We start from the raw sequence: 57,019 nt of genomic DNA on the forward strand, positions 1-57,019 counted from the left end.
GCGTCTACGGCGGCAACGCGCCGAACCCGGCCGCGATGCCGACCCGCCGGCCCTCCCCGTACCCCAAGAGCCCTGAAGATCTTCAAAGCTTTCCAGGGCCGCCACGGGGTACGGGCGCCGTGTCGCCGACCGCGCCGTCCCTGCTTCCCCCGCGCGCGGCGGTAGCACCTCCGCACCCGGCCGCTGCACCTCCGCCCGCCACAGCGGCCCCTGCGCGCGCCACAGCGGCCCCGCCACGCCCGACGACGGCACCTCCGCGTGCGGCGGCCCCGGTTCCCCCGCACACCGTCCCGGTTCCGCCGCGTGCTGCCGCACCTGCCGTGGATGCCGCCACCAGCCTGCTTCCGCCGGTCACCGCGCGGCCGCCCGCCCCGGCACCCGGCGGCCCTGTCGCCGCTCCCGGAGCTCCCGCGGCCCCGGCCTACAGCGGTCCGCTCACGCATCCGGCCGCGGAGGCCACCGCGATGATGGGCATGATAATCAGCCCGGGACCCGGTGGACGGCGGCGGAAGCCGGACCCCGAGGTGGAGGCGGAGGCGGAGAAGCCGAAGATCCCGCGGGGCGCCAAGGTCGTGCAGCTGCGTGCCGAGCGGACCGACAAGGGCTACAAGAGCGTCTACTCCGAGCTGACCCGGCCCACCATCTTCTCGCGGATCATGCTTGGCGTCCGCGGCGCCGGCGAAGTCATGATCACCTTCGGCCTGATCGTGCTTCTCTTCGCGGCCTACGAGGTCTGGGGCGCCAGCGCGGTCGTCGACGCCCACCAGGACGATCTGGACCAGGAGCTCTCCCAGGCCTGGGACAACGCGCCCACGGTCGGCCCGACGCCCACCGTCTCCGCCGAGGCCGCGCCGGCCGGGCCGGTAGGCCGCCTCTACATCCCCCGGCTGGACAAGCGGTGGGTGGTCAACCAGGGCGTCACGCCGGCGGACATCCGCTACGCGCCAGGCCACTACCCGAACAGCGCGATGCCCGGCGAGGTCGGCAACTTCTCGATCGCCGGACACCGCAACGTGGCCACGTTCTGGGCGCTCGACCAGCTGGTCGTGGGCGATCCGATCGTGGTCGAGACCAAGGACACCTGGTACATCTACCAGGTCACCCAGGAGCACGTGGTCCGCCCGACGCAGGTCGAGGTGGTCGCGCCGGTGCCGAACTACCCGGGCGCGACGCCGACCAAGAAGATGCTCACGCTCACCACCTGCCACCCGAAGATGGACAACTACCAGCGGCTGATCATCCACGCGGAGCTGTCCAGCCAGGAGCCGCGGGTGCCCGGCCAGAAGCCCTCGGTGCTGGAGTAGCGCATGTACGCATGGTTGTGGCGAAAACTGCCGTTCGGCACGCCGGGCAAGATCTCCGGGGCGTTGCTGATCAGCGGCGTACTCGTGGCGCTGCTCTGGTTCGTGGTCTTCCCGTGGGCCGAGCCGATCCTGCCCTTCGACGATGTGCAGGTCGGCGACGACTACGGCACGTCGACGCAGAACGACCCGGTCGGCGGGGACGGCACGCCCATCCCCGGCGGGGACGAACACGCCATCCCGTACGACACCGAGACCAACAACCCCGAGCCGACGGCGAGCTGACGATGCGCATTCTCGTGATCGACAATTACGACTCGTTCGTCTTCAACCTGGTGCAGTACCTGGGCCAGCTGGGCGCCGAGTGCGAGGTCCGGCGCAACGACGAGATCACCGTGGACGAGGCCGGCCGGTCCGGTGCCGCCGGGGTGCTGCTCTCCCCCGGCCCGGGGACGCCCGAGCGCGCCGGGATCACGATGGACCTGATCCGGTCGTACGCCGGGGAGATCCCGATCTTCGGTGTCTGCCTCGGCCATCAGGCGATCGGCGCCGCGTTCGGCGCGACAGTCACCCACGCGCCGGAGCTGCTGCACGGCAAGACCTCGCTTGTCACGCACAAGAACGTCGGCGTGCTGGCCGGGCTTCCGGAGCCGTTCACCGCGACCCGCTACCACTCGCTTGCCGTTGTCCCGGAGACGCTGCCGGACGAGATCGAGGCGACCGGCTGGACCGAGTCCGGCGTGGTCATGGCGATGCGACACCGGACGCTGCCGGTCGAGGGCGTGCAGTTCCACCCCGAGTCGGTGCTGACCGAGGGCGGCCACACCATGCTTGCGAACTGGCTGGCGTCCTGCGGCCTCACCTCGGCGCTGGACCGCGCGCCGGAGCTGGCGGCCGAGGCCGAGGTTCGCCGCCGTGGCGCGTTCGTGACCGCCTGACCGGCGATCGTCAGCAAACGGCCGAGGGCCGTGACCTTCAGTGGTCACGGCCCTCGTTCGTCGTCTACGTCAGTCGAGCAACCCGCCGCCGCCGGAGGCGGACGGCGTCGGACTCGGCGTGTTGTTGCCGCCGCCCGGGCCCGGCGTGGTGCCGCCCGGGTTCGGCGTGGTGTTGCCCGGATCCGGCTCCTCGTTCTTCTGCACCGTGATCTGGACGGTGCTGCCCAGCTTGCGGGTCTCGTTCGCGTTCGGGTTCTGGTCGGTGACGACCGGAGCCTGGCCCGCGGGGATGGAATCGCCCGGCACCTCGGTCACCTTGAAGCCGGCCTGCTCGAGCGCCGCCCTCGCCGCGATCGCCGGCTGGCCGACCACACCCGGCACCTTGGCCAGGTTGCCGAGGGAGACCTCGACCTGGATCGGCGTGTTCCGGGCGACGGACTCACCCTGACGCTCGACCTTGACGACCTGGCCCTTCGGGGCCGCGCTGTCCACGTCGGAACGCTCGGGCTTCAGGCCGATCTGCTCGAGGGTCGCCGCGGCGTCCTCGTACTTCGAGCCGGTCACGTTCGGCACGTTCACCTTGTCCGGCTCCTGGCACACGGTCAGCTCGACCTCGGAGCCCTTCGGCGCCTTGGTCTCCGGGCCGGGCTTCTGCGCGATCACCTTGCCGACGTCGCAGCTGTCCGTTTGCGGATCCGCGAACGCCGGGACGAAGCCGTCCGTCTTGAGCTTGTCCTCAGCCGCTTGCTGAGTCATGTTCACGACGTCGCTGACCTGCACGTCCGTGCTCGTGGCCTCTTTGTCGCCGTTCATCGCCATCCAGGCGACCAGGCCGATCACGATGAGCACCGCGATCGCGCTCAGGCCGGCGACGACCCAGGCGGAGGACTCCTTCCGCTGCGGCGGCGGCGGGTAGCCACCGCCCTGCGGGATCGCACGTGTCGCCCCGGTCTGGTGCGAGGCCGGGCCCATGTACTGGGTCTCGTCCTCCCGCAACACCGGAGTGGCCATCACCGGGCGACCGGCGGCGGCGCGCAGCAGGTCCGCGCGCATCTCGCCGGCGCTCTGGTAGCGGTTGGCCGGGTTCTTCGACAACGCCTTAAGCGCGATCGCGTCCAGGTCGGGGCCGGCCTCCGGGTTGAGATCGCTCGGCGTCGGCGGCTCTTCCCGCACATGCTGGTACGCAACACTGACCGGGCTGTCACCGATGAACGGCGGGTGCCCGACGACCAGCTCGAACAGCACACAGCCGGCCGCGTAGACGTCTGACCGGGCGTCGACCGGCTCGCCGCGCGCCTGCTCCGGGGAGAGGTACTGCGCGGTGCCGATGACCGCGCTTGTCTGCGTCATGGTGGAGGCGCCGCTGGCCAGCGCGCGGGCGATGCCGAAGTCCATCACCTTGATCTGGCCGGTCCCGGTCATCATCACGTTTCCGGGCTTGATGTCCCGGTGGATGATGCCGTGCCGGTGACTGAACTCCAGCGCGGCGCAGATGTCGGCCATGATCTCGAAGGCGCGCCGGGGCTGGAAGCGGCCCTCGGCGGTGAGCACCTCCTTGAGCGTCTGGCCGGGAACGAACTCCATGACGATGAAGGGGAGCTTCTCGCCGGTGGGGGCGATCTCCTCGCCCGTGTCGTAGACCGCGACGATCGCGGGGTGGTTCAGAGCGGCGGCGTTCTGCGCCTCCCTGCTGAAACGCATCTGGAACGTGTTGTCACGGGCGAGATCGGTCCGGAGCATCTTGATCGCGACGTCCCGGCTGAGCCGGAGGTCGCGGCCTTGGTGCACCTCGGCCATACCGCCATAGCCGAGCAGCTCGCCGACCTGATACCTGCCACCCAGCAGGCGGGCCTGCGCAGTCATCTCGTCTGTCGTCCTTCGGTCGAGGGGAGCTCGTTCGTCCCCGGCGCCGGCTCGTCGCCGGCATGGTCGCTTAACACATGCGGGACCGGTCGATCATTCTCGATCAACCTGTCCGGGTCAATTCGCTCATCCCGACGGTACGACGTGGCCGGGACAATGTCAGTTCCGGCGTAGCTGACGATGCTCGTCACACCCGGAGGTGTGCCGAGCGACACGTTGTTGCGCCCGGCGAGCCAGGCGATGACGCCCGCGCAGAGCAGGACCAGAAGGCCGAGCACGATCGCCAGCACGATCAGCACCTGCCGGCTGGTCGACCCACCGGCCGGCGGCGGATACATCGGCGCGTAGTGCGGCTGCTGCTGCGGCGCCCCGATCGGGGGCGGGACCGTGGCGGCGCCGCGGATGTGCGGTCCCCCGATCGGGGGCATCGCTCCGCCGGACATCGGCTGCCCGCTGATCGGCGGTTGCATCGTGGGCGGGGGCCCGACCGCGCCCACCGCGGCCGGAGAGGTCGGGGACGCCATGCCGGTCGCCGGTGGCGCGGAGACGCGGCCGGTGATCGGCGGACCGGAACTCGGCCGATTCGCCGGGCGGGGCGTGTTGGCAAGCGAGGACGCGGCCTGGCGCGCCACCACGGCCATCGCGGCGGCGCTCGGGTAACGACCGGCCGGCTGCTTCGACATCGCGCGTTCGACGATCGCCCGGACCTGCGGTGGGATGTCCGAGGGCAGCGGGCGCGGCGCGTCGCGGACGTGCCGCATCGCGATGTCGAGCGGGTTGTCGCCCTCGAACGGGCGGCGGCCGGAAAGGCACTGGTAGGCGACCACGCCGAGCGCGTAGACGTCCGAGGCGGGGGTGGCGACCTCGCCGGAGGCCTGCTCGGGCGAGATGTACGCCGCGGTGCCCAGCACCGAGCCGGCCACCGTCAGCGAGCCCACCATGTCCGACCGGGCGATGCCGAAGTCGGTGAGGACAAGCGTGCCGTTCGGCCGTACCAGCAGGTTGCCGGGCTTGACGTCGCGGTGCACGATGCCCTTCTGGTGGGCCGCGTGAAGCGCGTCAGCGGCCTGGGCGACGAGCGCCATGGTCCGGGCCGGGGTGAGCCGGCCGACCTTGCCGAGCGTGCGGGAGAGCGCGTCGCCCTCCACGTACTCCATGACCAGGAACGCGACCTGGCTGTCGCTGCCGTAGTCGTAGATGTCCACGACACCCGGGTGGTTGACCGTGGCCATGGTGCGCGCCTCACCGCGGAACCGCTCGGCGAAGCCGTGCTCGTCAAGAAGCGCCGGCAGCAGGATCTTGACCGCGACGGTCCGGCCGAGCACCTCGTCGGTGCCCTTCCAGACGTCACCCATGCCGCCGCTGGCGATGCGGTCTTCCAGGCGGTACCGACCGCCGAGCATGGTCCCGGGGGCGATCATTACTTCCCGCCCCGCTCGTCCGTGACGGCCTTGAGGATCTGACCGGAGATGCGGGCGGCCTCGGCGGAGCCGCCGTCACCGGCCGCCTCGAGGAAGACCGCGACCGCGGAGATCGGCTTGCCGTCCTTCATCGCGTAGCCGACGAACCAGCCGTGGTTGTCAGTGATGCCGTTCTGCGAGGTGCCGGTCTTGCCGCCGACCTGGTAGCCGGGTACCTGCGCCGACTTGGAGCGGTTGTTGACGACGCTCTCCATCATCTCGCGCAGGTCGCGGGCGACGTCGCTCGAGACGGAGCGGCGCAGCTCCTCCGGGTTGACCGTGTAGTGCGTGGAGGTGCGGTCCGGGCCGAGCAGCCGCTCCACCAGGTACGGCCGCATCTGGACGCCGTCGTTCGCCACCGCGGCCGCGATCATCGCGCCCTGCAGCGGCGTCATCCGCACGTCCTTCTGCCCGATAGCGGTCTGGGCCATCGCGGCCTTGTCCTCGGTGCCGTCCGCGTTCGCGACGTCGCCGACATGGCTGGCCGCGACCGTGAGTCCGTTGTCGTTCTTCAGATTGCCGCAGGTCAGCGCCTCGTCCTCGAAGCCGAACGCCTGCGCCTTCTTCTTGATCACGTCTCGGCCGAGGTCGACGCCGAGCCGGGAGAAGCTGGTGTTGCAGGAGACGGTGAGCGCGTTGATCAGCGAGATCTGGTCCTCCGGGCAGACGTCCCGGGACGCGTTCGTGATCTCGTGCGTGGTGCCGGGCGCGACGTAGGACGGGCCGGCCTTGAGCATGGTCTTCGGCGTCGAGCCGCTCTCCAGCGCCGCGGCCGAGTCAATGATCTTGAAGACCGAGCCGGGCGGCCAGGTGTCCGCCACCGCGCGGTTCAGCAGCGGCTTCGCCTTGTCGGTGTCCAGAGCGTCGAACGCCGCCCTCGCCTCTTTACTCGTGTGGCTGGCCAGCGGGTTGGGATCGAAGCTCGGCATCGAGACCATCGCCTGGATGCCGCCGGTGTTCGGGTCGATCGCCACCGCGGCGCCCACCTTGACGCCGAGCTTGTTCTCCGCGAGCTGCTTGTACGCCGTCTCCTGAGCCGCCTTCGAGATGGACAACAGCACATTGCCGCCGGCCGCCTCCTCGCCGGTGAACATCGCGCGCACCCGGTCCGTGAAGAGCTCGTCGCTCTGCCCGGACAGGTAGTCGTTCTCGAAGCGCTCGACCGAGCTGGCCGTGTTGTAGACCGGCTTGTAACCGGCCACGTGCGCGTAGACGTCACCGAACGGGTACTCCCGCTGGTAGCGCAGCCGGCCGTCGGTGCCCTTGCTCAGCGCCACCGCCTCCGTGCTGGTGCCGCCGGCCGTGACCTCGATGTTGCCGCGCTGCTTGTCGTACTCGACGTCGCGGAGCCGGTCCGCGTTCCGCTCGTGGGTGCGGTACTCCTCGCCCTTGGCGGCCTGCACCCAGTTGAGGTTCGCGAAGAGCAGGCCGAACAGGACCAGGATGACGACGCTGGCCTTGCGCAGAGGCGCGTTCACGGGCGGATCACCTCCGTCGGGGCACCGTGCAGTTGCTGCGGCGCGGGCTTGGCACCGGGCGCCGTCGCGAGACCGCCACCCGAGGCGAGCGGGCGGCGTGCCGCGTCCGAGATCCGGAGCAGCATCGCGACCAGCATCCAGTTGGCCATCAAGGAGGAGCCTCCGGAGGAGAGGAACGGGGTTGTCTGGCCGGTCAGCGGAATCAAGCCGGTGATGCCACCGATGATGACGAAGACCTGCAAACCCAGGGTGAACGCCAGGCCACCGGCGACCAGCTTGCCGAACGAGTCCCGCACGTCGAGCGCGGCACGCAGACCGCGTTCGACGATGAGCAGGTAGAGCATCAGGAGCGCGATCAGGCCGAAGAGACCCATCTCCTCACCCATGCCGGCGAAGATGAAGTCGTTCTGCACCTCGGGAATGACGCCTGGGCTTCCGCCGCCCGGCCCGGCGCCGAAGAGACCTCCGGTGCCGAACGCGAACAACGCCTGTACCAGTTGATAACCGTCGCCGTCGATGTCGCTGAACGGGTCCAGCCAGACCGTGGCGCGATCGTAGAAGTTCGCGAACGGGCCGCCGACCAGCTCACCCAGGTAGTACGCGAGGAACACGCCACCGAAGAAGAGCAGCAGGCCGATGATCAGCCAGCTGGACCGCTCGGTGGCGACGTAGAGCGTCACCACGAACATGCCGAAGTAGAGAAGCGCGGTACCCAGGTCCTTCACGAAGACCAGGAGCAGCAGCGACATCATCCAGACCCCGAGGACCGGCCCGAGATCGCGGCCGCGCGGGAAGTCGATGCCCAGGAACCGCCTGCTGGCCAGCGACAGCACCTCGCGCTTGCGCACCAGGTAGAACGCGAAGAACACGACAAGCGCCAGCTTCCCGAACTCACCGGGCTGGATGGCGAACGCGCTGCCGAACCGGATCCACAGCTTCGCGCCGTTGACCTCGGAGTACTGCGCGGGCAGCACGGCCGGGATCATGATCAGGATGATCGCGCCCAGGCCGAGCGTGTACGAGTACCGCGACACGTTCCGGTGGTCGCGGATCAGCACCAGCAGCGCCGCGGCCAGGATCACCGAGATCAGCGTCCAGGCCAGCTGCCGCCCGCCGATGCCGGCGAACGCGCCCCGGTCCGCCGCCTCGGCCACACCGTTGACGTCGTCCAGGTCGAGACGCCGCAGGAAGCCGACGCCCATGCCGTTGAGCAGCGCTGCCGCCGGGATGAGAACCGGGTCCGCGAACGGCGCGAGGAACCGCGCCACCACGTGCAACGCCAGGAACACCCCGGCGAGCGCCGCTGTCGGCACCCAGAAGTCCGGGGTGATCGTGTCGAGCATCGTCGCCTCGACTGTCGCCGAGTACGCCAGCACCAGGAGCAGCGCCAGCGCCAGCAGCGCAAGCTCGCTGTTGCGACGCCTGGTGCTGTCGATCTTGAGTCGCGGCATCTCGCCCGTGGCGGCGGGCGTCGGTGCCGGTGCTGCTGGCGCTGTCACAGTTCTTCCCTGCGGTCGGTGGAGCCGGGGCTCAGTCGGCCGGCCGACAGGTCGCCGTATCGGCGACCGGCGGGGCGGGCGTCTCGGCGGCGGGCGTGGTCTCCGGTGCGGTCGGGGTCGATGCACCGGGGGTCGGGCTGCCGGTCACACCGGCGACCGGTGAGATGGAGGCAGTCGGTGTGGCCGACGGGGAGGTGGGCGCCGCGGTGGGCGTCGGTGTCGGTGTCGGCTCGACCGGTGGCACGACCTGGCAGGCCGGCTTCAGGTTCGGGTTGGAGGGGGTGTCCGCGGTCAGCTCGTCGAGCCGGCGCTCCGCGTCCGTACGATCGTTTGCGACGATCCCCTTCTTGACCCGCTCCTGAGCGGTGACCGTCAGATCCTCCAATGAGGCGGCCGCGCTCGTCTCCTTCACGTTGGAGAGCGCGAAGCCGGCTATCTCCCCGGGCACGCCCTGGAAGACCGCGATCTTGCCGTCGTCGGTGGCGCCCACGTAGTACTGCGACTGCGTGTACTGCCAACCGCCCCAGACGCCGCCGCCAAGTACCGCGAGCAGCGCGACGGAGAGCACGGCGGTACGCACCGGGTGCCGGCGCGGTCCCTCCGAGGCCCTGTCCGACTCCGGCTGGGTGTCCGGCTCCGGCTGGGCCGCACGGGGCGGGTTCAGCGCGGAGGCGCGAGCCGCGGGCGTGGACGTGTCGGTCACCGTGCCCAGGCCCCGGTCACCGGCGGCGGCGCCGCCGACCATCGGGGCGAGTTCCACGATGTCGCCGTCCGTGGCGTCCGCGATCACGACAGTGATGTTGTCGGGACCACCGCCGCGGAGCGCGAGCTGCACGAGCCGCTCGACGCACTGTTGCGGGTCGACGTACTCCCGGAGCGTGTCAGCGATCGTGTCCGCACTGACCACGGCGGAGAGGCCGTCCGAGCAGATCAGGTAGCGGTCGCCGGGCAGCACCTGGCGCACGCTGTACTCAGGATCGATGTCCCGGCCGTCAAGCGCGCGGGTGAGCAACGAGCGCTGGGGATGGCTGCCGGCCTCCTCGGGGCTGATCCGCCCCTCGTCGACAAGCATCTGGACGTACGTGTCGTCCTTCGTGATCTGCGAGAACTCACCGTCCCGGAGCAGGTACGCCCGGGAGTCGCCGATGTGCACCATGCCGAACTTGCTGCCCGAGAAGAGAGCGGCGGTGAGCGTGGTGCCCATGCCCTCCATCTGCGGGTTCGCGTCGACGGTGTCGCGAAGTTGCTGATTGGCTGTCTCGACGGCGTTCCGCAGAGCGTCGACCAGGGCGCTGCCGGGCACATCCTCGTCCAGCGGAGCCATCGCACCGATCACGATGTTGCTGGCGACGTCCCCGGCGGCCATGCCGCCCATGCCATCGGCCACGGCAAGAAGCCGCGGCCCGGCATAGACGGAGTCCTGGTTGCCGTCTCGAATCAGACCGCGGTCACTGCGAGCCGCGTAGCGCAGGGTCAGAGTCATGGCCGTAACTCGATAGAAGTGCGCCCGATCTTGATCGGGACGCCAAGGGGGACGGGGGTAGGTCCAGTGACCTTAGCGCGATCTAGGTATGTCCCGTTCGTCGAGCCCATGTCCTCAAGGAACCATTGGCCGTCTCGGGGCATCAGTCGCGCATGCCGGGCGGACGCGTAATCATCCGTGATGACCAACGTGGAGTCCTCGGCACGTCCGATAGTGATCGGCGCCTCACTGAGAGTGATGCGGGTGCCGGCCAACTGACCGGCGGTGACCACCATCTGACGGGCCGAGCGACCACGCTTGACCTTCGCCGCGGGACGCGCCTGGTTGAAGGCAGCGCCCACCCCCCGTGGCGCGGCCACCAGACGGCTGGGCCGCGCGCCGGCGAAGAGATCTCGCCGGATCACGCCGACCACAGTGAACACGAAGATCCACAGAAGGACGATCAGACCTATCCGGGCGACAGTGAGGACAAGCTCTGGCAAGGCGCCTAACCGTCCACGCGGAAGGTCAGCGTCGTCGTGCCGAGCTGAACCATGTCACCGGGATTCAGCGCGACCGCGGAAACCCGCTGCCCGTTGACCATCGTCCCGTTGGTCGATCCCAGATCGGTCAGCACCACTTGGCTGCCGTCGAAGTCGAGGCGCGCGTGCCGCCGGGAGATCCCGACGTCGGGCAGGCGAAGGTTCGCCTGGTCGCCACGGCCGATGACTGTCGAACCGATCTGCAGCGGGTAGGTGCGCCCGTCGCCGGAGACCAGGCGGATGTTGCGCCCACCCGGAGCACCGCCACCGTGCGGAGCACCGCCGTAGCCACCCTGGTCGTAACCGCCCTGGTCGTAGCCACCCTGCTGGCCGTAGCCACCCTGGTCGTAGCCGCCGGCGCCCTGGTCGTAGCCGCCCTGCATCGGGGCGACCTCGCCACCGGTGTAGACCTCGGCCGTGACCCGGAACATGCCGGTGTCCAGGCCGTCGCCGCGCTCGATCTCGACGATGACGTCGCCGTACACGGTCCAGGCCTGCTCACCGATGAACTCGGCCTGGGACTGCGCCAGCTCCTGCGCCAGTGCAGCGGCGTAGGGCGCCAGACGACTGTGGTCGTAGGGCGAGAGGTCGATCACGTAGCGGTTCGGGACCAGAGTGCGCCCGCCGGCCAGGATAGCCTTGTGCGCCTCGGCCTCTCGTTGCATGGCGTTGAGGATCTCCACGGGGTGGACGACCCCCTTGAAGACCTTTGCGAAGGCCCCTTCGACCAGGCCTTCCAATCGCTTCTCGAAGCGTTGCAGCACGCTCACCGGCTCCTCCTCGGGTTCCGAGGACATGATGGTATCCGGCCGCCGCTCACGCAGCTCGCGTGGCAAACGACCGCTGGTTGTCCAGTCTTCATACAGCGACCGTCGTGCACCGTGATACTCTTCCCACGCATCACGGCCGTAAAGCTGCTCGCAGCAGGAAATTCGTGACGCGAGCCTTGGACAGCCTAGTCTGTCCGGGCACCTCCCAAGAACAACGCAGCAGAGTTGTTATCGATGCTGCTAACGATCTTGAGAGACCGGGAACCCCGGAAGCAACGGCCTCGGGTCGATGCCCTAGGGTAGTTCTCAGCCACGGGGATGTGGCGGAATGGCAGACGCGCACGGTTCAGGTCCGTGTGTCCGAAAGGACGTGGGGGTTCAACTCCCCCCATCCCCACGAACAGTTCAGGGCCCTTGTGTCCGCGGAAAGCGCGGACCGGGGGCCCTGCTCGTTATTCCGCTCCGGGGGCCGAGCCCCCGGAAACCCCGCGGTCCGGATTGTTGCGGCGCGTCGTGGTCGGCCATAAAGATTCGCACCGCCACCCCACACCCCCACCCCACTTAGGGCTTTGTGGGTACGGCTGCGCCGGTTAAAGGTGGATTTTTGGGGTTGCGTGTTGGTTTGTGGGTCGTTGAAGCCAGGAAGAAGAAGGCTCGGCGGGTCGCGGACTTTGGGGTGTTCGGTGGGTGTGGCGCTGGTAACCGGGGCCGGAGGGCTCATTGGGTCGGAGGCGGTGCGGCACTTCGCTGAGCTGGGACTCGATGTCGTCGGGGTGGACAACGACATGCGGGCGCAGTTCTTCGGGCGCGAGGCCTCGACCGCATGGAACGTACGGCGGCTGGGGCGTGAGCTCGGGTCTGCCTATCTGCACTTTGACCTGGACATCCGCGATCGGGATGGGCTGGGGGCGGTGTTCAAGAAGTTCGGGTCCGACATTTCCGTTGTGATCCACACCGCAGCGCAGCCGTCGCATGACTGGGCGGTGCGGGATCCGTTGACCGACTTCGACGTCAACGCGGTCGGGACATTGAACGTGCTGCAGAACGTGCGGGATCACTGTGAAGAGGCGCCGTTCATTCACTGCTCGACGAACAAGGTCTACGGGGACGGGCCGAACCGGCTGCCGTTCGTGGAGCTGGGGACGCGGTTCGAGCTGGTCGAGGGCCATCCCTACTGGAGCGGCATCCCTGAGGACATGTCCATAGATCAGGTTCTGCACTCGGTGTTCGGAGCGTCCAAGGTGGCGGCGGACGTGATGGTGCAGGAGTACGGGCGGTACTTCGGGATGCGGACCGCGGTTTTTCGCGGGGGAACTTTGACGGGACCCGCGCATTCCGCCACTGAGCTGCACGGTTATCTGGCTTACTTGATGCGGTGCAACATGGAGCAACGCGTCTACAAGATCTTCGGGTACAAGGGCAAGATGGTTCGTGACTCTATTCACAGTCACGACGTACTGACGGCTTTCGAGGCGTTCTTTCGCGCTCCTCGATGTGCTGCGGTGTACAACCTGGGCGGCGGCCGGCGGTCGAACAGCTCGCATCTGGAGGCGTTCGCGCTGGCCGAGGCGATCACCGGGCTGGAGATGCGGACCGAGTACCTGCCAGATCACCGGGTCGGCGATCACCGCTGGTGGATCGGGTCCAACGCGGCGTTCGAGCGCGACTATCCGGGATGGCGGCAGCGCTACGACGTGCCGATGATCCTGCGGGAAATCTACGAGGCGAACGCGGACAAGTGGATCCCGGGGTTCGTGTCGTGATCACCCAGGGCAAGCGCAACGTGCTCGGCGTGATGGTGGACGCGGTCGACTACGAGTCCGCGATCAACCAGATCATCGGCGCGGCCCGGGACCGCCGGCCGTTCGCGCTGACCGCGCTGGCGGTGCACGGCGTGATGACCGGCGTGCTCGATCCGGCACACAATGCGCGGCTCAACTCGTTCGACCTGGTGACGCCGGACGGCCAGCCGGTGCGCTGGGCGCTGAACCTGCTGCACGCGGCCGGCCTCACCGACCGGGTCTACGGCCCGGAACTGACGCTGCGGGTGCTTGAGCGATGCGCGGCCGAAGGGCTGCCGGTCTACCTCTACGGTTCGACCGAGGACACGCTCGCCCTGCTGGTCCCGGCGCTTCGCAGGCAGTTTCCCGGCATCATGATCGCCGGCGTGGAGTCATCGAAGTTCCGGCCGGTGCACGCGGGTGAGGACGTGGAGATCGCGTCCCGGATCACCGCGTCCGGTGCCCGGCTGGTCCTGGTCGGACTCGGCTGCCCGCGCCAGGAGGTGTTCACCTATGCGATGCGGCCGCTGCTGGACATGCCGCTGCTCGCGGTGGGCGCCGCGTTCGACTACCACGCCGGCCTGCTGAGGAACCCGCCCGCCTGGATGCAGCGCGTCGGCCTGGAGTGGTTCTGGCGGCTCGGCCTGGAACCGCGACGGCTGTGGCGCCGCTACATCGTGCTGAATCCGGCATATCTGGCCCGGCTCGGCGCGCAGAAGGCCCGGCTGTGGGAAGCACAGCCGCCGGAGCCGGCCCACGAGCGCCCGCCGACGTTCTCCATCTAAAGACCTCGGGGCTTTTCTTCAGGCAAGCGCTTTCCTATGCTGTTGCGGCACGCCACGACTCCGATCACCCCGGAAGGTGCCGCAATGAAGATCGACGACGGGCTCGGCCCGGCGGACCTGCTCCCCCGCATCGCGCGGCTGTGGGAGGCCTCCGCCGCGAAGATCGAGTCGATCGAGCAGAGCTGCCCGCCCGGCTCCCCCTCGCCGGTCTTCACGGTCGAGGGCCGCTACACCGCCCGCGGCTGGACCGAGTGGACCCAGGGCTTCCAGTACGGCTCCGCGATCCTGCAGTTCGACGCGACAGGCGACGAGCGCTTCCTGACCATCGGCCGGGACGCCACGGTCGCGGTGATGGCCGGCCACGTCAGCCACATCGGCGTGCACGACCACGGCTTCAACAACGTCAGCACGTACGGCAACCTCCTGCGACTGGCGAACGAGGGCCGGATCGGCGCGGACGACCGGAACTTCTACGAGCTGGCCCTGAAGATCACCGGCGCGGTGCAGGCCGCCCGCTGGCAGACCACGGAGGACGGCACCGGCTACATCTACTCGTTCAACGGCCCGCAGTCGCTGTTCGTCGACACCATCAGGTCCTGCCGCGCCCTGGCCGTGTCGCACCTGCTCGGGCACGCACTGATGGGTGAGCACGACGAGAGGATTTCGCTGCTCGGCCGGATCGTCGAGCACGCGCGCAACACCGCCCGCTTCAACATCTGGTACGGCACCGGCCGGGACCTCTACGACCTGCGCGGCCGCACCGCCCACGAGTCGCTCTTCAACGTGAACGACGGCCACTTCCGGGCGCCGAGCACGCAGCAGGGCTACTCCCCGTTCAGCACCTGGACCCGCGGCCTGGCCTGGGCGATGCTCGGCTACCCGGAGCAGCTCGAGTTCCTGGAGCTGGTGTCCGACGAGGAGCTGGAGCCGCACGGCGGGCGCGACGAGATCACCGCGATGATGCTCGGCGCAGCGACCGCGACCTGCGATTTCTACCTGGAGCACACGCCTGTCGACGGCATCCCGTACTGGGACACCGGCGCACCCGGCCTGGCGCACCTCGGTGACTACCTGGGCCGGCCGGCGGACCCGTACAACGCGCACGAGCCTGTCGACTCCTCGGCCGCCGCGATCGGCGCGCAGGGCCTGCTACGCCTAGGTCGCTACCTGACCGCGAACGGCCGCGAGGACGACGGGCGCCGTTACCTGCAGGCCGGGCTCACGGTGGCGAACTCGCTCTTCGCCGAGCCGTACCTGTCGGCCGACCCCGCGCACCAGGGCCTGATCCTCCACTCGGTCTACCACCGGCCGAACGGCTGGGACCACATCGCGGCCGGCCAGCGCGTACCGAATGGCGAGTCAAGCATGTGGGGCGACTACCACGCCCGTGAACTGGCGCTCTACCTCCAGCGGGTGGCCCGCGACGAGCCGTACTACACGTTCTTCGGCACCGTAGGGGGAAACGCATGACCCGCATCGCGATAGTCACCGGCGGCTCGCGCGGCATCGGCCGCGGTATCGTGCTGTCGCTCGCCCACGCCGGACACGACGTGGTGGTCAACTACGCCGGCAACGTGGACGCCGCGAAGGAGGTCGTCGCGGAGGTCGAGTCGCTGGGCCGCCGCGCGCTCCCGGTGCAGGCGGACGTGTCTGTAGCCGCGGACCGCGCCCGTCTGCTCGACGAGGCCTACGCCGCGTTCGGCCGTCTCGACCTGCTGGTCAGCAACGCCGGCGTGGCGCCGAAGGTCCGCGCCGACATCCTCGAGGCCGATGAGGAGTCGTTCGACCGGCTCATCTCGATCAACCTCAAGGGCCCGTACTTCCTGATCCAGTCCGCCGCCAACCGCATGATCGCGCAGCCCGAGGGCGAGACCCGCCCGAAGATCGTGATCATCTCATCGAACAGCGCCTACACCGCGAGCACGAACCGCGGCGACTACTGCGTCTCCAAGGCCGGCCTCGCAATGACCACGCAGCTCTTCGCGGCCCGGCTGGCCGAGCACGGCATCACCGTCTTCGAGATCCGCCCCGGCATCATCGCCACGGACATGACCGGCGCGGTCACCGCCAAATACGACAACCTGATCTTCAACAAGGGCATCCAGCCGATCCGCCGCTGGGGCCGCCCGGACGACGTCGGCCGCGCGGTCGCCGCCGTCGCCTCCGACCTCTTCCCGCACAGCACCGGCCAGGTCATCGACGTCGACGGCGGCTTCCACATGAAAACCCTCTGAAAGAGCCAGTGCCGGATTTACCCGCTTCCGCGGTGGCCCGGCCCGCATGCTCCCGCGGGCAACCGGTGCCGTGGGTGGTCACGTCCAGATCTCCCGCAACTCCATCCGCTTTCCCGAACCACCACGGCACCGGCTCCGAGCGACGAGCGGAGCACCAGCGGAGCCCGGCGCGAGGTTTGCCCGCGGGAGCGGCTCTGTTGCCCATTCGCATGCGGCGGTCTGGGGCCTCACGATCGAAGGCTGGCATCGAGGCCAGGAGCCTGGCGGACCGTTCCAGCTGGTCGGCGGGATCGCGGCACGCGGGGGCAGCACGGGCATCGTCTAAGCGGTGGCTGGTCTGGGCGGCTGCGGTCTGGGTGGTCGCAAGGGCCAGCACCGGGAGAGAGATGTGGCGCGGAAGGTCGGTTGATCTCGGCCTGGGTGGTCGCAAGGGCCGGCACCGAGAGAACGATGTGGCCGGGAGGGTCGGTTGATCTCGGCCTGGACGGTCGCAAGGACCGGCACCGAGAGAACGATGTGGCCGGGAGGGTCGGTTGATCTCGGCCTGGACGGTCGCAAGGGCGGGCACCGGTGCCGGGGCTTGCGGGAGGGCGGTTGGTCTCGGCCTGGGTGGCCGAAAGGGCTTGCACCGAAGCCGGGAGCTGCCGAAGGATCAGTCGATCTTGGCTCTCGCGTGTCGCCGGGCCGGGGTCACGGCAGCTCGGGCGCTCCGCGCCGAGATGGGTTCGTTATGTGGGATCTCGCGTCCATTTGGCGGGATGCAAGATCCTTGCGGCTCTGGTGGCCCTTATTACGCTCGGATAAGGGCCACCAGAGCCGCAAGGATCTTGACGTGGGCCTTCCTGCGCCTTCGGCGTCGGGATGAACGCACAGGGAGGCACTCAAATAGGGAAATGTCCGGCGCGTAGCGCTCGAGCCGGGGCACTTATCGCGGATCTTCACCTGACGCGGGTCGTGAGCGCGGGCCGTGTCCTGACATATGCGGATCCGGTGTAGCTCCGCGTTCATGCCCGGCCCTGAGACCTGCCGAAGTGCCGCGACAGACCCGCACACCTGCGGAACTCGCGGCCTCGATGCCGGCCCTTGCGCCCACCCACGCCGCAGTTACCTCGGTCCGAAGTCGTCTGGGTCCGCAGTCGTTTGAAGCCGCAGTCGTTTGGGTTCCACAGTCGCCTGCGTCCGCAGTCGTCTGGGTCCGCAGTCGCCTGGGTCCGCAGTCGCCTGAGTCCGCAGTTACCTCGGTCCGCGGTCGCCTCGGTCCGTAGTCTCGAGACGACGGCCGTGCTGCTCTCGACCTCCGCGACCGCAACGACCAGGCGAAGCCACTCACCACGCCCCAGCCCTTGCGATCCTGGATCCCCAGGCGGCCGGACGCGAATGGGCGACACAGTCGGGAGCGTGCGGGCCGTCACCACCGCGGGAGCGGGAAGAGCCGCTTGTGGAGGCTTTTGATCTAGATCTGGCTGGGGAGGCGGAGAGCGGTGGGGATGGCGGCCATGCGGACCAGGACCTGGCGCGAGTCGCGGGCGTTGCCGGCGTCGTCGAGGCGGAGGCCGCGGACGAAGGTCCACAGGCCGTCGGTCATCCGCTGGGTGTGCATCAGATCGTTGACCAGCAGCGTGAGGCCGCCCGCGCCGAATTTGTAGTCACCCTCGGCGAGGACCAGCACGTCGCCGGGGTTCACCGCGGCACCTGGTTCCACATCGACAAGACTGCCCCCGCCGGACCCGAAAATGCAACTCCCAGTTTTGTGGGTTTTGCATTTCGGGGCGGGGTGAAGCGGGGTCCCGGGCACAACGAGGTGTCCGGGACCCCAGCCGGACCTCCCCAGGCCGGTCCTGCTCGTGCGGCAAACCAGGCCGGCACGAAACCTGTCCCGGCAGGGTATGGCGTGGCAACGGCCGCCCGCCAGATACGGATCAGCCGTATTTTTTCGCACTAAAGGCCGTACGGTCCCCTACGGGTATCGGACCCGGGCCCGGCCAGGGCGTTTCCCCGATTCGCCAGGCGTCGATGTGGGTAACGCTGAGCGACATGACCGCAGCCGTGCATCTCGGGGCCATGCTCGCCCTCGCCGCTCTCTGGCTGGCCGCCGGCGTTATCGCCGACGGGCTCCCCGCCGTGTCGTCCGCCCGTCTCCTGCGGCAGCGGTCCGGCGCGGTGCTCGCACTCGCGGCCGGCGGTCTCGCGGTCCTGGTCGCGCTGCTGCTGATTCCGTCGCCGGACTGGGCGCCTGTCGCACCGGGCGCGGTGCACCCGCAACGGCTGGCGTTGCTGCTCCCGCTGCTGCCGGCCGCGCTGGCCGCCGGGTTCGCGCTGCGTCGGGTGGCCCGCGTCTGGACCGGCGCGTCCGCGTTCACCTCCGCGCCGAACGTGCCGCTGCCACCGGCGCTGCGGGCCGGCGGTGCGCATCCGCTGCTGGCGATCCCGCTGCAGGCGACAGGCCTGGCCGCGGCCGCGGGTGGCGTGCTGGCCACCGGGTGGCTGCGGCTGGACGGCTCCGGCGCGATCGGCGTGCTTGTCACAGGCCTGGCGTTGGTGGTGCTCGCACTTGGTGTCCGGCACGCGCTCCGGCACAGCCGTCTCGCGGAGAACGCGGTCACCGTGCGGCGCGCGACCGCCGCCGTCCCCCATTAGGAGGAGGACTCAGCGGCGTTCCATGACTCCCTGGGTGTAGATCAGCTCCAGGATCGCGCGGGTCGCCTCAAACCAGCGGTCAAGCCAGCCCGGCTCCGGCAGCGAACCCTTCGGCGGCAGCTCAAGCAGCAGCCCGCGCAGCAGCGGGTGGTCCGCCAGCGGCCCCGGATCCGTGGTGTCCGGCCATCCGGTGGTCGGATAGATCGGCTCCTCAAGCCCGGCCAGCGCCAGCGAGGGCAGCCGGGGAGAGTGATCCATCGTCGGCTCGTCCAGCCCGCCGCGCGGGCTCAGCTCCACGTCCGGGCCGGGGTCGCCGCCGTGCATCCGGTCGCGCTGCATCGGGCGGTACCCGTTGAGGTGCCCGGTGAACCGGTCCTGCGTCGCCGACCCGTTGCCGAGATTGTCGGGGCCAATGCTCACTGATCTCGCCTGCCTTGCTCGCTTCGACTCGGCCCGGCGCCATACCGGGTTCAAGAGTGCAACGAGGGTGCCCGCGGAACAGCCACGGCAATTGTCTGTTTTGCGGCATCCGGTGGGTCGGACGGCAGCGCTCGGCCCACCGGATGAGCAGCGATCTTGCCTTACCTAGAGGTCGGTCAGAGGGGTGAACTCGCCGTTTCTGGTACGGGTGAGGAAGGCGGACCAGCCACCCGGCGCGAGGAGCAGCGCCGGCCCGTCCGGGTCCTTGGAGTCGCGAATCGCGATCGCCGGCGTGACGAAAGCGATCTCCACACAGTTGTCACAGTTGGGGCCGCTACGTGTGCTCTTACGCCACGTCGCGTTCCTCAGGTCAACTTCTGTCTCCACTCCCACAATGGCTCCTTCGCCAGGTCCGCTAACAGGGCGACGGACTCCTCCGGGCGGAGGGCCGCAGCGCGGATGTGATCGAAGATGAAGACGTACTTCCGCAATTCGTCGGCCTTCTCCAGGAACAACCCGCCGGTCGCGTTCTCCGCGTACACAACATCCGTGTCGGTGGGCTCGGGGAAGTCGAGAATCGTGAAGGTTCCGTCCATGCCGGCATGCGCGCCCGCCGAGAACGGCAGGACCTGCAGCGTCACGTTCGGCAGATCGGCGCGGTCGACCAGGTGTTGGATCTGGGCTCGCATGACCGCATCGCCGCCGACCGGTCGGCCTACTACCGCCTCATCGAGCACCATCCACAGGTCGATCGGGTCGTCCTGCATCAGCAACGACTGACGCTCGATTCGGACACGGACTCTTCTCTCCACCTCATCGGCGGAGATGTCCGGCCGGGCGGACCGAATCATCGCCCGTGCGTACTCCTCCGTCTGGAGGAGACCGGGCACGACCTGCTGCTCGTAGGCCCGCACCGAGTTCGCCTCGGCCTCCAGACCGACGTATGCGCCGGTCAGGACCGTGCTGTACGGGTGCCACCAGCCCTTCTGGCGCGCCTCGCGGGAAATCTGGACCAGTTCGCTGGACTCGTCGCCATCAATGCCGTAGATATCCAGCATTGCCCGAACATCTCGTGGCGTCGCACTGGTGTGCCCGGTCTCGATTCGTGAGACCTTTGACGTGGAACAGTGCAGGCGCTCGGCCACCGTCTCGATGGTCACACCGGCTTCTTCACGGTGTTTGCGCAGCTCGGCGCCGAGACGGCGGCGCCGGACCGTGGGGCTTCGGCGCTGGGTCACCGCTACCTCCGGCTTTGTGGTGGACCGGCCGGAACAACCCGACCAGAAAGATCACTCGAACCAGCCTGGGCGCCCGTTATCCGGCACCACATTCAGTCTGACGGGTACGTCCGCCACGCATCAACCTGACCCGTTCGCAGCACGTGAGGGGCAACGTGCAACTTGCATTGACTAGGCTCGTGATGCAATCTGTGTGTATGGCATGGGTCACTCAACGTTCCCAGCTGGTCCGTTCAAGTAGGACGAAGTCCGACATGACGGACGGGCAGGCGGACCTCATACGCCGTGCCGCGGAGCACCGGTCTTCCCTCACGCCGGTTCGATAACAATTCGCAGCCAGCGAAAACAGGTGATCAGAAACGTCATTCGTGGACGCTTCGCGCGTGCCACGGAAGAAGACCCGATGCAGCGAAAACCGCGTATCAAGGAGTCGATGTGTTGCCCCGCTCCGGCGATATCCTCAGCGTGACCCGTTCAGCGAGCGTGCAGTTCGCCGAGCCGCTCTACTTCCGGGTGATCCGGGTCCATGACTGGCCGACCTACGACGGCTGGGTCTGGCTCGACGGATACGAGCTCAACGCGGGCGGCGACGCCGTGGAGCGCCGCTCGATCTTCGTGCAGGTGGACGGCCTGCGTCAGATCAACTCCTCGCCCGAGGCGAGGGTCGGCGCACCGCGACGACCGGGTCTTGTCACCTCGGCCGTCGCGGTACGCAGTCGCTGACCCAGGTCAGCCGTTCGGGTTCGCCGTGGTGGGCGAGCCGGTCGGTGTGGCCGGCGCCGTGGTCCGCGGCGCGCGGGCCACGGTGACCGTGATCTTCGTGCCCTTCGGGACGACCAGACCACCCGGCGGATCCGTGTCGATCACGGTGTCCGGGTCGAAGTCGTCAGTGGTCTGGTAGACGAGCGCGTACGGCAGGTCGAGCGCGGCCAGCGCCTGCTGCGCCTCCGGCAGCGTGTAACCGGTCATCCGGGGCACCTCCACCTCGGCGGCCTTGGTCGGGCTCGCGGCGGTGGTCGGCGGCTTGCTCGGCGCCTTGCTTGTCGGCTCCTCGGACGGCGCCGCACTGGTCTTCTCCGCGGTCGGCACCCCGGCCGTCGCGGTCGGGGTCGGCTCGGGGTCGCCACCGCCGGCCTGGGTGGCCGCGTAGATGCCACCGCCCAGCGCCAGGATCACGACCAGCGCGATCACGCCCCACATGATGGGCAGCCACCACTTTCGGGTGGGCTCGTCCGGTGCGCCCCAGCCGGGATCGTCACGCGAGAACGCATCGCGCTGCCCACCGAACTGGCTCGCCGGCTCCGCGGGGCGCACTGACGCGCGCGCGGACCACGGGTCGGGGCCGCCGCCAGGACCGCCCGGAGGACCACCGGGACCGCCCGGGCCGCCGGGTCCACCCTGGACCGGGTCCATCCGCCGGGTCTGGTCCATGCCGGGGCCTGGGGCTCCGGGAACCGGACGGTACGGCGCGGTCTGATCATTGCCGGGACCACCGGGAACGGGACGGTACGGCCGCGTCTGGTCGTTGCCCGGGCCACCGCTCACCGGCCGGTAGGGCGCGGTCTGGTCACCACCGCGCGGGCCCTGACCACCAGGTCCACCTGGTCCACCCTGGCCACCAGGTCCGCGTGGACCGCCGGGTCCACCCTGGCCACGTGGGCCGCCGGGGCCGCCCATCGGGTTCTGCTGCAGCCGGGTCTCTTCGTTCGCCGCCCACGGGTCGACCGGCGGGCGCTGCGGGGGCTGTTCTTCTCCTCCCCAGTAGCGCGCGTCGTCGCCACCCCATTGCCGCGTCTCGTCGGACGGGTTCCGGTCTTCACCGGGACGCCTGCCGTCAGCCATCGCTGTCCTCTCCCCGACAGTCGCCAGTCCTTTTGGCGGTCCGTCTTAACCTATCGGCCGGTTCAGTTCGGTGTGGTAACGACCCGCTCCCAGTTCGTCGCCTCGCGCCCGGTGGCCCCGGACCGTTACTCTCCCGGACATGGCCGTACGAGGCTGGGGTGGATCGATCGCGTCGGCAGCCGGCGTGGCCGCAGGCACCGGCGCAGCACAGTTAGGGCTCGGATACGGGCTCGGCATCATCGCATGGGTGCCGTCTCCGGACGGGACCGCGGAGCCGACCTGGGTGGCGAGCCTCACATGGGCGACCTGGATCGCCGCGACGTCCGTGATCGCCGGCGCCGTCTACGCGGACCGGCGCAGCGGGCCGAGCGCGCTGGCCGCCGATCCCACCGCGCGCAAGATAAGCGGAACGCTTGAGTTGGTGCTCTGGCGGATGGCGCTGTGCCTGGCCGCAGCGCTCGGTGCGGCGCTTACGGTCGCGCTTGTCGCCGTGCCCGCGCGCGAGGCCGCGCAGGACTACACGTTCGCGCCGGAAACGATCGCGGCCGGCTACACGGTGATCGGCATTCTGGTCGGGCTGGCCGTGTCGTTCGCCGCGGTCTCGTCCGCCGCGATCGCCGCCAACGTGGTGACCACCACGGCCTGGCTCTGGCTGCTTGCGGTCGTCGCGGTGGTGGACGGCGCGGTCGCCGGCCGTGGTTTCGTGGGCGCGCAGCTCGGCGTCTGGCGGATCACCGGTGACGGTGACGGGTACTGGATCCGCAGCCTCTACTGGCCGGGCGCCGCCATCTCACTCTCCGCCGCGCTTGTCGCGGGCCTGATCTCCGCCTGGTGGGGCGGGCGCCGCACCGATTCGAAGGTCGGCGTGTCGGTCTCCGGCGCGGTCGGCCCAATCTTGGTCGCCGCCGCCTACTTCCTGGCCGCGCCACGCCCGGTCGGCATCGAGTCCTGGCAGGTCTCGGCCTACCTGGTCGCGCCGTACGCAGTGATCGCCGGCCTGCTCGGCTCCGTAATCATCGCCGCCGCCACCCCCCGCCCCTCCTACGAGCGCGCCCTGCTCCCCGCCCACCTAAACGACGACCCACCCTCCACCCCCCGCGCAGCTCTCACCGCAGCCCCCGAACTAACCCCCGCTCGCCCCGCCCCAGCCCCACGTCAGCCCTCACCCCCACGTCCGGCCCCGCCCGCAGCTGAGCCAACCAACGCTCCCGAGCAGTCCGGCCCTCCCAAACTGCGCCTCAAGCCCAAAGCCGACCGCCCCCAACTCCCTTCCTTCGACGAGCCCGATCCCGCGCCCGCCCCAGAGCCGGAGCCCTCGTCAAAGCCTCCACGCAAACGCCCCACCGACGAGACCCCCACCCCCGACCAGCCCAAACCCACAGGTCGAGCACGAGCGTCGGTAAAGCCCAAGCCCCCTCCCCCCAAGGACTGACCACGCTTTTAGTCTGCAGTTTCTCCGGACCGTCGCGGATCGGTACCGCCCACGTGAGGCGCGGACGACCGAGGAACGTCGGTGTCAGTCAGACACGCTCTTCGTCTGCCTGACACCGCCGTCCGCAGGCCGTGGCGCCGAGCCCGGAGGAGCGAAGCGACGACCATTCAGCACGGCCAAAGATGCACGGGCTCGTTTGTGCGCTGGAGTTCGGCGTAGGCCAGGACCATCTCGTGGAGTGCCTGCTCGCGGGTTTTGCCGCGGCGTTCCGCGTCGGCTACCCGGGTGGTCTGCCATGCCGCGCCGGTCTGGCCGGTCCGGCAGCGGCCTTCGATGATGCCGAGCAGCCGGTCGCGCTGTTCGGGGTCGACGCCGAAGCGGTCCAGCCCGTCGTAGGCCATCGGCAGCAGCGTGCTCATGACCAGTTCGTTCGCGGGTACGTCGCCCATCCGTGGCCAGTTGATGTGTGCGTCGAGCCCGTGCCGGGCGGCCCGGTGGAAGTTCTCTTCGGCTGCGCTGAACGTGAGCTGGGACCAGACCGGGCGGTCCGCTTCGGCCAGTTCGCGGGCCAGCCCGAAGTAGAACGCGGCGTTCGCGAGGATGTCGACCACTGTGGGGCCGGCCGGGAGCACTCTGTTCTCCACCCGCAGGTGTGGGCGGCCGTTCATCACGTCGTAGACGGGCCGGTTCCACCTGTAGACGGTGCCGTTGTGGAGTCGCAGCTCACCGAGGTGCGGTACGCCGCCGTCGTGCAGGACCTGGACCGGGTCCTCCTCGTCGAGGATGGGCAGCAGCGGCGGGAAGTACCGCACGTTCTCCTCGAACAGGTCGAAGATCGAGGTGATCCAGCGCTCGCCGAACCACACCCGCGGGCGTACCCCCTGGGCTCTGAGTTCGTCCGGGCGGGTGTCGGTGGACTGCTCGAAGAGCGCTATCCGGGTCTCCGCCCACAGTCGCCTGCCGAACAGGAAGGGCGAGTTCGCACCGACCGCGACCTGGGCGGCGGCAACCGCCTGGGCAGCGTTCCAGTACGCGGCGAAGTTGTCCGGTGCGACCTGCAGGTGGAACTGGACGCTGGTGCAGGCGCCCTCGGCCGCGATCGAGTCGACGTAGGACAGCACCCGTTCCTCGCCGCGGATGTCGAGGTCGAGCGACTCGCCGCGGGCGGTCATGATCTGCTCGTTGAGCAGGTGGTACCGGTGGTTGGCGGAGAGGTTCTCGACGACCGTGTGCTGTTCGGTGAGGGTGGGCAGCACGCCGACCATCATGATCCGGGAGTCCGACTTGCCGGCCCGGTCCTCCGCGCGGTCCAGGCTTGTGCGGAGCGCGTGTTCGTAGTCGGCGAATCCGGCGCCGGAGATGAGTCGCGGCGATGCGTTCAACTCGAGGTTGAAGCGGGCCAGCTCCGGCTGGAACAGTGGATCATCCATGGTGGCCAGCACTTCCGCGTTGCACATCGCGGGCTCGGCCTCGGCGTCGATCAGGTTGAGTTCGATCTCCAACCCGGTGGTCGGGCGTTCCGCGTCGAACGCGAAGTCGTCAAGCATCAGGGCGAAGACGTCGAGGCAGCGGCGCACCTTGCGGCGGTACCGGACCCTGTCTTCCCTGGTGAAGGCGGCTGAGGTGACGTCCTTGCCCATCTGTCCTCCCGGCGCACGGCAGTGACGGATCTATGTGGAGGAGCCACGGCGCTCAGCCAGAGAAAATCAATAACGCCCCGTAACCACGCAGGGACGGTCCGTCCACCATGCCACAAACAGCCGCATAACCTCTAGTGCCGAATTGATCACTTCCCGCACTGGTGGGAATCCCGGACATGACAAAACCCCGGCCGTACGGGCGGCCGGGGTTCTGCGGTCAGGTCGATACGAAGACTCAGGCGCGGCGGATGGCCTCGGCCTCGATCTCGATCGTGACGCGCTTGCTGACCATGAAGCCACCGGTCTCCAGCGCCACGTTCCACAGGATGCCGAAGTCCTCGCGGTCGATCTCGGTCTTCGCGGAGAAGCCGAAGATGTCCTGACCGTACGGGCTGCGGTTGACACCCTCGAACTCGACGTCGAGGACGACCTGGCGGGTGACGTCCTTGATGGTCAGGTCGCCGTGCAGCTTGAACTCGTTGCCGCTGATCTCGGCCAGGCCGGTGCTGCGGAAGGTGAGCTGCGGGTACTTCTCCGTCTCCAGGAAGTCGCCGCTGCGCAGGTGGGCGTCGCGGTCCGGCGCGTTCGTGTCGATGCTGGCGGCGTCGATGTCGGCGGAGACGCTCGACTCCAGCGGGTCCTCCGCGATGGTGATCGAGCCGGTGACGGTCTTGAACTGACCGCGAACCTTGCTCACCACGAGGTGCTTGGCCACAAAGCCGACCCGGGCGTGGTTCGGGTCGATGTCGTACACACCGGCGGCCGGGATGCTCACACCGTTGTAGTCACGAACGTTCAGGTCGGTCATCGCGCTGTCTCCCAGGAACAAGATCTCGATCAGGATGTCTGACATGACAACTATATGCGCTGCAACCTTCCGCGTGTCAAGTATTGCTAAAGTTGACAGGTGACAACGAACCTGTTCGACGACCCGCGCATCACCGCGATCGGCTTGTTCTCCGAGGCGTACTCGGGTCTGACCAACCGGTTCGCGGGACAGTTCGAGGAGCACGGCCTCTCCACCGTCGAGCACGAGGTGCTCATGCGCCTGGCCCGCTCGCCCGGCCACCAACTGCGGATGACCGACCTCGCCGCCCAGACGTCGCTCTCCACAAGCGGCGTCACCCGGGTGGTGGACCGGATGGAGCGCACCGGCCTGCTCTGCCGCAGCGCCTGCCCCACGGACCGCCGCAGCTCGTTCGCGGTGATCACCGAGGCCGGCCTGGAGCGACTGAACGAGGCGCTCCCCGGCCACCTCGCGTTGATCGAGGAGTTCATCACCGGCCTGCTCTCTCCCGAACAGCTGGACGGGCTGCTCGGCGCACTCCGTGTGATCCGCGACGCCGCCAATCCTGGGGCGACCGTGGGCACGACGGACACTTCTAAATCCGGAGAGTAGTCGTCGACCTCGCATCCCGGTCGGTAACCGGCAGAACAACCGGCAGAAGCGCCGGGCAGGACCGACATATCCGCCTTAACGGACATAGGGCTTCTAAAAATCAGTTAGATTTCCCGCGCACGGGGACACACCGGGGGGTGTTGATACGCACGGAGGTCGGGGGGCCTCTGCGAGGTTTCCGTCGCGTCGCGCGCATGCGGGGATGCGCGCCACACCGGCGCCGATCGCTCACAAGCGGTCGGCGCCGGTTCTATTCAACGCCGGCGCCGGCCCGCTCCCGCTCGGCCGGGAGCAGCGTGATGCCGCCCAGTTTGCACACCTCGGCCAGCCTGGTCAGCACGGGTGCCCGCTGCATCGCGTCCTCCGTACTCGCTGCCACGCCGACCAGCGCCTCCGCCACGTCGCGCAGGTCGTGACCGCCCGCGTGCGAGTCCGCCGCCTCGGAGAACCACTCCGCGGCCAGCTCCCGTTCACCGCGCCCGAGCGCCAGGTACGCCTCGATCATCGCGATCTGACCGCCGATCACCGCCGGCCGGCGCTCGTCCGGGTCGTCCGGCACGCTCAGCGGCCCGCGCAGGTCGGCAAGCACTCCGGCGGCCGTCTCCGTGTCGCCGTCCTGTGCGGCCGCGATTCCGATGGTGCCGAGCACGCGCCGCCGATGACCGGGATCGCCCAGCCGCTCCAGCACCTCCACCGCGCGGCGGCCGAGGGACTGCGCCTCGGCGTACCGGCCGTCGAGCCGGCTGACCTCGGCCAGGTTGGCCATCGCGAGCGCGCGCAGCCGGTCGTCGCCCTGCTGCGCGGAGAGCCGGTCCACCTTGGCCAGCCGGCGCCGGGCCGCGCGTAGATCACCGACCCGGATCTCGTGCCAGGTCAGGTTGTTCTGCGCGACAGTCATGTCCCGGGCGCGGCCCAGCCGGGTGGCGAGCGTGAGCGCGACCTCGCCGTGCCGGCGCGCCTCGTCGAACCCGCCGTTGGTCATCCAGAGCGCGCAGAGCAGGTTGCGGGCCGCCAACTCGCCGGCCGCGTCCGCCAGGCGCTGGAACTCGGTAAGCGCGCCGGTCACGGCCGGCACCTCCTCCGCGCCCGCACCGTGCTCAAGCGCCAGCCGGCCCAGCCCGATCTGCGCCCACGCCCGGGTCCGCGGGTCCGCGTCCTGGGTGCGCGGGTCGGCGAGCAGGCGGCGCAGCCAGTGCCGGCCGACCACGTCCCGGCCGCGGAAGCGCCACCAGCGGGGCAGCGCGGCGGCCAGGCGCAACGCGGTGTGCGGGTCGTCGTTCGCCGCGTGGGACAGCGCCGCCCACAGGTCGCCGGCCACCTCGTCCAGCCGGTTCACGCCGCCGGTCAGATCGTGCCCGGCCAGCTGCGGCGCGGTGCGCTCGGCCAGCCGGGCGAAGACGGCCGCGTGCCGGGTACGGATCGCGGCCGCCTCACCGTGCACGACCGCCCGCTCCTCCGCGAGGTCCCGGACCACGTCGACCAGGCGGAACCGGAACGGCCCGGCGCCGCGCACGCCGAGCAGGCCCAGTTCAAGCAGCCGGTCCAGCAGCGGCAGCGGATCCGCCGGTCCGGAGTCGTCCTCGGACAGGATCGCGGCGGCAAGGCGCACGGACCAGCGGTTACGGAATGCGGCGAGGCGGCGCAGACCGGCCCGCTCGTCCTGCTCAAGTAACCGGTAACTCGCGGCGGCCGCGTCACGAAGCGTCACGTCGACGGCGGCCCGGCGGCCGGAGAGGTCAAGCACGCGGTCGCCGTACCGCTGCAGGATCTCGTCGATGTCGAGCAGCCGGCCACGCGCGGCGGCCAGCTCAAGCGCCAGCGGCAGACCGCCGAGCCTCCGGAGCAGCGCGCCGAGCGCCGCGGCCTCCGTGTCGGTGACCGGATCGCGGCGCACCTGGCGGAGCCGGGCCAGGAAGAGCGCGGCGGCGGGGTAGGCCGCGATGTCGGACAGCCGGGCGGGCGTGTCCGCGGGCGGCGCCTCCAGCGGTGCCACCGGCCAGACGTGCTCGCCGGGAAGTCCGATCGGATGACGGCCGGTGGCCAGGACGCGCAGGTCCGGCGCGGAGTCGCACAGCCAGCTCAGCGCCTCCGCGACCGCGTCCGGCGCCCGCTCGACGCCGTCGACCATCACGAACACCCGCTCGCCGCGCAGCCGGGCGCGCAGGTCGGCGGCGCGGGCGACGCCCAGCACGGCGGCGATGTGCGCGAGGACGTCGCTGCTGCTGGACAGCTCGGTGACCACGATGCCGGCGGTGCCGCCCGGATGGTCCGCGGCGACGCGCTCCGCGACCGCGAGGCCGAGGCTGGTCTTGCCGACGCCGGCCAGGCCGACAAGCGTCACCACACCGGGCGGCCCGGACGTCGCGAGCAGCTCTGCGACGTCGATGACCTCGGTGTCCCGGCCGATCAGGTCGTGCGCGGGCGGTAGCCCGTTGCGTGGCGGCGGCCGCTCCGGTGCGGGTGCGGCGGACTGGCCGCGGGCGGACGCGAGGAAGTCGGCCCGGTCCTGGCCGGACAGGGACAGCGCGGTGGCGAGCAGCTCGACAGTGGTGCGCTGCGGCCGGGACGCACGGCCGCGCTCCAGGTCACGGACCGTGCGCACGCCGACGCCCGCTGCCGTAGCGAGGTCGGCCTGGGTCAGGCCCGCGGCGGCACGGCGTGCGCGGAGCAGCCCGGCGAAGCCGGTACTGCCCTGCTCAGAGCCATGATCCACGGTCATGGCGGAAGGGTACGGGCGCGTATCACAGTCGGGAAGACGATCGTCGCGGGACCGACCCGCACACCGCCGATAACCGACAGTCAGATGCCAAGGTCCCGAGCGATGATCATCCGCTGGATCTCGGACGTACCCTCGCCGATCTCCAGGATTTTGGCATCGCGCCAGAACCGGGCCACCGGAGTCTCGTTCATGAAGCCGTATCCACCGTGGATCTGGGTGGCCTGCCGCGCGTTCTCCACCGCGCACTCGCTGGCGTGCAGCTTCGCGATCGCTGCGGCGCGCTTGAAGTCCGCGCCGGACAGCAGCTTGGCGGCCGCGTCGTAGTAGGCGAGGCGGGAGGTGTGCGCGCGTACCTCCATGTCGGAGATCTTGAACTGGATCGCCTGGAAGTCGCCGATCGCGTGGCCGAACGCGTGGCGCTGCCGGGCGTACGCGATCGACTCGTCCACGCAGCCCTGGGCCAGACCGGTGGCGAGCGCCGCGATCGCGATCCGCCCCTCGTCGAGGATGCGCAGGAACTGGGCGAAGCCGCGGCCGCGCGGGCCGAGCAGGTTCGCCGCGGGGACGCGCACGTCGTCGAAGGCCAGCTCATGCGTGTCCGACGCACACCAGCCGACCTTGGAGTAACCGGGCAGCACCGTGAAGCCGGGTGTTCCGCTCGGCACGATGATCGAGGAGATCTCCTTGGAGCCGTCCGGGTTCGTGCCGGTCACCGCCGTGACCGTGACAAGCGAGGTGATGTCCGTTCCGGAGTTGGTGATGAAGCACTTCGTGCCGTTGATCACCCACTCGTCGCCGTCCAGGACCGCGCGGGTGGTGGTGCCGCCCGCGTCCGACCCGGCGCCTGGCTCGGTCAGCCCGAACGCGGCCAGCGACTCGCCGCTGACCAGGTCCGGCAGCCAGCGCGACTTCTGCTCCTCGGTGCCGAAGCGGTAGATCGGCATGGCGCCGAGCGAGATCGCGGCCTCAAGCGTGATGGCCACGCTCGAGTCGACGCGGGCCAGCTCCTCAAGCGTCAGGCAGAGCGCCAGGTAGTCGCCGCCCATGCCGCCCGCCTCCTCCGGGAACGGCAGGCCGAACAGGCCCATCGCACCCATCCGGCGGACGATGTCGTACGGGAACGCGTGCTTCTCGTAGAACTCGCCGATCACCGGTGCGACCACCTCGCGTGCGAACTCCCGCACACTTGACCGCAGCGCTTCGTGTTCCTCGGTGAGCATGGCCATCCCCTCAGACTGGTGTCACGCCGTGCCGGCGACGGGAGAACGAGCGGTCCTTGCCCTCGGCGGCCCGATAGCGCGCGATCAGCTCCGCGCGCAGCTCGCCCGGCGGCACGATGGTGTCCACCACCAACTCACCGGCGAGGCGGGCGATGTCGATGTCGCGCTCGTACTCGGCGCGGCGGGCGGCGACGAACGCGTCCCGCTCGGCCTCGTCCTCGATCGCGGCGATCTTGTTGGCGTAGACCGCGTTCACGGCGGCCTCCGCGCCCATCACCGCGATCTTGGCGGTGGGCAGCGCGATCGTGGCGTCCGGGTCGAAGCCCGGGCCGGCCATCGCGTAGAGGCCGGCTCCGTACGCCTTGCGGACCACCACGCAGATCTTCGGCACCGTGGCCTCGGAGACCGCGCTGATCATCTTGGCGCCGTGCCGGATGATGCCCTGCTTCTCCACTGCGGTGCCGACCATGAAGCCCGGCACGTCAGCGAGGAAGAGCAGCGGCACGTTGAACGCGTCGCAGAGCTGGACGAAGCGGGCCGCCTTGTCCGCCGAGTCCACGAAGAGCACGCCGCCCTTGAACATCGAGTTGTTGCCGAGCACGCCGACGGTACGGCCGTCCAGCCGCCCGAACCCGATGGTCAGCTCGCGCGCCCAGAGCGCCTGGATCTCCAGGAACGAGTCGCGGTCGAGCAGTCCCTTCACGAACCGCCGCATGTCGAACGCCTGCCGCTCGCTGGCCGGGATCAGCCCGCCGAGGTCGATGGCGGGCGCGTCCGCGGCCTCACGCACAGGCGGCACGGACGTCCAGTTGTCCGGGAGGTATGACAGGTAGCGGCGGACCACGTCCAGCGCCTCAGCCTCGGACTTGCACAGGAAGTGACCGACGCCCGACTCCGCACAGTGGACGCGCGCGCCGCCCATCTCCTCAAGCGTGGTCTGCTCGCCGGTGACCATCCGGACCATCCGGTCCGAGCCGAGGTACATGCTGGCGTTGCCCTCGACCATGGCCACCACGTCACAGAACGCGGGGATGTAGGCGCCGCCGGCCGCGGACGGGCCGAACAGCGCGCAGACCTGCGGAATCGCGCCGGATGCTCGGACCTGAGTGTGGAAGATCTTCCCGGCGCCGCGCCGGCCGGGGAACAGGTCGACCTGGTCGGTGATCCGGGCGCCGGCGGAGTCGACCAGGTAGATCATCGGCTGGCCGCGGTCGTACGCGCGCTCGATGATCCTGATGATCTTCTCGACCGTGCGGGCGCCCCAGGAACCGGCCTTGACCGTGGAGTCGTTCGCCATCAGGCAGACCGGGCGACCGGCGACGGTGGCGGTCCCGGTGACCACGCCGTCCGCCGGCAGGCCCTCGGCCAGCGCATTCGCATACCGCCCGTCCTCGATGAACGAGCCCTCGTCGACCAGGTACGCCACCCGTTCGCGGGCGAAGAGCTTGCCCTTCGAGGCGTTCGCGGCGTGGTACTTCTCGGCGCCGCCCGCCTCGACGCGCTTGCGCATTTCCGCCAGTTCGGCCTCGTCGAGCGCCACCGGACCTCCCCATCGCTGCTTAACGATCGTTAGGGTATCGCGACGGGAACTGCGGCGCCACCGAATGCACGGAAACGAAAGGAGCCCTCGCGCCGTGCGCGAGGGCTCCCGTCAGTGCTACAGCGTTGTTCAGCCCAGCAGGCTGGACAGGTTGAGGCTGCTCAGCAGGTCGCCGGTCGGCAGACCGCTGGCGTTCGAGCCACCGGACTTGCCGCCGAGGACCGGAAGGGCCAGCGACTCGCGCGAGGAGTGACGACCCGCGTCGGCGCCGTCGCCGTACGCGTCCGGGCTCACGCCGTCGTAGTCGCCGGACGGGTCGCCGGAGTTGTCGTCGACCGGCTCCTCGTCCACCGGCTCCTCGTCGGCGGGCGACTCGTCGGTCGGCTCCTCGTCCACCGGCGACTCGTCGGTCGGCTCCTCGTCGTCCGGGTAGTGCGAGTCCGGGCTGTCCGGGGAGACACCGGTGTCGTCGCCCTGGGTGCCGTTGGAGCACTGCGCAGCGGCCTCGCCGTCGCCAAGCACGCCCGCGGCAACGCCGCAGATGTTGATCGGCACGTCGACCGGGACCGCAACCTGGAGGTTGTTCAGGATGCCGTCGGTGTCGCCACCGCCGACGCCCTGGGTGATCCCGTGCTCGCCCCAGCCGCCGCCGGACGCGTTGTCGCAGTCCGCAGCCGCCTCGCTGTCGCCGAGGAGGCCGACAGCGACGCCGCACAGGTTGATCGGCACGTTGACCGGAACCGCGACCTGCGCGTTGTTCAGGACGCCGTCTGTGTCGCCACCGCCGACGCCCTGGGTGATCGCGGTGCCCTCGCCGGCGCCGTGGCCCTTGGCCCAGCCGCCGTTGCTCAGCTTCGCGGCCGACTTGGCGTCACCGATCGCGATGCCACCGGCGTTGACCGGGACGTGGATCGGCGCGAAGACCTGGAGGTTGTTGCCGATGCCGTCGACGTCGGCGCTGCCCCAGTTCTTGCTGTGGGCGTTGCCGTGCTCGGTGACCTGGGCCGACTCGGTGGCGTGGCCACCGTTCTTGCCCACGCCCTCGGCGGACGCGTCACCCAGGATGCCCGCGGCAACCCCGATGACGTTGACCGGAACGGCGATCGGCACGGCGGCCTGCAGGTTGTTGCCGATGCCGTCGACGTCGCCGGAGCCGCCACCCTGGGTGATCGAATGCTCCGGAAGGTCGTTCGAGCACTCGGACGCGGCGTAGCCGTCGCCAAGCACGCCGGCCGCGATGCTGCACAGGTTGACCGGGATGTCGATCGGCGCCGCGATCTGCGCGTTGTTGAGGATGCCGTCGGTGTCCCCGTCGTTCGAGGACGCCTGCTGGATGTCGGCCGCCTGTGCGGCGGTCGGCGCGAGCAGCAGTGCGCCCGCGGTCAGCACACCGACGCTCAGAGTCTTGCGAACCCAAGTCTTCATGGGAAAGCAATAACCTTTCGAAATGAGATCAAAGGGAATGTCTCTTACGGAATTTCACTATTAGGTTGTGGTGCCGAATCCGAATCCGGCCGGGCGTGTGAACGCCTTACCGATTCCCGTTTCCCTGACTCCGCCGGTGGACGTACGCCCTGGTGGACAACGGTGGGGAGAGCCGCGCGGCAATGCACCGGCGGAACCATCACTGGTCTGGTCAGGTGAAACGATCGAGGCCTCGGCGGCGGATGCCGGGCGCGCGGCCCGCTCCGGTTCCGGGCCGAGCCGATATACCGGTCACAGCCGCCGACACCGGCGCCCGGGTGAGCGTGGTAATCGCGGCGGCAACACCCGGGCGGGCGGCGGTGTCCATGGAGCCGGTCGATCCGCCGGTGAGGCGGGGCGCGGCGGCCGACTCCCATTCACAGATGCGTGCGGGCGCCGGACGATCGGTCTCCACCGGCTGGTGCGCCGGCATCGCCGTGTCGTTCCGGACCGTGACGCCGGTGCCGTGGAGGTGGTCCAGTGGCAGCGCGGCGTCTACCGCAAGCGTCAGAAGCTCACCGGCCGGCGAGGGTGCGCTCTCCTCGGTCACCTCGGTGCCGAGGCCGTTGACGAGAGAGAGCACGGACCCGCCGAGGGGCGACGCGGCCGACGCGGGCAGTGCCGCGCATGGTGCGCGCCCAGCCCGTTGTCCCGCCATCGATTCGCCCCTCGTCCGTTCGGCACGTCATTCGGCGGGCGTCTCATCCCTCACAAATTGGACGAAACGCTCTCACCGAATTAGGTAACGAAGCGGATAAGAGCGGGATACGCGACGAATCGGATTTACTGCGCAACAGTGCGATAGCGCGGACCGGCCCGCAGCACGCCCGACGGCAGTTCCCGGCCGGTGATCTCCTCGGCCAGCGCGGCCGCAAGCAGAAGTCTCTCCAGGTCGATGCCGGTGTCCAGGCCCATGTCGTGAAGCATGTGGACCACCTCCTCGGTGGCCACGTTTCCGGAGGCGCCGGGGGCGTACGGACAGCCGCCAAGCCCGCCCACGCTCGCGTCGAACTCCCGCACGCCCAGGTCAAGCGCGGTCAGGATGTTCGCCAGGCCGGTCCCGCGGGTGTTGTGGAAGTGAAGCAGCACCGGCGCGTCGCCGCGGACCGTGTCGACCGCGGCCAGCAGCTCCCGGACCCGGCGCGGCGTACCCATCCCGGTGGTGTCGCCGAACGCGATCCGGTCCGCGCCGTCGCCGAGCACCCGCTCCACGATGCCTGCCACCCGGGCCGGGGCGATGTCACCCTCGTACGGGCAGCCGAAGCTGGTCGCCACGATCACCTCGACCGTACCGCCGGCCGCGTGCACGGCCGCGATCAGGCCGGTGACGTCCGCGAGCGAGTCCTCAGTGGACCGGTTGAGGTTGCGCCGGTTGTGCGTGTCGCTCGCCGAGACCACCACCTCGATCTCGGTGAACCCGGCGGCCAGCGCGCGGTCCGCACCGCGCAGGTTCGGCACCAGCGCGGAGTAGCGGACGCCCTCGGCCCGGCGGGCCCGCCGCCACACCTCATCAGCGTCCGCCATCTGCGGGATGGCCTTGGGGTGCACGAAGGACACCGCCTCGATCCGGCGCACGCCGGTGCCGGAGAGCGCGTCAAGCAGCTGGACCTTCGCCTCGGTCGGCACCGGGTCCTCGTTCTGCAGGCCGTCGCGGGGGCCGACCTCACGGATGGAGATCATCGGATCCCCCGCATCCGGCCCACGATCCCGGTGTCGTAGTCGCCGGAGCGGAACTCGTCGTTCTCAAGCAGCTCGGCGAAGAACGGCAGGTTCGACTTGGGGCCGGTGATCAGGAACGCGGCGACCGCGTCCCGCGCGCGGGCAAGCGCCTGCTCCCGGTCCTCGCCGTAGACGATCAGCTTGGCCATCAGCGAGTCGTAGAAGCGCGGGACCGTGGTGCCCTCGGCGTAGCCGGAGTCGACCCGGACGCCCGCACCGGACGGCTCCTGCCACGCCGTGACCGGGCCAGGTCCGGGCAGGAAGCGTTTCGGGTCCTCCGCGTTGACGCGCAGCTCGATCGCGTGACCGCGTGGGTGCAGCGCCGAGAACGCCGGTGGCAGGCCGGAGGCGACCCGGAGCTGCTCCTCGACCAGGTCCACGCCCCAGACCAGCTCCGTGATCGGGTGCTCGACCTGGAGCCGCGTGTTCATCTCCAGGAAGAAGAAGTCGCCGGTGGCCGGGTCGAGCAGGCACTCCACGGTGCCGGCGTTGCGATAGCCGACCGCCTCGCCGGCCCGGACCGCGGCGGCCAGCAGCCGAGCGCGCAGCTCCGGGCCCACGGCCGGGGACGGCGCCTCCTCCGCGATCTTCTGGTTGCGGCGCTGCACGGAGCACTCGCGCTCGCCAAGCGCGACCACCCGGCCGTCGGCCAGGCCGAGGATCTGCACCTCGACGTGGCGTACCCGCGGGAAGTAGCGCTCCAGCAGCACCGCACCGTCGCCGAACATGCGGTCCGCGAACGCGCGTACCTTGTCGAACTCCGCGCGCAGCGCCGAGGCGTCCGCCGCGACCGCCATGCCCATGCCGCCACCGCCCGCGGCCGCCTTCACCATCACCGGGTAGCCCACCACCTCGGCCGCTGCCAGCGCGGACTCGATGTCGGCGACCGGCTCGCGGGTGCCGGGCGCGACCGGCACGCCGGCGGCCTCCATCAGATTGCGCGCCTGGATCTTGTCGCCCATCGCGGTGATCGCGTCGGCGCCGGGACCGACCCAGATCAAACCCTGAGCCGCGACGGTACGGGCGAAGTCCGCGTTCTCCGAGAGGAAGCCGTAGCCCGGGTGCACCGCCTGCGCGCCTGTCGACTTCGCCGCGGCCAGGATCGCCTCGGCGTTGCGGTAGCTGAGTGCCGGATCGGCCGGCCCGACGCAGACCGCCTCGTCCGCCTCGCGCGCGAACGGCAGGTCCGCGTCGACATCCGAGTGGACCGCGATGGTGCGGACCCCCAGACGGCGGGCGGTGCGGATGATCCGCCGGGCGATCTCACCCCGGTTCGCGACAAGCAACGACTCGATCATGCGGAGCGCCCTCCTGGAGATCTACTTGGCGTGCAGCAGCGCGGCGAGCGTGGCGGCGCGCAGCAGCACGGCCCGGCGTTCGCGCTCCACCTCCCCGCCGAGGAACGGCGTGGAGTTCATCAGGCCGAACGCGGCGTGCGCCATCACCCGGGCCTCTCCGGCGCTCAGCTGAGGGCGCAGCACGGACAGCACCTGCACCCACTCTTCGACGTAGAGGCGCTGCAGGCGGCGGATCTGCCTGCGCGGCTCCTCCGGCAGGCGGTCCAGCTCGTGCAGGTGCAGCGCGATCACGGCCGGGTTGGCAAGCGCGAACTCGACGTGGAAGTCGATCAGGGACTCGAGTGCGACACGGGGCTCGTGGCCGTGCTCGGAGACGCGGTCACGACCACCTGCCAGCAGGCTCTCGCTCACCGGTATCAGCGCCGCGACAAGCATCGCCTCCTTGCCGGCGAAGTGGTGGTAGAGCGCGGGGCCGGTGACCCCGGCGGCCGAGCCGATATCGTCCATCGAGACGCCGTGGTAGCCGCGTGAGGCGAAGAGCCGGACGGCGATGCCGAGGATCTCGTCCTTGCGCGAACGCCGCTTGCCCTGGGTAGCAGCGCCCTGTCCCGGGACGCTCGGGGTCTGCTGATCCACCGTCACCCGACCACCCTATCCCGATGTCAAGCAGAAACTGAACGATCACTTAGGCGAGAGAGATCACCCGCGACCCACCACCGGCGGGAGGCGAGCGCGGCCAGACCCGCGCCGGTCGCGTTCACAAGCACGTCGTCGATCGAGGCGACCCTGCCCAGGTCCAGCGCGTACTGCAGAATCTCCACCGTCGCGGAGCAGACCGCGCCGAGCAGCAGCACACGGCCGGCGCTGCGCAGCGCGGGCCAGCGGATCGGGGCGAGCGCACCCAACCCGGCAAAGACCAGAAGATTGCCGCCCACCTGGTACGCCAGGAAGCCGAGACCCTCCGCGGCCTGATTCGGCAGGTCCGTGAACGGGATGAGGAACACCTGGCCGGGCGCGTCCCGCGGGGTAAGGATCATCCACACCCAGGGCACGGTGGTGATCAGGATGCCGATCTCGGCCGCGCTGTTCCGCCAGGCGGTAGTCCGGGGCACGCCGTGTCGCATGCGGAGCGCCGCGAGCCCGGTGGCGACAATCGCCGCCACCGGGATCAACGCGAACGCGACGAGGACGACGCCGCCCCACTCGCGCCAGACGCTCAACGAGGATCCGGGCCCTTCACGATCGGCACGCGGACCAGGTTGCCCCACTCCGTCCAGGAACCGTCGTAGTTGCGCACGGTGGAGAAGCCGAGCAGGTGGCGCAGCACGAACCAGGTGTGGCTGGACCGCTCGCCGATCCTGCAGTAGGCGATCACGTCGTCGGAGTCGCTCAGACCCAGCTCGTCGCGGTAGATCGCGCTCAGCTCCGCGGCCGACTTGAACGACCCGTCGTCCCGGGCCGCCTGCTTCCACGGCTTGTTCACCGCGCCCGGCACGTGCCCGCCGCGCAGCGCGCCCTCCTGCGGATAGGCCGGCATGTGCGTCAGCTCGCCGGTGTACTCCTGCGGGGAGCGCACGTCGACCATCGGCAGGCCGGCGACCGAATGCGCCTCGACCTGCTCGCGGAACGCGCGGATCGGCGCGTCGTCGCGGACCGGGACCGGATAGTCGGCGCGGGGGCGCTCGGCGCGGTCGCGGGTGAGCTCACGGCCCTCCGCCGCCCACTTCTGCCGGCCGCCGTCCAGCAGGCGCACGTCGGCGTGACCGAAGAGCGTGAAGACCCACAGCGCGTACGCCGCCCACCAGTTGAAGTTGTCGCCGTAGAACACGATCGTGTCGCCGCGCCCGATGCCCTTCGCCGCACACAGCTCCGCGAACGCCTCCGCGGACAGGTAGTCCCTGGTCACCTCGTCGTTCAGCTCGGTGTGCCAGTCGACCTTCACCGCGCCGGGGATGTGCCCGGTGTCGTAGAGCAACACGTCCTCGTCGGACTCGACCACGACCAGACCGGGGTCGTTGAGGTGCTCGGCCAGCCAGTCCGTGGTCACCAGGCGCTCGGGGTGGGCATATTCCCGCAGGTACTGCGCGGGATCAGTGGGTGCGGGCATGCACCTAAATTACGCGTCCTCCCGGATGATCGGCGCCAGGGACGGGCGTTTGGCGGAGATCAGATCGCCCGAGGAACGGCCGGTCAGCCGCCGGCGGACCCACGGCGCCAGGTAGCGGCCGGCCCAGCGCAGGTCCGCGCTGCGGGCGAGCAGCCACGGCGCCGGCGCCGGGTGCGGCGGCACAAGCATCCAGTCCTCGTCCGCTGCAACGCCGAGCGCATGCAGCACGTGGGCGGCGGTCCGGCGGTGGCCGACGTCGGACAGGTGCAGCCGGTCGATGCTCCAGAGCAGCGGGTTGCGGAACTCGTCGTCCTGGTAGAGATCGATCAGGTACGCGCCGGTCTGCTCCGCGGTCTCGCCGACCCGCTCGTTCATGTAGGCGACCCGCGGCCCGACCAGGCGCTGACCGGGCAGCCGCAGCGTCACATCGGCGAAACGGAAGACGATCGCGTCCGCGCCGGTCGCCCGGATCCGGGTGATCGAGTCGTGGAAGCTGTCACAGACCGCGACCGGCTCGCACTTCGGGCGCAGGATGTCGTTGCCGCCTGCCGCGAAGCTGACCAGGTCCGGCCGCATCGCGAGCGCGACCGGCAGCTGATCGCTCGTGACCGACGGCAGCAGCCGGCCACGGATCGCCAGGTTCGCGTAGCGGAAGTCCGGTCCCGCCTCGGCCGCGAGCCGGGTGGCGACCAGATCCGCCCAGCCACGGAACGTGCCGTCCGGATAGGGGTCGTCCATCCCCTCGGAGAAGCTGTCCCCGACCGCCACGAAATTGTGCCAGCGCATACCCGTACCCCCGAAGGTAGTTGCATCTGCCAGGTATTTTGCCGTGCTCGGTTACCGCTTGGTAGCCCTGCCCCGGAGTGAGCTTCAAGACAACCCAGGCCAGCCGCCGGTACGTACCGGCGGCTGATTTGTGTGTTGTTGTGTTCGGGCCGCTCAGGGCAGGACGAGGCGCAACAACGTCGCCTCCCGCACCTCAACCGGCTCCTCGGCCTGGCTGACCACCCGGCCGTCCGGCGCGATGATCAGCAGACTCGATCGAGCCTCGTCGCCCACTCGGGCCACCAGGTTTCCGTCCGCCAGGAAGAAGAGCTGGCGGACCGCCCGGCCGCCGGTATCCAGCGGCAGGGTCATTCCGGAGCTCACCTCGATCACGAGATCGGCGGCGAGGGTGCGGGGCGGCGAGACCACCCGCGCCTGCTCGTTGTCGATCAGACGAGCGGTGATCCGGCGACCGTCCGCCGAGATGCTGACGATCTCGAAGTCGGTCTCGTTGCCGCTCGGATCGGGGATGACCCGCGTCTCGCCGGTGCGCAGGTTGCGGACCACCTGGTCGAACCGGCCGACCTGCGGCATGTCCGTGAATGCCGCCCAATCGCCGTTGATCCGGACGTCACAGCCCCACTGCTCGTCCGGCACGGCGGTGAAGGATCCTTCGTCGATCGAGAACCAGCCGATGCGCTGCGTTTCCCTGGTCCACATCCGCCCGAACAACCTGGTCGAGTCGGACGACCACTCCGGCTCCAGGCAGGAGCCGTCCACCGAGGCGTCGGCGTCCTCGCGGGGGAGGACGAACATGTCGTCGTCACCGACCCGGGCCAGGTGGATCCCGGACTGGGTGGTCCAGGACAGGCGGGTTCCGTCAGGTGAGACGGTGAGGCTCTCCTGCACCTCGTCGCCGCTGTACCGGCCGATCCCGTTGGTGCGCACGTCGTGGAAACGCACGGCGTCGTCGGTCCACACCGTGATGCTGCCCTGCCCGTCGAGTCCGTCGAGGCCATCGACGTACACCGCCGATCTGGTTCCGGGGGGCAGCGCTCCCGTGGACGGCGAGGGCGTAGTGGCGATGTCCGGAAGCGCGCGGTCGTCGTGGCCCAGCGCGAATCCGGCGGAGGTGACCGCGACGACCGCGACGGTGGCGGCCGCGACAAGCGCGAGCCGGGTCCGGGCGATCCGGTGTGAGGTGCGCACCGCACGGTCGTGCAGGTCGACCGGCTGGGCCGCCCCGGCCAGGTCGTGCAGGCCTGCGCGAAGACTGTCCAGGTTCATGCCGGGCTCCCCTCGTGGAGATCGGTCAGCGTGCGGAGCTTGGCCAGCGCCTTCGAGGTCTGGCTCTTCACGGTGCCGACAGTGACGCCGAGCAGGTGCGCGGTCTCGGCCTCGGTGTGATCCTCGAAGAACCGCAGCACGATCACCGCGCGCTGCCTGGGCGGCAGGGTGAGCAATGCGGCGCGCAAGGTCATCCGCAGTGCGGAGTCGTCATGGTGTGGACGCTCCGGCAGGTCGCCGGGCAGCACCTCGGCCACCCGGCGGCGCCGCCACCAGGAGACCTGCAGGTGATACATGATCTTCCGGGTGTACGCCTCGGCGTTGCCGACCTGGTCGAGTCGCCGCCAGGCGCGGTGCGTACGGGCCAGCGCGGACTGCACGAGATCCTCGGCCAGGTGCTGATCGCCGGTGAGCAGGTACGCCGCGCGCAGCAGGGCAGGTGTGCGGCTCCGGACGAACTCGTTGAAGCCGTGCGACGGCGGTTCGGCCACCGGCGTCCTCCTGACGGCAACTGAGGGGGTCATGCCTCCCGAGACGCTGGTTTTCCCCGCGATGGTTGCCCGGTATATCGGTCGCGGGCGCCACCGGGGTGAGCCGTACCCTTTCCGCATGCTGCTTCGCATGTCGACCCTGTTCCTGCGCACGCTCCGCGAGGACCCCGCCGAGGCCGAGGTTCCGAGCCACAAGCTGCTGGTACGCGCCGGCTACGTCCGCCGTGCCGCGCCGGGTGGCTACACCTGGCTGCCGCTGGGCAAGCTGGTGCTCGACCGGGTCGCCGCGATCGTGCACGAGGAGATGCGGGCGATCGGCGGGCAGGAGGTGCACTTCCCGGCGATGCTGCCGCGGGAGGCGTACGAGAAGAGCGGGCGCTGGACCGCGTACGGCGACGACATCTTCCGGCTCAAGGACCGGCGTGGCGCGGAGTACCTGCTGGCACCGACGCACGAGGAGATGTTCACGCTCCTGGTGCAGGACCTGTTCAGCTCGTACCGCGACTTCCCGGTGATCCTCTACCAGATCCAGACGAAGTTCCGGGACGAGGCGCGGCCGCGGGCGGGGCTGCTGCGCGGGCGCGAGTTCCTGATGAAGGACGCGTACTCGTTCGACATCTCGGACGCCGGCCTGGAGGAGTCGTACGCGAAGCACCGCGTGGCGTACCAGCGGATCTTCGAACGGCTCGGTCTCGACTTCACGATCGTCTCGGCGCAGTCCGGCGCGATGGGCGGCTCCGGGTCCGAGGAGTTCCTGGCCGCGGCCGAGGTCGGCGAGGACACGTTCGTCGGCTGCACCGCCTGCACCTACGCGGCGAACACCGAGGCGGTGACCACGCCGGCCGCGGAGCCCGTCTCGGTGGCGCACCCGGCCGCCGAGGCACACGACACCCCGGAGACGCCGACCATCCAGTCGCTCGTGGACCTCGCCAACGCGCGCGGGCTTGCCGGCCGTACGGACTGGACCGCGGCGGACACCCTGAAGAACGTGGTCGTGCAGCTGAACGCGCCGGGCGCTACTGAGCCGGAGCTACTTGTCATCGGCGTACCCGGCGACCGCGACGTGGACCTGAAGCGCGTCGAGGCCCAGGTGCACCCGGCCGCGGTCGCCATGTTCGACGACTTCGCCGCCCGGCCCGACCTGGTGCGCGGCTACATCGGCCCGCAGGTGCTGGCCAAGCTCGGCATCCGCTTCCTGGTCGACCCGCGCGTCGCGCCCGGCAGCGCCTGGCTGACCGGAGCGAACGAGCCCGGCCGGCACGCGACGAACGTGGTCTCCGGCCGCGACTTCACGCCGGACGGCACGATCGAGGCGGTCGAGGTCCGCGCCGGCGACCCCTGCCCGAACTGCGCGGACGGCACGCTGGCGATCCGGCGCGGCATCGAGATCGGGCACATCTTCCAGCTCGGCCGCCGGTTCACGGACGTGTTCGGCCTGGACGCGCTCGGCCAGGACGGCAAGCCGGCCCGGATCACCATGGGGTCGTACGGCGTGGGTGTCTCCCGCGCGGTCGCGGCCATCGCCGAGCAGCACTGCGACGAGCGCGGGCTGGTCTGGCCGGCGTCCGTGGCGCCGTTCGACGTGCAGGTGATCCCGGCGGGCAAGGGTGAGCAGCCGGCGATCGCGGAGGCGCTTGCGGAGTCGCTCGTCGCGGCCGGACTGCGGGTGCTGCTCGACGACCGGCCGGCGAAGGTGTCCACGGGCGTCAAGTTCGCGGACGCGGAGCTGATCGGGGCGCCGCACGCGGTGGTCGTCGGGCGCCGCGCGACGGAAGGCGTGGTGGAGCTGCGGGTGCGCGCATCGGACGAGCGTGCCGAGCTGACGATCGCCGACGTGGTCGCGCGCCTGACCGGTCACTGAGACCGTTCCCGCACTGCCGGTCCGGGCGGCCACCGGACGATTGGTTTTTCGTGACCACCCGCGAAGTGGGAAAATCTGCTCGGTCCTCGTTGAATTTGATCTTCGCTGGCCGGTGGCGCGGGCCCGCCGCCCACCTCCTAGTAGCGTGGTGATCGTGACCGACATGCCGCCGAAGCTGGCCGAGATCGTGGAAGAGCTGGCCTCCGCGCCGCGGGACGTGGTGCTGGAGATGCTGCTGGAGTTCTCCGATGCGGTGGCGCCGCTGCCGCCGGAGTTGGCGGGCGGCAGTCACGAGGGCATGGAGCAGGTGCCGGAGTGCCAGACCGCGTTCTTCCTGCGCGCGGAGGTGGGGCCGGACCGCGTGGTGACCACCCACTTCGACGCGCCGCAGGAGGCGCCGACCACGCGCGCGTTCGCCGGCATCCTGGCGGAGGGACTGGCCGGCGCGACAGTGGACGAGGTGCTTGCCGTGCCGGACGACCTGTATGTGCGGATGGGGCTGGCCGCGGTGATCAGCCCGCTGCGGGTGCGCGGCGGCAACGCGATTCTCGCCCGGCTGAAGCGGCAGGTTCGCGAGCGTTTGTAATGTTTCCCGTGAAACAGTATCGACGAACGTGATGAGGCGGGCTCGCGTGCGGGCCCGCCTCATCCGCGTTATTGCAGCTCGCGAGCCAGACCCTCGACGACTTCGGCGTTCGGCAGCTCGGCGGCGAGCGCGCCTGGCAGCTGGATCTTGCCGTGCCGGACCCCGGAGCCGATCACCACGGACGGCTGGGCGAGCACGCGCGGGTCGACAAGGATCGGCCAGTCCGCGGGGAGGCCGATCGGCGTGATGCCGCCGTATTCCATGCCGGTCAGCGCGACGGCCTCGTCCATCGGCGCGAAGCTGAGCTTCCGCACGTTGAGGTGCTTGCGCACCACGCCGTTCACGTCCGCCCGCGTGGTGGCCAGCAGCAGGCAGGCCGCGTAGCGCACGACGCCGTCGCGCTTGCCGGAGACGATCACGCAGTTCGCGGACTCGTCGAGACGCACGCCGTATTCCTCGCAGAACGCGGCCGTGTCCGCAAGGCTCGCGTCGATCGCGGCGACTTCCACGCCCGGGTGTTGAAAGAGTGCGAGCGCGGCGGCGACCGGCGGGGCCAGCAGGTCCGGCCGGTCGAGCGCCGGCTCGGTCTTCAGATTTCCCATCACCCGGCCATCGTGTCAGACCACCTCGGTACGCAGCTCGTGCGCGCCGTCCGGCCTGGTCCCCTCGTAGTAGATGCGGCGGCGGCCGTCGGCGAGATCCACGACGCTCAGGTAGCGGAGCCCGTGCGGCGCGTGCGGCGACTCGACCGGGTCCCCCTCGTCCGCGGCGAGCCGGGCGAACGTGCCGCGTGCGATGCCGGTCCGCTCCTCCCAGTTCTCCTCCGCAGTGGCCCGCCCGTCGTAGGCGACGGTCAGCTCGTCACCGTCCGGGAGGACCGCGGCCACCCGCACGCCGCGGGCGTCCCACTCGCCGGGCCTGCCCGCAAGCGCGGTGCCCTGCCAGGTCCAGGCGATGCCGTCCGGGCTTGTCGCGTACCAGGTGGACATGCGGTCGGCGTGCTCGTCGGTTTCCAGGGGGTGGCAGGAGGCCCAGAGGTGCCAGCCGCCGTCGTGGAAGAGGACGACCGGATCCTTGACCGCGATCGTGTCGTCGCCGGGGAGGACGGTGATCGCCTTCGCCACGGCGAGCTCCTCCGGCGAGTCAGCCTCGACCAGGTCGACGCGCCAGTGCTTGGTGCCGGGCGTGGCTACGCTGACGTAGACGCGCCAGCGCCCGTCCGGCGTGCGGACCAGGGCCGGGCGCTCAAGCGACTCACCGCCGAAGTCGTCCTTGTGCAGCTCGGCGACGGGGGTGAAGCTGACGCCGTCGGTGGAGCGGGCGATCACGTTGACGAAGCCGCGCCCTTCGCCGATCGGGCGCCGGAGCCGGTAGGCGAGGTAGATCGTGTCTCCATCGCGGACCGCGCTCGGGGCCCCGGCCCAGGCCCCGGTCCGCCCGTCCGGTGGGGCGATCACGGTCGTGCCCTCGTCCCACCGTGGCGTCGGGAACGTCATCGTCGACGTCGTCACACTGCCTCCTTATACGAAAATTTCGGTATTTAGTTATACGGGTCGGGCCGACGTGGTGGTCACGCGCGTCCAGTCGTCGTAAGGCGTTCCGGTCACCTGCTCCAGCAGGCGGATCTCGTCGACGAACGCGGGCAGCACCTCCGCCCGTTGCTCCGGGGTCGGCCGGGGCCGCTTGCCACGCTCCCGGTGCAGGGCCGTCAGCAGCGGACCGCGGGCCGCCTTCCGCAGCCAGACAGGATAGCGATGCCCGACCTGGGCGCCGGAGCGGAGAAGATAGCGGAGGATGCTGTTGAGCTGTGTGTCCGCCACGGAGAAGTTGACGTTCGCCTGGGGGACGACATCGATGACGCCGGTCTCCACACCCAGAAACCCACAGACGCGATCGAGGGTGTACGCCGGGGTCTCCCGCAGATCGCGGTAGCGCAGGATCAGGACCTGATCGCGGTCGAACAGCTCGAACAGGTGCTGGACCTGACTCCCGTACTGCCCGAGGCCGGCGTAATGCCAGAAGGCCGCCCACCCCGCGGCGATGCGCTCCGGTTCGCGGCGCATGGCGGTGATGAAGTCCGCCTCGGGCTCCAACCCGGCCGTCCAGAGGTGCTGCCAGTTCGAATGGGCCCGGTCGACGGGGTCCCGCAGCATGAGGATGAGCTTCACGTCCGGGATCAGCTTCTTGATGCGGCGTTGAGCTTCGAAGTCATGGAGGTAAAAGGGCGTCGCTTCACCCCTCAACGCCCCCGGCGCCGCGTTCGCGAAGAGGGCCTCGTACTGCTCACGCTCCCAGATGTGCTCTTGATACGTCTGGATGTCCCCCGGCCCGCCATGGGTGGGAGGCGGACCGTCGGTAAGAAAGAACTTGGGCTCTTTGACTGCCGACAGGTGCAGAGCGGGATGGCGAACGAGGGCGGCATGCAGAGCGGTGGTGCCGGCCTTGGGCACGCCGGCGATCAGAAAGTCGGGCAGGGCCATGGTGCTCCCTCCAACCGGGGCTAATTCGACATATCCGATCGTGTAGATGGGATATTCGCCCTAGGCTACCTGGTCGCAAAGGTTTCCGCTGCTCCCGACTGGGGCGTGGGGCTTGCGCCGACATCAACGCGTCAGAACATGAACCGCACAATCCGGCTGAACCGCGCGAAGGCCACCACCAGTTTCAGAAGCCGGCACACGCAGCGGGTGGTAACGAACGGCGAGCACCAACATGGTCAGCCCATGCTTGGCCGAGCGCAGCAAAGGCTCGTCGCCAAGCGCAGCAAAGGTTCATCGCCGAGCGCAGCGACGGCCCCACCGCAAACCGGCACCAACAGTTTCACGCGCCCACCGGAACGCGGGGCGTCCGGGGGCTCGGCCCCCGGAGAGGAATGACCAACCGCCCACGGTCCGCGCTTTCCGCGGACATAGTTCGCCCAGCGGTTGGTGGAGCCCAGGAGAATCGAACTCCTAACCCCCGCCTTGCAAAGGCGGTGCTCTGCCAATTGAGCTAGGGCCCCGAGGGAAGTGCGGTGGTTAGCGAAGGTCGGGAGCGGTGGTGGCCTCGTGCCAGAGGGCGCGTTCGTCGCTCGACTGCTTGATCTTGCGGGCGACGAGGACGGCGGCTCCGACGACACCTGCGACGATCAGGAGCTTCTTAAACATTGGGGTTGTCCCCTCACTGTTTGAGTGCCGGCCGACCCGGGATGTCGTGCTCCGGGAGAATCGGAAGTGGGGCTAGCTGGAATCGAACCAGCGACCTCAGAGTTATCAGCTCTGCGCTCTAACCGACTGAGCTATAGCCCCGTGCGACCGGGAAAGATTACCGCACCGGGCTCGGACGACCCAAATCGGGGGTCCGCGGTGGGTGGGCGGTCAGGAGAAGTATTGCGCGGGCGCCGTGGGCGTTGCCACGCAATTTCTCCTGACCGCCGTACCGGAATGGATCAGTCTCGTTCGGCGAGCGTCAGCTCGACGCCGCCGACCAGGTCGGCGCAGACGTTGTAGATGAAGGCGCCGAGGGTGGCCAGCGCGGTGAAGAGCACCACGTTGACCAGGCCGATCAGGGCCGAGGTGCCGATCACGCCCTTAGCGGTGATCTTGAAGCCGCCGCCGGCGTCGCCACCGGAGGCGGAGACGAGTTCCTTGAGGCTCTCGTTGACGCTCTGGAAGACGCCCATCGCGTCGAGCGCCAGGTAGAGCACCGAGGTGGCGACGATCACCACGATGAAGAGCACGAGCGACACCGCGAACGAGAACTTCATCACGGACCAGGGGTCGATCCGCTTGACGTTCAGCCTGGCCCGGCGCGGGCCGCGCGCGGCGGCCGAGCCGACCGCGTTGCGTGCTGCCCGGATCGTGTCGGTGACGCGGGCCGCGCCGACGCCCCGCACGGCGCCGGTAAGTCGGCCACTCAGGCCGCCGGTGTTGCTGTCGCGCGCTGCTGCCGCGGCCGCGGCTGCGCCGACACCTGCCGGAATCCGTTCGGTCCGCTCGCCGGGCGGGCTGGACGGACTACCGGCCGCCTTGGCCGGCGGCGTGGTCTTGCCGGGTGCGGTAGCCGCGCCCTTGCTACCGGACACGGTCGCCGCGCCGGCCTTGGACGCGGGCGCGCTGACGCTCGCCGAGGCCGGCTTGCCCGCGGGCACGATCACCGGCTTGACGGCGTCCTTCTCGGCTCCCGTGGACGGGGTGGCCGGCTTCGCCGCCCCTGCCGACGCATCGTCCGGCGGTGGCTTCATCCCCGGGGCGCGTGTGAACTTCGGGGACGGTGCGTCGGTGGAGGATCCGACCATCGCCCGGCCCACCACCGCACGGCCCTTCGCCTTGGCGTCGCCGTCGGCGGAGTCCTTGCCGGCCGGAGTCGCCGAGCTCCCCGCTCCCGACGTCGCCTGTGTCTCCGTCATTCATCAGTCCTGTTCGTCAGGCTCGTCGGCATTGCGAGCAATCGCCACGATGGTCACGCCTTCTGGGAGATCCATGAGCTTGACCCCCATTGTGTTCCGGTCCCGCGTACGACGTACAGGCTTCACCGGAGTCCGGATCACGCCACCGTTGCTCGTGATCGCGAACAGTTCATCGTCCGGGTTGATGACAACAGCGCCGACCAGACCACCCCGCCGCTCGGTGATCTTGGCGGTCAGCACGCCCTTGCCCCCACGTCCTTGCACCGGATATTCCTCGATGGGAGTCCGCTTCGCGTACCCACCGTTGGTAGCCACCAAAACGTCCATGTCTTCCTGGACGACCTCCATCGCGAGCAGCTCGTCTTCCTCGCTGAAGCGCATGCCGATGACACCGGAGGTCGCACGTCCCATCGGGCGCAGCGTATCGTCTGTCGCCTCGAAGCGGATCGCCTGAGCCTTCTTCGAGACAAGGAGAAGATGGTCACCCGGCCCGGCCAGGGCGGCTCCGACCAATTCGTCGTCCTCGCGCAGGTTGATCGCGATGATCCCGCCGCTGCGGTTCGAGTCGAACTCCTCAAGCCTGGTCTTCTTGACCAGGCCGGCCCGGGTGGCGAGCACCAGGTACGGCGCGATGTCGTACCCGGGGATCACGATCACCTGGGCGATGTGCTCTTCCGGCTGGAACGCCAGCAGGTTGGCCACATGCTGGCCACGTGCGGTCCGGCTGGCTTCCGGCAGCTCGTACGCCTTCGCCCGGTAGACCCGGCCCTTGTTCGTGAAGAAGAGCATCCACGAGTGGGTGGACGTCACGAAGAAGTGCGAGACGATGTCGTCCTGCCGAAGTGTGGCACCACTCACACCCTTGCCGCCGCGCTTCTGAGAGCGGTAGAGATCGACCTTGGTGCGCTTCGCGTACCCGGTGCGTGTGATCGTCACCACCACGTCCTCGCGGGCGATGAGGTCCTCCATCGAGACCTCGCCGTCGAACGGGATGATCTGGGTGCGACGCTCGTCGCCCCACTTCGTGACGGTCTCACGCAGCTCGTCGGAGATGATCTGCCGCTGCCGCTCCGGCTTGGCAAGGATGTCCTTGAGGTCCGCGATCTCGATCTCGATCTTGGCGAGCTCGTCGATGATCTTCTGACGCTCCAGCGCGGCGAGGCGCCGCAGCTGCATGTCGAGGATCGCGTTCGCCTGGATCTCGTCCACGTCGAGCAGCTGGATGAGGCCCTGGCGGGAGTCGTCGACGGTCGGCGAGCGCCGGATGAGCGCGATCACCTCGTCGAGCATGTCCAGCGCCTTCACCAGACCGCGCAGGATGTGCGCGCGCTCCTCGGCCTTGCGCAGGCGGTAGGCGGTCCGCCGGCGGATGACCTCCATCTGGTGGTCGACGTAGAAGCGGATGAACTGCGCGAGGTTGAGCGTGCGGGGGACGCCGTCGACAAGCGCCAGCATGTTCGCGCCGAACGTCTCCTGCAGCTGGGTGTGCTTGTAGAGGTTGTTCAGCACGACCTTCGCGATGGCGTCGCGCTTGAGCACGATCACCAGGCGCATGCCGGTACGGCCGGAGGACTCGTCCCGGATGTCCGCGATCCCGGCGAGCTTGCCCTCCTTGATCAGGTCGGCCATCCGCTCGGCCAGGTTGTCCGGGTTGACCTGGTACGGCAGCTCGGTGACGACGAGCGAGGTGCGGCCCTTCGCGTCCTCCTCGACCTCGACGACCGCGCGCATGCGGATCGAGCCACGGCCGGTCCGGTACGCGTCCTGGATCGCCTGGGTGCCGACGATCATGCCGTTGGTCGGGAAGTCAGGGCCCTTGACGATGCCGAGCAGCGCTTCGAGCGTCTCGGCCTCGTCGACGTCCGGGTTCTCCAGGCACCACTGCACCGCGGCCGCGATCTCGCGCAGGTTGTGCGGCGGGATCTTGGTGGCCATGCCGACCGCGATGCCCTCGGAGCCGTTGACGAGCAGGTTGGGGATGCGCGACGGCAGGATCGTGGGCTCCTTGGCCCGGCCGTCGTAGTTGTCCTGCATGTCGACGGTGTCTTCGTCGATGTCCCGCAGCATCTCCATGGCCAGCGGGTCGAGCTTGCACTCGGTGTACCGCATGGCGGCCGCGGGGTCGTTGCCCGGCGAGCCGAAGTTGCCGTTGCCGTCGACGAGCGGGTACCGCAGCGACCAGTTCTGCGCCATGCGGACGAGCGCGTCGTAGATCGACGAGTCGCCGTGCGGGTGGAACTGACCCATCACGTCACCGACGACGCGGGAGCACTTCACGTAGCCACGGTCCGGGCGGTAACCCGAGTCGTACATGGCGAAGAGGATCTTGCGGTGCACGGGCTTGAGACCGTCGCGCACATCCGGGAGGGCACGGCCGACGATGACGCTCATCGCGTAATCGAGGTACGACCGCTGCATCTCTACTTCGAGGCCGACCGGCTCGATCCGGCCGCCGGCGGCGAGCGCGGCTGCCGTCGCGGCATCGGCTGCGGGATCAGTCACGGCCGGGGCCGCTGGCTCCTCCGGCTGTTCGCTGCCCGTGGACTCGGGGGTATCCGTCACAGTTAACCCTAACTACGATCAAAAGCGGCATTTCCCTGTGGATAACCGCTGTGGAAAGCGTGGAAGCTGTGGATAACTACGTGGTTGCGGGCGGTCGCTGACCGCCCGCGGGCCACCTAGATGTCCAGGAAACGCACGTCCTTGGCGTTGTTCTGGATGAACGAGCGGCGTGCTTCCACGTCCTCCCCCATCAAGACGCTGAAAAGGTTGTCCGCGGTTGCGGCATCGTCGAGGCTGACCTGGCGCAGCGTGCGGGTCGCGGGGTTCATCGTGGTCTCCCACAGCTCGGGGTAGTTCATCTCGCCGAGACCCTTGAACCGCTGGATGTCGTCAGGCTTCGCGTTCGCCTTCTTCTCCTGGCGGAGCGCGATCAGGCCGTCCCGCTCGCGGTCGGAGTACGCGTACTGCGCGTCGTCGCCCTTGCGGTTCCACTTGATCTTGTAAAGCGGCGGCGCGGCCAGGTAGACGTGGCCAAGCTCGACGAGCGGCCGCATGAAGCGGAACAGCAGCGTCAGCAGCAGCGTCTGGATGTGCTGGCCGTCGACGTCCGCGTCGGCCATCAGCACGACCTTGTGGTACCGCAGCTTCTCGATGTCGAAGTCGTCGTGGATGCCGGTGCCAAGCGCCGTGATCAGTGCCTGGACCTCGTTGTTCTTGAGCACGCGGTCGATGCGCGCCTTCTCCACGTTCAGAATCTTGCCGCGGATCGGGAGGATCGCCTGCACGCGCGGGTCCCGGCCCTGCTTGGCGGAGCCGCCGGCCGAGTCGCCCTCGACGATGAACACCTCGGACTCGCGCGGGTCCGTCGACTGGCAGTCGGCCAGCTTGCCCGGCATCGAGCCGGACTCCAGCAGCGACTTGCGGCGGGCCAGCTTGCGCGCCTGGGCGGCGGCGATGCGGGCGCGGGCGGCCTGCGACGCCTTGGTGATGATCATGCGGGCCTCGGCCGGGTTCCGGTCCAGCCAGTCGACCAGCCACTCGTTGCAGACCTTCTGCACGAAGCCCTTGGCCTCGGTGTTGCCCAGCTTGGTCTTGGTCTGACCCTCGAACTGCGGGTTGGCCAGCTTGACCGAGATGATCGCGGCCAGGCCCTCGCGGATGTCCTCGCCGGAGAGCTTCTCGTCGCCCTTGAGGATCTTCTTCTCGGAGCCGTACTTGTTGATCAGCGTGGTCAGCGCGGAGCGGAAGCCCTCCTCGTGGGTGCCGCCCTCGTGCGTGTTGATCGTGTTGGCGAACGTGTAGACCGACTCGCCGTACGACTCGTTCCACTGCATGGCGATCTCGACCGCGATGCCGTCACCCTCGGCCTCGAACTGGATCACCGACTTGTGGATCGGCGTCTTGGTCGCGTTCAGGTGGCGGACGAAGTCGGCGATGCCCTCCTTGTAGCAGAAGGTCACCTCGCGCTTCTTGCCCTCGTCGTCCGACTGCCGCTCGTCCAGGATGTGGATGGTCAGGCCCTTGTTGAGGAAGGCCATCTCCTGCAGTCGGCGGTAGATCGTCTGGAAGTCGAACTCGACGATCTCGAAGATCGTCGGGTCCGGCCAGAACGAGACGGTGGTGCCCCGGCTCTCGGTGTCGCCGAGGTTCTCGATCGGGACCGGCTTGGCGTTGTTGAAGCCCTGACGCCACGCCGTGCCGGCCTTGTGGATCTCCACGACGACCTTGGTGGAGAGCGCGTTGACCACTGCCGCGCCGACGCCGTGCAGACCGCCGGAGACCGCGTACGCCTTGCCGTCGAACTTTCCGCCGGCGTGCAGGACCGTGTAGGCGACCTCGACACCCGGCTTCTTGAGCTTCGGGTGGAGGTCGACGGGGATGCCGCGGCCGTTGTCCGAGACGCGCACGCCACCGTCGTTCAGCAGGGTCACGTCGATCGTGTCGCAGTAACCGGCCAGCGCCTCGTCCACCGCGTTGTCGACGATCTCCCACACCAGGTGGTGCAGGCCGCGCTCGCCCGTGGAACCGATGTACATGCCGGGCCGCTTGCGTACCGCCTCGAGGCCCTCGAGCACGGTAAGTGAATCGGAGTTGTACTCCTGCTTTTCTTCCGCTGCCACCCTTGGCCACTTTCTCGCCTCGTCGCGCTCCCGGAAGGGGGCGGACGCTGCGGGTTCGGCGGGCAGACAGCGACTCAGACACGGCCGGGGCCGCGCCGGTCACCGCAGGCAGCCCGCGGATCGCGATCGGCGGGACGCTGCGGCGGAGCCCGTTACGGAGTGTGTCTCCGCGACAGACTTGCCCACGACGTCCCGATCGCTTCCAATCCTACTGTGCGCGAACGACATTCTTCGGGTACGGCATCCCGTTCCGGGTACCTGAGACCCCCGTAGCCGCGAGAACCGGCCGATCTCGAATCCCCCCACGGGCCCCGGGCGCGCAAGGGTGGCCAGCTCACTGGCGCATAACGTGACGAAAGCCCCGGCAAGCGCGAAAATGCGTGTCGGACCGTCACGCTGGGATAGCAGAAATGAGTGACGAAGCACGCATCCGCGCCGCGCGTGTGCCGGGGTCGCGTCCGGTCGCCCGGTGTCGTAACCTGCCCCGGCCCGGGGCACTCGGCTCACCAGTCGAGGGATGCGGTCGTCGGCAGGAGGAAAGGTGACCCTCGATGGGGCTTGACAACGTCGCCGTGCAGTGGCCGAGAACAGGCCGGTTCTACGACCCCGTGGCGCCCGCCGCGTTCGTGGATTTCGCCGCGCTGGCCGACGCGCCGGACGTCGCCTCACCCACGGCCGCGCTGGCCGGGCACATCGCCGAGACCGGCACCGTGCGCGCCACCGCGTACACCGAACTCGTCGACCTGCTCCTCGGGCTGAACGGTGTGCTTTACGCCACAGAGGCGGCGAACGAGGACGAGGACCCGGTGATCGACCCGGACGGCTGCGCCTGGATCGCCGGCGGCCTGGAGAAGTTCGTGCTCGGCCACGAGCGGCTGGGCGACCTGGTCACGTTCGACACGGTCGGCGAGGTGCTGCGGACCGCGGTCGCGGAGAGCCGGCTCGCCGAGCAGCAACTGCGCTGGCTCGGCAGCCGGATGGACTCACTGCGCGACGAGTCCGGCGGCGCACCCCAGTGGGCGTTCCCACTCTCCGAACTGGCCGTGCTGTCCCGCTTCTACCGCAGGTGCGCCGACCGCGCGTTCGCCGTCTACGCGGACTACTGAAGATCAAGATCTTGCGGGGGTACGGAGTGAGCGCCCCTCACCCGTAGGTGTCCCGGGGGCCCCTGCCGCGTACCCGGCGGGGGCCCTTGCTCCAGCTGGGCGCGGCCGGGCCGTGGATGTGCAGCTTCTTCACCACACCGTGGCCGATCTCGCCGGCGATCCGCTTGATCAGGCCGGCCGCGAGCAACCGCAGCTGCGTCGCCCACGCGGTCGATTCCGCCTCCACTGTCAGCTCGCCGTTCTCCAGCTTCACCGGGCGGCTGTGTGCGGCCACGTCCGCGCCGACGATCTTCTCCCAGCCGCCGAAGATCGAGGCCTCCGCCGTGGGCCGCTGCCAGCCGCGGTTCTGCACCAGCCGGTTCAGCATCGCGCCGAGCAGCTGCGGGTCGCGCGGGTCCGGGCCGGGGCCGGAGTAGCCGCGCAGCCGCCGCCCGGTCTCGCCGCCGGTCCGCTCCGGTGCCCTGCGCTGGGTACGGGCGTAGTCGCGGCGGGCCTTGGCGGCGTCCAGGACAGCGCGGGCGAGTTCCGGGCCCTGCAACCCTTCCGGTGGTTCGTGGGGGCTTCGTGGCTCTTGTGGGTCCCGTGGCTCTTGCGGGCCCCGTCGTTCCTGCGGTCGCTGTCGTTCCTGTGGGCTCTGACGTTCCTGTGGGCTCTGACGTTCCTGGAAGCGCTGTGGCTCCTGTGGGCTCTGTCGTTCCTGCGAGCGCTGTGGCTCCCGTGGGCTCTGCGGCTCTGGACGGCTCTGCGGTTCTGGGCGGCGCTGCGGTTCTGGGCGGCGCTGCGGTTCTGGGCGGCGCTGCGGTTCTGGGCGGCGCTGCGGTTCTGGGCGGCTCTGTGGCGGGCGTTCAGTCGACACGGTGCGCTTCCCCCTCGGAGACCGCGAAACGGGCGCCACGAAGCGCCTCCGGGACGTCCTCGGCGACCGCACAGGTGACCAGCAGCTGGGTCGCGCCCGCCACCAGGTCGGCGAGGCGGGTGCGGCGGCCCGAGTCCAGCTCGGCGAACACGTCGTCAAGCACCAGCACCGGCTCGATGCCGTCGTCCCGCAGCAGATCGTAGGCGGCCAGCCGCAGGGCGAGCGCGAACGACCAGGACTCGCCGTGGCTCGCGTACCCCTTGGCGGGCAGGTCGCCGAGCGTCAGCAGCACGTCGTCGCGGTGCGGGCCGACAAGCGTGGTGCCGCGGTCGACCTCGGCCGGGCGGGCGTCGACGAGCAGGCCGGCCAGCAGCTCCTCCAGACCGGCACGATCCGGCACCGGGCTCGGCGGGTCGGCCAGCCGCTCGGTGCCACGACCTGAAGAACCGATCTTGTACGAGATGGCGGCCGCGCCCTTCCCGGCCGCGACCGCGTCGTAGGCCTTGGCGATGTGCGGGCCGAGCGCGGCGCACAGCTCCAGCCGACCGGCCAGCAGCTCCGCGCCGTACCGGATCAGCTGCGCGTTCCACACCTCGAGCGTGGCCAGGTCGGAGCCGTCCCGCTCGCCGCCGGCCCACTTCCGCCGCTGGTAGGAGGTGCGCAGCAGGGCGTTGCGCTGCTTGACCACCCGCTCGTAGTCGGCGCGGACGCCCGCGTACCGCGGCTGGCGGGCAACGAGCAGGTCGTCCAGGTAATCACGGCGCTCACCGGGGTCGCCGCGGATCAGCTCCAGGTCCTCCGGCGCGAACAGCACCAGACGCAATGCGCCGAGCACGTCCCGGGAGCGGCGGACCGGTGAGCGGCCCAGGCGGGCGCGGTTGGCACGGCCGGGGACGATCTCCAGCTCGACGAGGAGCTCACGGCCGTCGTGCACGATCGCGCAGCGAATCACCGCGGTGGTGGCGCCGAAGCGGACCAGCGGGGCGTCGGCCGCGACCCGGTGACTGCCGAGCGTCGCGACGTACCCCAAGGCCTCGATCAGGTTTGTCTTGCCGACGCCGTTCGGCCCGACCAGGACGGTGCCACCGGGCTCGAGGTCGATGCCGACGCGCTCGTACGAGCGGAAGTCGACGAGTTCGAGCCGGCGGACGAACATCCAGGGGGTCCTTTGCTGATGCGACGGGGGTGTGCCGCTCGATTGTCGCGCACACCCCCGTCAGAAGCCTGACCCCTACCGCTTGACGGCGTGACCACCGAACTGGTTGCGCAGGGCGGCGACGGCCTTGATGGCCGGCGAATCGTCCTGGCGGGAGGTGAAGCGGGCGAAGAGCGACGCGGCGATCACGTTCATCGGGACGCCGAGGCGGATGGCCTCCTCGACGGTCCAGCGGCCCTCGCCGGTGTCCTCCGCGTAGCCCTTGATGCCGGCCAGCTCCGGGTCCTCGTCGAGCGCGCGGTCCAGCAGGTCGAGCAGCCAGGACTTGACCACCGAGCCCTCACGCCAGCTCTTGAAGACCTCGGGCACGTTGTGCACCAGCTCGGACGCCTTGAGCAGCTCGTAACCCTCGGCATACGCGTGCATCAGGCCGTACTCGATGCCGTTGTGCACCATCTTCGAGTAGTGACCGGCGCCGACCGGGCCGGCGTGCGCGAAGCCGAACTCGCCGGCCGGCTTGAGCGCGTCGAAGATCGGCATGCAGTGGTCGACGTTCTTCTTCTCGCCGCCGACCATCAGCGCGTAGCCGTTGGTGATGCCCCAGACGCCGCCGGACACGCCGACGTCCATGTAGCCGATGCCGAGCGCGCCGAGCTTCTCCGCACGCGGGCCGTCGTCGCTGAACTTGGAGTTTCCGCCGTCGATGACGATGTCACCGGCGGAGAGCAGGCCGCTCAGCTGATCGATGATGTCCTCGGTGACGCCGGACGGCACCATCACCCAGACCACTCGCGGCGCTGCGAGCTTCTCGACCAGTTCCGGCAGGCTCGCCGCGTCGGTGATCTCGGGCCTCGGGTCGTAGCCGACCACCTCGTGGCCGGCAGCGCGAATCCGCTCGCGCATGTTGCCGCCCATGCGGCCTAAGCCAATCAGGCCCAGTTGCATTTCGTCCCCCTTGAAGGATGTGAGCTCCGCTTTGTCAGCGGGTTACCCGGATCGGCATGATCAGGTAGCGGTACCCGGTAATGATCTCGCCGTCTTCGTTCGCGGGGGACAACACAGCCGGTTTGAACGCGTCGACGAACGACAGCACGGCCGTGGGTGCACCGAGCCC

52 protein-coding genes and 3 tRNA genes (1 of these 55 only partly in view) are annotated in these 57,019 nt (G+C 69.6%); 15 read left to right on the forward strand and 40 right to left on the reverse strand.

Annotated features, from left to right (window positions below):
• The first annotated feature begins 320 nt into the window (after nt 1–320).
• The 3 genes from ACIA8K_RS14900 to ACIA8K_RS14910 are packed head-to-tail and all read left to right on the forward strand — an operon-like array spanning nt 321 to nt 2,239.
• On the forward strand, nt 321–1,304 hold the full coding sequence (locus ACIA8K_RS14900) for a class E sortase (protein WP_396058904.1): 984 nt from the start codon (nt 321–323) through the stop codon (nt 1,302–1,304).
• 3 nt (nt 1,305–1,307) lie between these two features.
• Nucleotides 1,308–1,586: a hypothetical protein gene (locus ACIA8K_RS14905; RefSeq protein WP_396058906.1), complete on the forward strand. Its 279-nt coding sequence runs from the start codon at nt 1,308–1,310 to the stop codon at nt 1,584–1,586.
• A 2-nt stretch (nt 1,587–1,588) separates the two neighbouring features.
• Nucleotides 1,589–2,239 (forward strand): aminodeoxychorismate/anthranilate synthase component II, encoded by a 651-nt coding sequence (locus ACIA8K_RS14910; protein WP_396058908.1) that lies wholly within the window; start codon nt 1,589–1,591, stop codon nt 2,237–2,239.
• Between the two features lie 69 nt (nt 2,240–2,308).
• On the opposite strand, the gene pknB is transcribed toward ACIA8K_RS14910, so the two are convergent.
• The 7 genes from pknB to ACIA8K_RS14945 form a co-directional block, all read right to left on the reverse strand.
• Nucleotides 2,309–4,102, reverse strand: a complete 1,794-nt coding sequence (gene pknB, locus ACIA8K_RS14915; RefSeq protein ID WP_396058910.1) for a Stk1 family PASTA domain-containing Ser/Thr kinase — start codon at nt 4,100–4,102, stop codon at nt 2,309–2,311.
• On the reverse strand, nt 4,099–5,523 hold the full coding sequence (locus ACIA8K_RS14920) for a protein kinase (protein WP_396058912.1): 1,425 nt from the start codon (nt 5,521–5,523) through the stop codon (nt 4,099–4,101). Before ACIA8K_RS14920 ends, pknB begins: the two co-directional genes overlap by 4 nt.
• Nucleotides 5,523–7,040: a peptidoglycan D,D-transpeptidase FtsI family protein gene (locus ACIA8K_RS14925; protein WP_396058914.1), complete on the reverse strand. Its 1,518-nt coding sequence runs from the start codon at nt 7,038–7,040 to the stop codon at nt 5,523–5,525. Before ACIA8K_RS14925 ends, ACIA8K_RS14920 begins: the two co-directional genes overlap by 1 nt.
• The gene (locus ACIA8K_RS14930; protein ID WP_396059244.1) at nt 7,037–8,491 is read right to left on the reverse strand and encodes an FtsW/RodA/SpoVE family cell cycle protein; all 1,455 of its coding nucleotides are present in this window, start codon (nt 8,489–8,491) and stop codon (nt 7,037–7,039) included. The genes ACIA8K_RS14925 and ACIA8K_RS14930 overlap by 4 nt, the downstream gene beginning before the upstream one ends.
• Before the next feature lie 79 nt (nt 8,492–8,570).
• The gene (locus ACIA8K_RS14935) at nt 8,571–10,022 is read right to left on the reverse strand and encodes a PP2C family protein-serine/threonine phosphatase (protein ID WP_396058916.1); all 1,452 of its coding nucleotides are present in this window, start codon (nt 10,020–10,022) and stop codon (nt 8,571–8,573) included.
• A complete protein-coding gene (locus ACIA8K_RS14940; protein ID WP_396058918.1) occupies nt 10,019–10,504 on the reverse strand; it encodes an FHA domain-containing protein in 486 nt (161 codons plus the stop codon). Before ACIA8K_RS14940 ends, ACIA8K_RS14935 begins: the two co-directional genes overlap by 4 nt.
• 5 nt (nt 10,505–10,509) lie before the next feature.
• Entirely contained in the window at nt 10,510–11,340 is an 831-nt protein-coding gene (locus ACIA8K_RS14945) for an FhaA domain-containing protein (RefSeq protein ID WP_396059246.1), read from the reverse strand.
• A 287-nt stretch (nt 11,341–11,627) separates the two neighbouring features.
• On the opposite strand from ACIA8K_RS14945, the gene ACIA8K_RS14950 reads away from it, so the two are divergent.
• From ACIA8K_RS14950 to ACIA8K_RS14970, 5 genes are all read left to right on the forward strand, one after another.
• Nucleotides 11,628–11,710, forward strand: a tRNA-Leu gene (locus ACIA8K_RS14950).
• Nucleotides 11,711–11,996: 286 nt separating this feature from the next.
• Nucleotides 11,997–13,076 carry an NAD-dependent epimerase/dehydratase family protein gene (locus ACIA8K_RS14955; RefSeq protein ID WP_396058920.1) on the forward strand — a complete coding sequence of 360 codons (1,080 nt, stop codon included), beginning with the start codon at nt 11,997–11,999 and terminating at the stop codon, nt 13,074–13,076.
• 32 nt (nt 13,077–13,108) lie between these two features.
• Entirely contained in the window at nt 13,109–13,879 is a 771-nt protein-coding gene (locus ACIA8K_RS14960) for a WecB/TagA/CpsF family glycosyltransferase (RefSeq protein WP_396059248.1), read from the forward strand.
• Nucleotides 13,880–13,963: 84 nt separating this feature from the next.
• Nucleotides 13,964–15,349, forward strand: a complete 1,386-nt coding sequence (locus ACIA8K_RS14965; RefSeq protein WP_396058922.1) for a hypothetical protein — start codon at nt 13,964–13,966, stop codon at nt 15,347–15,349.
• On the forward strand, nt 15,346–16,113 hold the full coding sequence (locus tag ACIA8K_RS14970; protein WP_396058924.1) for a 3-ketoacyl-ACP reductase: 768 nt from the start codon (nt 15,346–15,348) through the stop codon (nt 16,111–16,113). Before ACIA8K_RS14965 ends, ACIA8K_RS14970 begins: the two co-directional genes overlap by 4 nt.
• 1,453 nt (nt 16,114–17,566) lie before the next feature.
• Here the strand turns inward: ACIA8K_RS14970 and ACIA8K_RS14975 are convergent.
• Entirely contained in the window at nt 17,567–17,797 is a 231-nt protein-coding gene (locus ACIA8K_RS14975) for a hypothetical protein (protein WP_396058926.1), read from the reverse strand.
• Between the two features lie 350 nt (nt 17,798–18,147).
• On the opposite strand from ACIA8K_RS14975, the gene ACIA8K_RS14980 reads away from it, so the two are divergent.
• The gene (locus tag ACIA8K_RS14980; protein ID WP_396058928.1) at nt 18,148–18,750 is read left to right on the forward strand and encodes a hypothetical protein; all 603 of its coding nucleotides are present in this window, start codon (nt 18,148–18,150) and stop codon (nt 18,748–18,750) included.
• Nucleotides 18,751–18,759: 9 nt separating this feature from the next.
• On the opposite strand, the gene ACIA8K_RS14985 is transcribed toward ACIA8K_RS14980, so the two are convergent.
• The 3 genes from ACIA8K_RS14985 to ACIA8K_RS14995 all read right to left on the reverse strand — a co-directional run bounded on the left by ACIA8K_RS14985 (nt 18,760) and on the right by ACIA8K_RS14995 (nt 20,408).
• On the reverse strand, nt 18,760–19,170 hold the full coding sequence (locus ACIA8K_RS14985) for a hypothetical protein (protein WP_396058930.1): 411 nt from the start codon (nt 19,168–19,170) through the stop codon (nt 18,760–18,762).
• Nucleotides 19,171–19,335: 165 nt separating this feature from the next.
• Complete coding sequence (locus ACIA8K_RS14990) at nt 19,336–19,566, reverse strand: DUF397 domain-containing protein (protein WP_396059250.1); 231 nt, start codon at nt 19,564–19,566, stop codon at nt 19,336–19,338.
• On the reverse strand, nt 19,536–20,408 hold the full coding sequence (locus ACIA8K_RS14995) for a helix-turn-helix domain-containing protein (protein ID WP_396058932.1): 873 nt from the start codon (nt 20,406–20,408) through the stop codon (nt 19,536–19,538). Before ACIA8K_RS14995 ends, ACIA8K_RS14990 begins: the two co-directional genes overlap by 31 nt.
• A gap of 435 nt (nt 20,409–20,843) precedes the next feature.
• Between ACIA8K_RS14995 and ACIA8K_RS15000 the strand changes: the two genes are divergently transcribed.
• Complete coding sequence (locus tag ACIA8K_RS15000; protein WP_396058934.1) at nt 20,844–21,131, forward strand: hypothetical protein; 288 nt, start codon at nt 20,844–20,846, stop codon at nt 21,129–21,131.
• 6 nt (nt 21,132–21,137) lie between these two features.
• Here ACIA8K_RS15000 and ACIA8K_RS15005 read toward each other — a convergent pair whose 3' ends face one another.
• Nucleotides 21,138–22,250 carry a PASTA domain-containing protein gene (locus ACIA8K_RS15005; protein ID WP_396058936.1) on the reverse strand — a complete coding sequence of 371 codons (1,113 nt, stop codon included), beginning with the start codon at nt 22,248–22,250 and terminating at the stop codon, nt 21,138–21,140.
• 139 nt (nt 22,251–22,389) lie between these two features.
• Here ACIA8K_RS15005 and ACIA8K_RS15010 point away from each other — a divergent pair, with 139 nt between their 5' ends.
• Nucleotides 22,390–23,682 carry a hypothetical protein gene (locus ACIA8K_RS15010; protein WP_396058938.1) on the forward strand — a complete coding sequence of 431 codons (1,293 nt, stop codon included), beginning with the start codon at nt 22,390–22,392 and terminating at the stop codon, nt 23,680–23,682.
• Between the two features lie 167 nt (nt 23,683–23,849).
• Here ACIA8K_RS15010 and ACIA8K_RS15015 read toward each other — a convergent pair whose 3' ends face one another.
• Together ACIA8K_RS15015 and ACIA8K_RS15020 are read right to left on the reverse strand one after the other, a co-directional pair.
• Nucleotides 23,850–25,322, reverse strand: coding sequence for a glutamate--cysteine ligase (locus ACIA8K_RS15015; RefSeq protein ID WP_396058940.1), 1,473 nt, complete (start codon nt 25,320–25,322; stop codon nt 23,850–23,852).
• Between the two features lie 235 nt (nt 25,323–25,557).
• Complete coding sequence (locus ACIA8K_RS15020; RefSeq protein ID WP_396059252.1) at nt 25,558–26,130, reverse strand: YceI family protein; 573 nt, start codon at nt 26,128–26,130, stop codon at nt 25,558–25,560.
• Nucleotides 26,131–26,229: 99 nt separating this feature from the next.
• Between ACIA8K_RS15020 and ACIA8K_RS15025 the strand changes: the two genes are divergently transcribed.
• Nucleotides 26,230–26,721 carry a MarR family winged helix-turn-helix transcriptional regulator gene (locus tag ACIA8K_RS15025; protein WP_396058942.1) on the forward strand — a complete coding sequence of 164 codons (492 nt, stop codon included), beginning with the start codon at nt 26,230–26,232 and terminating at the stop codon, nt 26,719–26,721.
• 250 nt (nt 26,722–26,971) lie between these two features.
• Here ACIA8K_RS15025 and ACIA8K_RS15030 read toward each other — a convergent pair whose 3' ends face one another.
• From ACIA8K_RS15030 to ACIA8K_RS15090, 13 genes are all read right to left on the reverse strand, one after another.
• A complete protein-coding gene (locus tag ACIA8K_RS15030) occupies nt 26,972–29,440 on the reverse strand; it encodes an ATP-binding protein (RefSeq protein ID WP_396058944.1) in 2,469 nt (822 codons plus the stop codon).
• Nucleotides 29,441–29,520: 80 nt separating this feature from the next.
• The gene (locus ACIA8K_RS15035; RefSeq protein ID WP_396058946.1) at nt 29,521–30,666 is read right to left on the reverse strand and encodes an acyl-CoA dehydrogenase family protein; all 1,146 of its coding nucleotides are present in this window, start codon (nt 30,664–30,666) and stop codon (nt 29,521–29,523) included.
• Nucleotides 30,667–30,670: 4 nt separating this feature from the next.
• Nucleotides 30,671–32,170 (reverse strand): acyl-CoA carboxylase subunit beta, encoded by a 1,500-nt coding sequence (locus ACIA8K_RS15040; protein WP_396059254.1) that lies wholly within the window; start codon nt 32,168–32,170, stop codon nt 30,671–30,673.
• Nucleotides 32,171–32,329: 159 nt separating this feature from the next.
• Entirely contained in the window at nt 32,330–33,625 is a 1,296-nt protein-coding gene (locus tag ACIA8K_RS15045; protein WP_396058948.1) for a hypothetical protein, read from the reverse strand.
• 211 nt (nt 33,626–33,836) lie between these two features.
• Nucleotides 33,837–34,247, reverse strand: a complete 411-nt coding sequence (locus ACIA8K_RS15050; protein WP_396058950.1) for a hypothetical protein — start codon at nt 34,245–34,247, stop codon at nt 33,837–33,839.
• A gap of 200 nt (nt 34,248–34,447) precedes the next feature.
• Nucleotides 34,448–35,344 carry a hydroxymethylglutaryl-CoA lyase gene (locus ACIA8K_RS15055; protein WP_396058952.1) on the reverse strand — a complete coding sequence of 299 codons (897 nt, stop codon included), beginning with the start codon at nt 35,342–35,344 and terminating at the stop codon, nt 34,448–34,450.
• Nucleotides 35,341–36,681: an acetyl/propionyl/methylcrotonyl-CoA carboxylase subunit alpha gene (locus ACIA8K_RS15060; protein ID WP_396058954.1), complete on the reverse strand. Its 1,341-nt coding sequence runs from the start codon at nt 36,679–36,681 to the stop codon at nt 35,341–35,343. The genes ACIA8K_RS15055 and ACIA8K_RS15060 overlap by 4 nt, the downstream gene beginning before the upstream one ends.
• Nucleotides 36,682–36,702: 21 nt before the next feature.
• Complete coding sequence (locus ACIA8K_RS15065) at nt 36,703–37,317, reverse strand: TetR/AcrR family transcriptional regulator (RefSeq protein WP_396059256.1); 615 nt, start codon at nt 37,315–37,317, stop codon at nt 36,703–36,705.
• Between the two features lie 26 nt (nt 37,318–37,343).
• Nucleotides 37,344–37,901, reverse strand: coding sequence for a VanZ family protein (locus tag ACIA8K_RS15070; RefSeq protein WP_396058956.1), 558 nt, complete (start codon nt 37,899–37,901; stop codon nt 37,344–37,346).
• On the reverse strand, nt 37,898–38,788 hold the full coding sequence (locus ACIA8K_RS15075; protein WP_396058958.1) for a sulfurtransferase: 891 nt from the start codon (nt 38,786–38,788) through the stop codon (nt 37,898–37,900). Before ACIA8K_RS15075 ends, ACIA8K_RS15070 begins: the two co-directional genes overlap by 4 nt.
• 9 nt (nt 38,789–38,797) lie before the next feature.
• On the reverse strand, nt 38,798–39,574 hold the full coding sequence (locus ACIA8K_RS15080; protein ID WP_396058960.1) for an SGNH/GDSL hydrolase family protein: 777 nt from the start codon (nt 39,572–39,574) through the stop codon (nt 38,798–38,800).
• Nucleotides 39,575–39,727: 153 nt separating this feature from the next.
• The gene (locus tag ACIA8K_RS15085; protein ID WP_396058962.1) at nt 39,728–40,840 is read right to left on the reverse strand and encodes a hypothetical protein; all 1,113 of its coding nucleotides are present in this window, start codon (nt 40,838–40,840) and stop codon (nt 39,728–39,730) included.
• Nucleotides 40,837–41,331, reverse strand: a complete 495-nt coding sequence (locus ACIA8K_RS15090; RefSeq protein ID WP_396058964.1) for a SigE family RNA polymerase sigma factor — start codon at nt 41,329–41,331, stop codon at nt 40,837–40,839. The genes ACIA8K_RS15085 and ACIA8K_RS15090 overlap by 4 nt, the downstream gene beginning before the upstream one ends.
• Nucleotides 41,332–41,449: 118 nt before the next feature.
• Here ACIA8K_RS15090 and ACIA8K_RS15095 point away from each other — a divergent pair, with 118 nt between their 5' ends.
• Both ACIA8K_RS15095 and ACIA8K_RS15100 read left to right on the forward strand, forming a co-directional pair.
• On the forward strand, nt 41,450–43,192 hold the full coding sequence (locus ACIA8K_RS15095; protein ID WP_396058966.1) for a proline--tRNA ligase: 1,743 nt from the start codon (nt 41,450–41,452) through the stop codon (nt 43,190–43,192).
• A gap of 154 nt (nt 43,193–43,346) precedes the next feature.
• Nucleotides 43,347–43,778, forward strand: coding sequence for a SufE family protein (locus tag ACIA8K_RS15100; protein WP_396058969.1), 432 nt, complete (start codon nt 43,347–43,349; stop codon nt 43,776–43,778).
• Between the two features lie 68 nt (nt 43,779–43,846).
• On the opposite strand, the gene ACIA8K_RS15105 is transcribed toward ACIA8K_RS15100, so the two are convergent.
• The 9 genes from ACIA8K_RS15105 to gyrB form a co-directional block, all read right to left on the reverse strand.
• A complete protein-coding gene (locus ACIA8K_RS15105; protein ID WP_396059258.1) occupies nt 43,847–44,380 on the reverse strand; it encodes a YbaK/EbsC family protein in 534 nt (177 codons plus the stop codon).
• A 15-nt stretch (nt 44,381–44,395) separates the two neighbouring features.
• Complete coding sequence (locus ACIA8K_RS15110) at nt 44,396–45,289, reverse strand: hypothetical protein (protein WP_396058971.1); 894 nt, start codon at nt 45,287–45,289, stop codon at nt 44,396–44,398.
• Nucleotides 45,290–45,322: 33 nt separating this feature from the next.
• Nucleotides 45,323–46,258: a sulfotransferase domain-containing protein gene (locus ACIA8K_RS15115; RefSeq protein WP_396058973.1), complete on the reverse strand. Its 936-nt coding sequence runs from the start codon at nt 46,256–46,258 to the stop codon at nt 45,323–45,325.
• 445 nt (nt 46,259–46,703) lie between these two features.
• Nucleotides 46,704–46,779: transfer RNA gene (locus tag ACIA8K_RS15120), tRNA-Ala, on the reverse strand.
• Nucleotides 46,780–46,795: 16 nt separating this feature from the next.
• On the reverse strand, nt 46,796–46,924 hold the full coding sequence (locus ACIA8K_RS15125) for a DLW-39 family protein (RefSeq protein WP_232323795.1): 129 nt from the start codon (nt 46,922–46,924) through the stop codon (nt 46,796–46,798).
• 67 nt (nt 46,925–46,991) lie between these two features.
• Nucleotides 46,992–47,065, reverse strand: a tRNA-Ile gene (locus ACIA8K_RS15130).
• A gap of 140 nt (nt 47,066–47,205) precedes the next feature.
• Nucleotides 47,206–48,165, reverse strand: coding sequence for a DUF3566 domain-containing protein (locus ACIA8K_RS15135; protein WP_396058975.1), 960 nt, complete (start codon nt 48,163–48,165; stop codon nt 47,206–47,208).
• Nucleotides 48,166–48,168: 3 nt separating this feature from the next.
• Nucleotides 48,169–50,727, reverse strand: a complete 2,559-nt coding sequence (gene gyrA, locus ACIA8K_RS15140; RefSeq protein WP_396058977.1) for a DNA gyrase subunit A — start codon at nt 50,725–50,727, stop codon at nt 48,169–48,171.
• Nucleotides 50,728–50,843: 116 nt separating this feature from the next.
• Nucleotides 50,844–52,787 carry a DNA topoisomerase (ATP-hydrolyzing) subunit B gene (gene gyrB, locus ACIA8K_RS15145; protein ID WP_396058979.1) on the reverse strand — a complete coding sequence of 648 codons (1,944 nt, stop codon included), beginning with the start codon at nt 52,785–52,787 and terminating at the stop codon, nt 50,844–50,846.
• A 551-nt stretch (nt 52,788–53,338) separates the two neighbouring features.
• Here gyrB and ACIA8K_RS15150 point away from each other — a divergent pair.
• Nucleotides 53,339–53,893, forward strand: coding sequence for a hypothetical protein (locus tag ACIA8K_RS15150; RefSeq protein WP_396058981.1), 555 nt, complete (start codon nt 53,339–53,341; stop codon nt 53,891–53,893).
• 37 nt (nt 53,894–53,930) lie between these two features.
• Here the strand turns inward: ACIA8K_RS15150 and ACIA8K_RS15155 are convergent, their stop codons facing one another.
• The 4 genes from ACIA8K_RS15155 to dnaN all read right to left on the reverse strand — a co-directional run.
• Complete coding sequence (locus ACIA8K_RS15155; protein ID WP_396058983.1) at nt 53,931–54,431, reverse strand: DciA family protein; 501 nt, start codon at nt 54,429–54,431, stop codon at nt 53,931–53,933.
• 307 nt (nt 54,432–54,738) lie between these two features.
• A complete protein-coding gene (gene recF, locus ACIA8K_RS15160) occupies nt 54,739–55,905 on the reverse strand; it encodes a DNA replication/repair protein RecF (RefSeq protein WP_396058985.1) in 1,167 nt (388 codons plus the stop codon).
• A 75-nt stretch (nt 55,906–55,980) separates the two neighbouring features.
• On the reverse strand, nt 55,981–56,850 hold the full coding sequence (gene gnd / locus ACIA8K_RS15165) for a phosphogluconate dehydrogenase (NAD(+)-dependent, decarboxylating) (protein ID WP_396058987.1): 870 nt from the start codon (nt 56,848–56,850) through the stop codon (nt 55,981–55,983).
• A gap of 34 nt (nt 56,851–56,884) precedes the next feature.
• Nucleotides 56,885–57,019 carry the final stretch of a DNA polymerase III subunit beta gene (gene dnaN / locus ACIA8K_RS15170; protein ID WP_396058989.1) on the reverse strand. It continues 999 nt past the right edge of the window, so 135 of the gene's 1,134 nt are visible here — the last part of the coding sequence; its start codon lies off the right edge, out of view; it ends in the stop codon at nt 56,885–56,887.

Source organism: Catenuloplanes sp. NPDC051500 (assembly GCF_044454585.1).
GTDB lineage: Bacteria > Actinomycetota > Actinomycetes > Mycobacteriales > Micromonosporaceae > Catenuloplanes.

Coding starts and splice junctions, on each gene's coding strand:
- ACIA8K_RS14905 (WP_396058906.1), top strand. CDS start 1,308: ATGTACGCATGGTTGTGGCGAAAACTGCCGTTCGGCACGCCGGGCAAG.
- ACIA8K_RS14910 (WP_396058908.1), top strand. CDS start 1,589: ATGCGCATTCTCGTGATCGACAATTACGACTCGTTCGTCTTCAACCTG.
- pknB (WP_396058910.1), bottom strand. CDS start 4,102: ATGACTGCGCAGGCCCGCCTGCTGGGTGGCAGGTATCAGGTCGGCGAG.
- ACIA8K_RS14920 (WP_396058912.1), bottom strand. CDS start 5,523: ATGATCGCCCCCGGGACCATGCTCGGCGGTCGGTACCGCCTGGAAGAC.
- ACIA8K_RS14930 (WP_396059244.1), bottom strand. CDS start 8,491: ATGCCGCGACTCAAGATCGACAGCACCAGGCGTCGCAACAGCGAGCTT.
- ACIA8K_RS14935 (WP_396058916.1), bottom strand. CDS start 10,022: ATGACTCTGACCCTGCGCTACGCGGCTCGCAGTGACCGCGGTCTGATT.
- ACIA8K_RS14945 (WP_396059246.1), bottom strand. CDS start 11,340: ATGTCCTCGGAACCCGAGGAGGAGCCGGTGAGCGTGCTGCAACGCTTC.
- ACIA8K_RS14960 (WP_396059248.1), top strand. CDS start 13,109: ATGGTGGACGCGGTCGACTACGAGTCCGCGATCAACCAGATCATCGGC.
- ACIA8K_RS14965 (WP_396058922.1), top strand. CDS start 13,964: ATGAAGATCGACGACGGGCTCGGCCCGGCGGACCTGCTCCCCCGCATC.
- ACIA8K_RS14970 (WP_396058924.1), top strand. CDS start 15,346: ATGACCCGCATCGCGATAGTCACCGGCGGCTCGCGCGGCATCGGCCGC.
- ACIA8K_RS14980 (WP_396058928.1), top strand. CDS start 18,148: ATGACCGCAGCCGTGCATCTCGGGGCCATGCTCGCCCTCGCCGCTCTC.
- ACIA8K_RS15005 (WP_396058936.1), bottom strand. CDS start 22,250: ATGGCTGACGGCAGGCGTCCCGGTGAAGACCGGAACCCGTCCGACGAG.
- ACIA8K_RS15010 (WP_396058938.1), top strand. CDS start 22,390: ATGGCCGTACGAGGCTGGGGTGGATCGATCGCGTCGGCAGCCGGCGTG.
- ACIA8K_RS15015 (WP_396058940.1), bottom strand. CDS start 25,322: ATGGGCAAGGACGTCACCTCAGCCGCCTTCACCAGGGAAGACAGGGTC.
- ACIA8K_RS15020 (WP_396059252.1), bottom strand. CDS start 26,130: ATGACCGACCTGAACGTTCGTGACTACAACGGTGTGAGCATCCCGGCC.
- ACIA8K_RS15030 (WP_396058944.1), bottom strand. CDS start 29,440: ATGACCGTGGATCATGGCTCTGAGCAGGGCAGTACCGGCTTCGCCGGG.
- ACIA8K_RS15035 (WP_396058946.1), bottom strand. CDS start 30,666: ATGGCCATGCTCACCGAGGAACACGAAGCGCTGCGGTCAAGTGTGCGG.
- ACIA8K_RS15040 (WP_396059254.1), bottom strand. CDS start 32,170: ATGCGCAAGCGCGTCGAGGCGGGCGGCGCCGAGAAGTACCACGCCGCG.
- ACIA8K_RS15045 (WP_396058948.1), bottom strand. CDS start 33,625: ATGAAGACTTGGGTTCGCAAGACTCTGAGCGTCGGTGTGCTGACCGCG.
- ACIA8K_RS15055 (WP_396058952.1), bottom strand. CDS start 35,344: ATGATCTCCATCCGTGAGGTCGGCCCCCGCGACGGCCTGCAGAACGAG.
- ACIA8K_RS15060 (WP_396058954.1), bottom strand. CDS start 36,681: ATGATCGAGTCGTTGCTTGTCGCGAACCGGGGTGAGATCGCCCGGCGG.
- ACIA8K_RS15075 (WP_396058958.1), bottom strand. CDS start 38,788: ATGCCCGCACCCACTGATCCCGCGCAGTACCTGCGGGAATATGCCCAC.
- ACIA8K_RS15080 (WP_396058960.1), bottom strand. CDS start 39,574: ATGCGCTGGCACAATTTCGTGGCGGTCGGGGACAGCTTCTCCGAGGGG.
- ACIA8K_RS15085 (WP_396058962.1), bottom strand. CDS start 40,840: ATGAACCTGGACAGTCTTCGCGCAGGCCTGCACGACCTGGCCGGGGCG.
- ACIA8K_RS15095 (WP_396058966.1), top strand. CDS start 41,450: ATGCTGCTTCGCATGTCGACCCTGTTCCTGCGCACGCTCCGCGAGGAC.
- ACIA8K_RS15105 (WP_396059258.1), bottom strand. CDS start 44,380: ATGGGAAATCTGAAGACCGAGCCGGCGCTCGACCGGCCGGACCTGCTG.
- ACIA8K_RS15115 (WP_396058973.1), bottom strand. CDS start 46,258: ATGGCCCTGCCCGACTTTCTGATCGCCGGCGTGCCCAAGGCCGGCACC.
- ACIA8K_RS15125 (WP_232323795.1), bottom strand. CDS start 46,924: ATGTTTAAGAAGCTCCTGATCGTCGCAGGTGTCGTCGGAGCCGCCGTC.
- ACIA8K_RS15135 (WP_396058975.1), bottom strand. CDS start 48,165: ATGACGGAGACACAGGCGACGTCGGGAGCGGGGAGCTCGGCGACTCCG.
- ACIA8K_RS15150 (WP_396058981.1), top strand. CDS start 53,339: ATGGGGCTTGACAACGTCGCCGTGCAGTGGCCGAGAACAGGCCGGTTC.
- recF (WP_396058985.1), bottom strand. CDS start 55,905: ATGTTCGTCCGCCGGCTCGAACTCGTCGACTTCCGCTCGTACGAGCGC.
- gnd (WP_396058987.1), bottom strand. CDS start 56,850: ATGCAACTGGGCCTGATTGGCTTAGGCCGCATGGGCGGCAACATGCGC.